The organism is Ensifer sp. R1-3 (genome assembly GCF_056739175.1).
Map to the genome: position 1 here is coordinate 1074469 of NZ_CP096515.1, position 54238 is coordinate 1128706.

Annotated in this window: 58 protein-coding genes and 5 tRNA genes (2 of these 63 running past the window's edge); 28 read left to right on the forward strand and 35 right to left on the reverse strand. The window is 61.0% G+C overall.

All coding sequences use genetic code 11. The features are described from left to right. On the reverse strand, nt 1-1747 hold the 5' portion of the coding sequence (locus M1D43_RS05150; RefSeq protein ID WP_192923462.1) for an arylsulfatase. The gene continues 632 nt to the left of window position 1, outside the view; 1747 of the gene's 2379 nt are visible here — the first part of the coding sequence; it begins with the start codon at nt 1745-1747; the stop codon falls past the left edge of the window. A gap of 360 nt (nt 1748-2107) precedes the next feature. Between M1D43_RS05150 and M1D43_RS05155 the strand changes: the two genes are divergently transcribed. Beyond that, the gene (locus M1D43_RS05155) at nt 2108-3037 is read left to right on the forward strand and encodes an AraC family transcriptional regulator (RefSeq protein WP_153314109.1); all 930 of its coding nucleotides are present in this window, start codon (nt 2108-2110) and stop codon (nt 3035-3037) included. A 90-nt stretch (nt 3038-3127) separates the two neighbouring features. Here M1D43_RS05155 and M1D43_RS05160 read toward each other — a convergent pair whose 3' ends face one another. Together M1D43_RS05160 and M1D43_RS05165 are read right to left on the reverse strand one after the other, a co-directional pair. After that, entirely contained in the window at nt 3128-3793 is a 666-nt protein-coding gene (locus M1D43_RS05160; protein WP_003528038.1) for a DsbA family oxidoreductase, read from the reverse strand. Between the two features lie 82 nt (nt 3794-3875). Then, nucleotides 3876-5690 carry an extracellular solute-binding protein gene (locus M1D43_RS05165; protein WP_153314111.1) on the reverse strand — a complete coding sequence of 605 codons (1815 nt, stop codon included), beginning with the start codon at nt 5688-5690 and terminating at the stop codon, nt 3876-3878. A gap of 319 nt (nt 5691-6009) precedes the next feature. On the opposite strand from M1D43_RS05165, the gene M1D43_RS05170 reads away from it, so the two are divergent. Continuing rightward, nucleotides 6010-6639 (forward strand): invasion associated locus B family protein, encoded by a 630-nt coding sequence (locus tag M1D43_RS05170; RefSeq protein ID WP_003528049.1) that lies wholly within the window; start codon nt 6010-6012, stop codon nt 6637-6639. Between the two features lie 154 nt (nt 6640-6793). Here M1D43_RS05170 and hspQ read toward each other — a convergent pair whose 3' ends face one another. The 3 genes from hspQ to M1D43_RS05185 form a co-directional block, all read right to left on the reverse strand. Further along, entirely contained in the window at nt 6794-7123 is a 330-nt protein-coding gene (hspQ, locus tag M1D43_RS05175; protein ID WP_003528052.1) for a heat shock protein HspQ, read from the reverse strand. A gap of 180 nt (nt 7124-7303) precedes the next feature. Then, nucleotides 7304-8713 carry a type I glutamate--ammonia ligase gene (gene glnA, locus M1D43_RS05180; protein ID WP_003528053.1) on the reverse strand — a complete coding sequence of 470 codons (1410 nt, stop codon included), beginning with the start codon at nt 8711-8713 and terminating at the stop codon, nt 7304-7306. An 82-nt stretch (nt 8714-8795) separates the two neighbouring features. Further along, entirely contained in the window at nt 8796-9134 is a 339-nt protein-coding gene (locus M1D43_RS05185) for a P-II family nitrogen regulator (RefSeq protein WP_003528058.1), read from the reverse strand. 346 nt (nt 9135-9480) lie between these two features. Between M1D43_RS05185 and M1D43_RS05190 the strand changes: the two genes are divergently transcribed. Continuing rightward, nucleotides 9481-10965: a bifunctional ADP-dependent NAD(P)H-hydrate dehydratase/NAD(P)H-hydrate epimerase gene (locus tag M1D43_RS05190; RefSeq protein ID WP_003528061.1), complete on the forward strand. Its 1485-nt coding sequence runs from the start codon at nt 9481-9483 to the stop codon at nt 10963-10965. A gap of 80 nt (nt 10966-11045) precedes the next feature. Here the strand turns inward: M1D43_RS05190 and gpt are convergent, their stop codons facing one another. Beyond that, complete coding sequence (gene gpt / locus M1D43_RS05195) at nt 11046-11543, reverse strand: xanthine phosphoribosyltransferase (protein ID WP_015007526.1); 498 nt, start codon at nt 11541-11543, stop codon at nt 11046-11048. 169 nt (nt 11544-11712) lie between these two features. Further along, nucleotides 11713-12474, reverse strand: a complete 762-nt coding sequence (locus tag M1D43_RS05200) for a competence/damage-inducible protein A (protein ID WP_010969361.1) — start codon at nt 12472-12474, stop codon at nt 11713-11715. A 161-nt stretch (nt 12475-12635) separates the two neighbouring features. On the opposite strand from M1D43_RS05200, the gene wrbA reads away from it, so the two are divergent. From wrbA to M1D43_RS05215, 3 genes are all read left to right on the forward strand, one after another. Next, nucleotides 12636-13235, forward strand: a complete 600-nt coding sequence (wrbA, locus tag M1D43_RS05205) for an NAD(P)H:quinone oxidoreductase type IV (RefSeq protein ID WP_003528068.1) — start codon at nt 12636-12638, stop codon at nt 13233-13235. A 354-nt stretch (nt 13236-13589) separates the two neighbouring features. Then, nucleotides 13590-13832, forward strand: a complete 243-nt coding sequence (locus tag M1D43_RS05210; RefSeq protein ID WP_003528075.1) for a DUF2188 domain-containing protein — start codon at nt 13590-13592, stop codon at nt 13830-13832. An 88-nt stretch (nt 13833-13920) separates the two neighbouring features. Continuing rightward, entirely contained in the window at nt 13921-14139 is a 219-nt protein-coding gene (locus tag M1D43_RS05215; RefSeq protein ID WP_003528078.1) for a hypothetical protein, read from the forward strand. A gap of 43 nt (nt 14140-14182) precedes the next feature. Here the strand turns inward: M1D43_RS05215 and M1D43_RS05220 are convergent, their stop codons facing one another. After that, entirely contained in the window at nt 14183-14422 is a 240-nt protein-coding gene (locus M1D43_RS05220) for a hypothetical protein (protein WP_013844464.1), read from the reverse strand. A 208-nt stretch (nt 14423-14630) separates the two neighbouring features. Here M1D43_RS05220 and M1D43_RS05225 point away from each other — a divergent pair, with 208 nt between their 5' ends. From M1D43_RS05225 to M1D43_RS05235, 3 genes are all read left to right on the forward strand, one after another. Then, nucleotides 14631-14882 carry a hypothetical protein gene (locus M1D43_RS05225; RefSeq protein ID WP_010969360.1) on the forward strand — a complete coding sequence of 84 codons (252 nt, stop codon included), beginning with the start codon at nt 14631-14633 and terminating at the stop codon, nt 14880-14882. Between the two features lie 309 nt (nt 14883-15191). After that, nucleotides 15192-15581 carry a YciI family protein gene (locus M1D43_RS05230; protein ID WP_003528086.1) on the forward strand — a complete coding sequence of 130 codons (390 nt, stop codon included), beginning with the start codon at nt 15192-15194 and terminating at the stop codon, nt 15579-15581. 67 nt (nt 15582-15648) lie between these two features. Next, nucleotides 15649-15731 (forward strand) — tRNA-Leu (locus M1D43_RS05235). Nucleotides 15732-15753: 22 nt separating this feature from the next. Here M1D43_RS05235 and M1D43_RS05240 read toward each other — a convergent pair. Then, nucleotides 15754-16344, reverse strand: a complete 591-nt coding sequence (locus M1D43_RS05240; protein ID WP_003528236.1) for a hypothetical protein — start codon at nt 16342-16344, stop codon at nt 15754-15756. Between the two features lie 84 nt (nt 16345-16428). After that, the gene (locus tag M1D43_RS05245) at nt 16429-17883 is read right to left on the reverse strand and encodes a TrkH family potassium uptake protein (protein ID WP_010969358.1); all 1455 of its coding nucleotides are present in this window, start codon (nt 17881-17883) and stop codon (nt 16429-16431) included. Nucleotides 17884-18043: 160 nt separating this feature from the next. Here M1D43_RS05245 and ilvA point away from each other — a divergent pair, with 160 nt between their 5' ends. After that, nucleotides 18044-19291 (forward strand): threonine ammonia-lyase, encoded by a 1248-nt coding sequence (gene ilvA, locus M1D43_RS05250; protein ID WP_498814132.1) that lies wholly within the window; start codon nt 18044-18046, stop codon nt 19289-19291. 77 nt (nt 19292-19368) lie between these two features. After that, nucleotides 19369-19689 (forward strand): HlyU family transcriptional regulator, encoded by a 321-nt coding sequence (locus M1D43_RS05255; protein WP_003528242.1) that lies wholly within the window; start codon nt 19369-19371, stop codon nt 19687-19689. Between the two features lie 312 nt (nt 19690-20001). On the opposite strand, the gene M1D43_RS05260 is transcribed toward M1D43_RS05255, so the two are convergent. After that, complete coding sequence (locus M1D43_RS05260) at nt 20002-21975, reverse strand: bifunctional 2',3'-cyclic-nucleotide 2'-phosphodiesterase/3'-nucleotidase (RefSeq protein WP_153314117.1); 1974 nt, start codon at nt 21973-21975, stop codon at nt 20002-20004. Between the two features lie 127 nt (nt 21976-22102). Further along, complete coding sequence (locus tag M1D43_RS05265) at nt 22103-22564, reverse strand: Lrp/AsnC family transcriptional regulator (RefSeq protein WP_153314119.1); 462 nt, start codon at nt 22562-22564, stop codon at nt 22103-22105. Between the two features lie 157 nt (nt 22565-22721). On the opposite strand from M1D43_RS05265, the gene ald reads away from it, so the two are divergent. Next, nucleotides 22722-23840: an alanine dehydrogenase gene (ald, locus tag M1D43_RS05270; RefSeq protein WP_010969355.1), complete on the forward strand. Its 1119-nt coding sequence runs from the start codon at nt 22722-22724 to the stop codon at nt 23838-23840. A gap of 41 nt (nt 23841-23881) precedes the next feature. On the opposite strand, the gene M1D43_RS05275 is transcribed toward ald, so the two are convergent. The 5 genes from M1D43_RS05275 to M1D43_RS05295 form a co-directional block, all read right to left on the reverse strand. Then, complete coding sequence (locus tag M1D43_RS05275) at nt 23882-24349, reverse strand: DUF1203 domain-containing protein (RefSeq protein WP_028011368.1); 468 nt, start codon at nt 24347-24349, stop codon at nt 23882-23884. Nucleotides 24350-24450: 101 nt separating this feature from the next. After that, nucleotides 24451-25014: a GNAT family N-acetyltransferase gene (locus tag M1D43_RS05280; protein WP_127541381.1), complete on the reverse strand. Its 564-nt coding sequence runs from the start codon at nt 25012-25014 to the stop codon at nt 24451-24453. Nucleotides 25015-25019: 5 nt separating this feature from the next. After that, nucleotides 25020-25883: a 3-mercaptopyruvate sulfurtransferase gene (gene sseA / locus M1D43_RS05285; RefSeq protein WP_153314121.1), complete on the reverse strand. Its 864-nt coding sequence runs from the start codon at nt 25881-25883 to the stop codon at nt 25020-25022. A 51-nt stretch (nt 25884-25934) separates the two neighbouring features. Next, nucleotides 25935-26684 carry an alanyl-tRNA editing protein gene (locus tag M1D43_RS05290; RefSeq protein ID WP_010969351.1) on the reverse strand — a complete coding sequence of 250 codons (750 nt, stop codon included), beginning with the start codon at nt 26682-26684 and terminating at the stop codon, nt 25935-25937. Between the two features lie 7 nt (nt 26685-26691). Then, nucleotides 26692-27732 (reverse strand): cysteine synthase A, encoded by a 1041-nt coding sequence (locus tag M1D43_RS05295; RefSeq protein WP_153314123.1) that lies wholly within the window; start codon nt 27730-27732, stop codon nt 26692-26694. Between the two features lie 314 nt (nt 27733-28046). Here M1D43_RS05295 and M1D43_RS05300 point away from each other — a divergent pair, with 314 nt between their 5' ends. From M1D43_RS05300 to M1D43_RS05310, 3 genes are all read left to right on the forward strand, one after another. Then, complete coding sequence (locus M1D43_RS05300; protein ID WP_010969349.1) at nt 28047-28895, forward strand: SDR family NAD(P)-dependent oxidoreductase; 849 nt, start codon at nt 28047-28049, stop codon at nt 28893-28895. A 193-nt stretch (nt 28896-29088) separates the two neighbouring features. Continuing rightward, the gene (locus tag M1D43_RS05305; protein WP_003528289.1) at nt 29089-29328 is read left to right on the forward strand and encodes an AbrB/MazE/SpoVT family DNA-binding domain-containing protein; all 240 of its coding nucleotides are present in this window, start codon (nt 29089-29091) and stop codon (nt 29326-29328) included. Continuing rightward, the gene (locus M1D43_RS05310) at nt 29325-29723 is read left to right on the forward strand and encodes a type II toxin-antitoxin system VapC family toxin (RefSeq protein ID WP_010969348.1); all 399 of its coding nucleotides are present in this window, start codon (nt 29325-29327) and stop codon (nt 29721-29723) included. Before M1D43_RS05305 ends, M1D43_RS05310 begins: the two co-directional genes overlap by 4 nt. A 76-nt stretch (nt 29724-29799) precedes the next feature. On the opposite strand, the gene M1D43_RS05315 is transcribed toward M1D43_RS05310, so the two are convergent. The 3 genes from M1D43_RS05315 to M1D43_RS05325 form a co-directional block, all read right to left on the reverse strand. Further along, nucleotides 29800-30126 (reverse strand): SMR family transporter, encoded by a 327-nt coding sequence (locus M1D43_RS05315; protein ID WP_498814134.1) that lies wholly within the window; start codon nt 30124-30126, stop codon nt 29800-29802. Continuing rightward, nucleotides 30123-30467, reverse strand: a complete 345-nt coding sequence (locus M1D43_RS05320; protein ID WP_010969347.1) for an SMR family transporter — start codon at nt 30465-30467, stop codon at nt 30123-30125. Before M1D43_RS05320 ends, M1D43_RS05315 begins: the two co-directional genes overlap by 4 nt. A 77-nt stretch (nt 30468-30544) precedes the next feature. Continuing rightward, a tRNA-Asn gene (locus M1D43_RS05325) sits at nt 30545-30619 on the reverse strand. A 142-nt stretch (nt 30620-30761) separates the two neighbouring features. Here M1D43_RS05325 and M1D43_RS05330 point away from each other — a divergent pair. Continuing rightward, a complete protein-coding gene (locus M1D43_RS05330) occupies nt 30762-31055 on the forward strand; it encodes a membrane protein (protein WP_003528297.1) in 294 nt (97 codons plus the stop codon). 47 nt (nt 31056-31102) lie between these two features. On the opposite strand, the gene M1D43_RS05335 is transcribed toward M1D43_RS05330, so the two are convergent. After that, on the reverse strand, nt 31103-31450 hold the full coding sequence (locus M1D43_RS05335; RefSeq protein WP_003528299.1) for a hypothetical protein: 348 nt from the start codon (nt 31448-31450) through the stop codon (nt 31103-31105). 400 nt (nt 31451-31850) lie between these two features. Here M1D43_RS05335 and M1D43_RS05340 point away from each other — a divergent pair, with 400 nt between their 5' ends. Beyond that, entirely contained in the window at nt 31851-32930 is a 1080-nt protein-coding gene (locus tag M1D43_RS05340; RefSeq protein ID WP_153314127.1) for a calcium-binding protein, read from the forward strand. Nucleotides 32931-32974: 44 nt separating this feature from the next. Here the strand turns inward: M1D43_RS05340 and M1D43_RS05345 are convergent. The 9 genes from M1D43_RS05345 to M1D43_RS05385 all read right to left on the reverse strand — a co-directional run bounded on the left by M1D43_RS05345 (nt 32975) and on the right by M1D43_RS05385 (nt 39184). Then, a tRNA-Cys gene (locus M1D43_RS05345) sits at nt 32975-33048 on the reverse strand. A 221-nt stretch (nt 33049-33269) separates the two neighbouring features. Further along, the gene (gene lexA / locus M1D43_RS05350) at nt 33270-33986 is read right to left on the reverse strand and encodes a transcriptional repressor LexA (RefSeq protein ID WP_153314129.1); all 717 of its coding nucleotides are present in this window, start codon (nt 33984-33986) and stop codon (nt 33270-33272) included. 218 nt (nt 33987-34204) lie between these two features. Further along, a complete protein-coding gene (locus M1D43_RS05355) occupies nt 34205-34369 on the reverse strand; it encodes a hypothetical protein (RefSeq protein ID WP_013844460.1) in 165 nt (54 codons plus the stop codon). Between the two features lie 109 nt (nt 34370-34478). Further along, nucleotides 34479-34554, reverse strand: a tRNA-Ala gene (locus tag M1D43_RS05360). 181 nt (nt 34555-34735) lie between these two features. Next, nucleotides 34736-36274 carry a DUF1254 domain-containing protein gene (locus M1D43_RS05365; protein WP_153314131.1) on the reverse strand — a complete coding sequence of 513 codons (1539 nt, stop codon included), beginning with the start codon at nt 36272-36274 and terminating at the stop codon, nt 34736-34738. Nucleotides 36275-36349: 75 nt separating this feature from the next. Continuing rightward, a complete protein-coding gene (locus M1D43_RS05370) occupies nt 36350-37837 on the reverse strand; it encodes a DUF1254 domain-containing protein (RefSeq protein ID WP_153314133.1) in 1488 nt (495 codons plus the stop codon). A 467-nt stretch (nt 37838-38304) separates the two neighbouring features. Beyond that, nucleotides 38305-38394, reverse strand: a tRNA-Ser gene (locus M1D43_RS05375). Between the two features lie 253 nt (nt 38395-38647). Beyond that, nucleotides 38648-38908: a hypothetical protein gene (locus tag M1D43_RS05380; RefSeq protein ID WP_003528309.1), complete on the reverse strand. Its 261-nt coding sequence runs from the start codon at nt 38906-38908 to the stop codon at nt 38648-38650. A 60-nt stretch (nt 38909-38968) separates the two neighbouring features. After that, on the reverse strand, nt 38969-39184 hold the full coding sequence (locus M1D43_RS05385) for a hypothetical protein (protein ID WP_003528311.1): 216 nt from the start codon (nt 39182-39184) through the stop codon (nt 38969-38971). Between the two features lie 450 nt (nt 39185-39634). Here M1D43_RS05385 and M1D43_RS05390 point away from each other — a divergent pair, with 450 nt between their 5' ends. Genes M1D43_RS05390 through M1D43_RS05405 form a run of 4 tightly spaced genes read left to right on the forward strand, consistent with a single transcriptional unit; the run spans nt 39635 to nt 43676 of the window. After that, nucleotides 39635-40675: a septal ring lytic transglycosylase RlpA family protein gene (locus tag M1D43_RS05390; RefSeq protein WP_153314135.1), complete on the forward strand. Its 1041-nt coding sequence runs from the start codon at nt 39635-39637 to the stop codon at nt 40673-40675. Between the two features lie 56 nt (nt 40676-40731). Next, on the forward strand, nt 40732-41886 hold the full coding sequence (locus M1D43_RS05395; protein WP_153314137.1) for a D-alanyl-D-alanine carboxypeptidase family protein: 1155 nt from the start codon (nt 40732-40734) through the stop codon (nt 41884-41886). Nucleotides 41887-41943: 57 nt separating this feature from the next. Continuing rightward, nucleotides 41944-42648: a dTMP kinase gene (gene tmk, locus M1D43_RS05400; RefSeq protein WP_003528315.1), complete on the forward strand. Its 705-nt coding sequence runs from the start codon at nt 41944-41946 to the stop codon at nt 42646-42648. Continuing rightward, nucleotides 42645-43676, forward strand: a complete 1032-nt coding sequence (locus tag M1D43_RS05405; RefSeq protein WP_015007511.1) for a DNA polymerase III subunit delta' — start codon at nt 42645-42647, stop codon at nt 43674-43676. The genes tmk and M1D43_RS05405 overlap by 4 nt, the downstream gene beginning before the upstream one ends. A 73-nt stretch (nt 43677-43749) precedes the next feature. On the opposite strand, the gene M1D43_RS05410 is transcribed toward M1D43_RS05405, so the two are convergent. Then, a complete protein-coding gene (locus M1D43_RS05410; RefSeq protein WP_318853737.1) occupies nt 43750-44085 on the reverse strand; it encodes a pyrophosphohydrolase domain-containing protein in 336 nt (111 codons plus the stop codon). A 230-nt stretch (nt 44086-44315) separates the two neighbouring features. On the opposite strand from M1D43_RS05410, the gene metG reads away from it, so the two are divergent. From metG to M1D43_RS05430, 4 genes are all read left to right on the forward strand, one after another. Next, entirely contained in the window at nt 44316-45866 is a 1551-nt protein-coding gene (metG, locus tag M1D43_RS05415) for a methionine--tRNA ligase (RefSeq protein WP_153314139.1), read from the forward strand. A gap of 14 nt (nt 45867-45880) precedes the next feature. Next, nucleotides 45881-46660: a TatD family hydrolase gene (locus tag M1D43_RS05420; protein WP_153314141.1), complete on the forward strand. Its 780-nt coding sequence runs from the start codon at nt 45881-45883 to the stop codon at nt 46658-46660. Between the two features lies 1 nt (nt 46661). Further along, a complete protein-coding gene (locus tag M1D43_RS05425) occupies nt 46662-47498 on the forward strand; it encodes an MBL fold metallo-hydrolase (RefSeq protein WP_010969335.1) in 837 nt (278 codons plus the stop codon). A gap of 422 nt (nt 47499-47920) precedes the next feature. Further along, nucleotides 47921-49294 (forward strand): ISNCY family transposase, encoded by a 1374-nt coding sequence (locus M1D43_RS05430; RefSeq protein WP_014528618.1) that lies wholly within the window; start codon nt 47921-47923, stop codon nt 49292-49294. Between the two features lie 290 nt (nt 49295-49584). Here the strand turns inward: M1D43_RS05430 and M1D43_RS05435 are convergent, their stop codons facing one another. Beyond that, nucleotides 49585-50307, reverse strand: coding sequence for a hypothetical protein (locus M1D43_RS05435; RefSeq protein ID WP_013844457.1), 723 nt, complete (start codon nt 50305-50307; stop codon nt 49585-49587). Between the two features lie 237 nt (nt 50308-50544). Between M1D43_RS05435 and M1D43_RS05440 the strand changes: the two genes are divergently transcribed. Beyond that, entirely contained in the window at nt 50545-50937 is a 393-nt protein-coding gene (locus M1D43_RS05440) for a GFA family protein (RefSeq protein WP_153313694.1), read from the forward strand. Nucleotides 50938-50964: 27 nt separating this feature from the next. Here M1D43_RS05440 and M1D43_RS05445 read toward each other — a convergent pair whose 3' ends face one another. Beyond that, nucleotides 50965-52482 (reverse strand): winged helix-turn-helix domain-containing tetratricopeptide repeat protein, encoded by a 1518-nt coding sequence (locus M1D43_RS05445; protein WP_192923425.1) that lies wholly within the window; start codon nt 52480-52482, stop codon nt 50965-50967. Between the two features lie 126 nt (nt 52483-52608). On the opposite strand from M1D43_RS05445, the gene M1D43_RS05450 reads away from it, so the two are divergent. Beyond that, entirely contained in the window at nt 52609-52821 is a 213-nt protein-coding gene (locus M1D43_RS05450; RefSeq protein ID WP_010969330.1) for a DUF1127 domain-containing protein, read from the forward strand. Nucleotides 52822-52832: 11 nt separating this feature from the next. Beyond that, complete coding sequence (locus M1D43_RS05455; RefSeq protein ID WP_153313695.1) at nt 52833-53999, forward strand: MFS transporter; 1167 nt, start codon at nt 52833-52835, stop codon at nt 53997-53999. Here M1D43_RS05455 and M1D43_RS05460 read toward each other — a convergent pair. Further along, on the reverse strand, nt 53996-54238 hold the 3' portion of the coding sequence (locus M1D43_RS05460) for an SDR family NAD(P)-dependent oxidoreductase (protein ID WP_010969328.1). It continues 513 nt past the right edge of the window; 243 of the gene's 756 nt are visible here — the last part of the coding sequence; its start codon lies off the right edge, out of view; it ends in the stop codon at nt 53996-53998. The genes M1D43_RS05455 and M1D43_RS05460 overlap by 4 nt on opposite strands.

A 54238-nucleotide genomic window follows, 5' to 3' on the forward strand; every position in this document is an offset into this window, starting at 1 on the left:
GATCGGCCGCGACGTTCTTTGCCTGGGAGTAGTCCTGGCTGAGATCATGGAGTTCCCATAGGTCATTATCCGGCGACCATTTGAAGATGGCGGGATCGAGGCCGGCCTTCCATGGTATCCGGGGTCCGAAGACGGATGCGATCCACTCGTCCTGATAGATGGCACGGCTGCCCATGATCTCGAAGTACTGCTCCTTCTTTTGGCCCGACGCCTCGGGAGAGTCGAAGGTGTAGGTCATGCTGACACCATCGAGGGGATCCTGGCTGATGCCGTCCACGAGCTTCGGCGGCTGGATGTCCAGGACGTCGTAGATCGTGGGTACGATGTCGTTGAGATGATGGAACTGGGAGCGCGGGGTCTGGTCCGGTTTGATTTTACCTGGCCAGGAGACCACGAGCGGCGTTCGCGTGCCGCCGAAATGGGCCGCGACCAGTTTGGTCGACCGGTGCGGCGTGGAACCGGCCCATGCCCAACCCGCATGATACATGTTATCGGCCTTGGGTGATCCGAGTACGTCCATCCCGCCCAACTCGTTCATCGCACGAATGTGGTCCTTGATCTGGGTGCGGATGCCGTTCTGCGCCAGAAGTTCGCTGATGGTGCCATTCTGGCCCTCCGCGCTGGACCCGTTGTCGCCCCAGACATAGAAGATCAGGGTGTTGTCGCGAATTCCAAGTTCGTAGAGGGCCTCGAGCAGGCGCCCGGCCTGAACGTCCGCATGCTCCGTATAGCCGGCAAAGACTTCCATGAGCCGGCGCTGGAACGGCTTCTCGTCTTCCGGAATATCCTCCCATCCTGACAGCGTATCCGGACGGGGCGTCAGTTGCGTGTTCTGCGGTATCCATCCGAGTTGTTTCTGGCGGGCATAGATGCGCTCTCGCATGGCATCCCAGCCGTCATCGAATTTGCCTTTGTACTTGTCCGCCCAGTCCTTGAAGATGTGATGCGGACCATGCGCGGCGCCGGGCGCCCAGTACATGAAGAAGGGCCGGTCCGGCGTCAGCGCGTGCACCTGCTTCATCCATGTGACCGCCTTGTCGGTCATATCCTCGGTGAAGTGGTAGCCTTCCTTCCCGTGAGACGGGTCGACGCGAACGGTGTTTTCGACCACTGCGGGCTCCCACTGCGAGGACTCTCCAGCAAGGAAACCATAGAAATAATCGAACCCGATACCTTCGCCCGCGGGCCAGTCCGTATACGGCCCGACGGCTGTCGTTTCATTGGCCGGGGTGTTGTGCCATTTGCCGAATGCTGCGGTCGCGTAGCCATAATAGCCAAGGACTTTCGCGACGGTGGCGGAGGTGCGTGGTATCCTGCCGGTGTATCCGTCCCAGTCGTTTGCCAATTCGGCGATCTGGCCGTTCCCGACCCGATGGTGATTGCGCCCGGTCAGCAATGCCGCCCGCGAGGGAGAACACATGGCCGCATTGTGGAAGCGATTGTAGGACAGTCCGTCTTGCGCAAGCCGGCTCAATGTCGGCGTTTCGATCACTCCGCCGAAGGTGTCCGGCAAGGCCGGACCAACGTCGTCGAGCATGATGACGACGATGTTCGGAGCATTCGCGGGGAGATGCGGCTGCGCGGGCAACGGACTGTAAGTGGACTGAGCTATTGTCGGGCCGGCCTTGCTCCCTGAGGGCTTCGGCGGAAAAGGCAGCGATTCCTGAGCCGTTGCGGGCGCTCCCAAAAGCAGGATTGCCGTGCTTAGCGCCAACAAGCGTATTCTCGCGAGCTTAGGTGACTTCATGCGACCCTCCTGGTGCCGACAACGCATCTGAACCCTGCGTGATATGTCGACGTTTCTATCGGGTCGGCATGCCGCACACCGGCGTGCCGACGGACCCAGCCGCCGGCGCAAACACCGGCCGCCGTGAGTTCACGACGCGTAATGTCCATTCTTCCCTCCAGCAAAAGATTAAGTCCAACGCGATGTACTGAATTGGCGAATGTAAACGGCCACGCTCCGCCCGTCGTATATTGCTGGCGAGCCTTCCCAAACGGTTGCATACTGCTATAGTGCTCAACTTATTTCTTGCCTTTTCATGCCAAGTTTGCTGCTCGGATGTCACATTCTGCACCCTCCATCAGGGTTAGGGCCTTCCTGCCGATGGCGCCCTATCTCGCCAAGCACGATGTTTCGGCCATAGAGTTCTGTGCGCGCCTCGGCATCTCACCGAACGTGTTCCGGAACGCCGACGGCTGGCTTCCGCGCGCCCAATGCTTCCACATGGCCAACGAAGTGGCTGCCCTCCTGGGAGATCCATTCGCGGGTGCGCATGTCGGGCGCTTGACCGAACTGCATGATCTCGGCCCATGGGGCCAGTCGCTTCTGGCAGCGGAGAGCGTGGCTGAAGCATGCGTGCTCGCGGTAGCGAACGTGTCGTCGATCCATCAGGGATCGGATATACGCTTCGTGGTGGAGGGCGGAACCGCTCGCATCATCTTCCGTTTCGTCGATCGTTTCGAGTTCGATCCCCGGCAATTCATCCTGGGCAGCCTCGCTGTCCTGCGGAAGGTGCCGCTTTTGGCGGGTGAACCCGCTGCAATAAGGGTTCGGTTGACAGCTTCCAGGACGCATGGAAGCACGGCACTGGAGGAGTGTTTCGGACCCAACATAGAAACAGGGTGCGACTATGATGCGATCGAGTTCGATCGAGATTTGCTCGATCTTTCTCTGAAAACCCCTGGAAATCGGCCATCGAACGTCACAGAGTCACTGGCCTCGACGATAGAGGCGGCAAAGATGCTCAGCGAAAGGCTGTCCGATGGTCATAAGCTTGGACTACAGACCGTAGCGAAAAGCCTCGGCATGTCGGTTCGCACACTGCAGCGGCGGCTGAAGTTTTGCGGCGTCGATTTTGAAGAGTTACTCGACGACACGCGCCGCAACGAGGCAATCCGGCTGATCTGTGAAGGTGTTCATAGCATGACCGACATTGCCTTAAGGCTGGGCTACAGTGATTCCGCGCATTTCACCCGCGCTTTCAAACGCTGGACGGGAGTAGCGCCATCCCGCTTCCGGACCGACCGGATATGACCGGCGGTGGTTATCCCCGCGGAAAGAAGCTTTTCTCCCGATGCAGTGAAACGCCGTCGTTCCAGGCGGCATTTGCTCTGCTGTCGGGCGTCAGTGAGCCGGATGCTCGGCCTTCATCTGCGCGATCTCGCGCAAGGCGCTGGTCAGCACTTCGACCGATTGCGCCCCCATGACCGCATACTGCTGCTCGATGATGAAGCAGGGAACGCCGGTCACGCCGATTTCCCGGGCCATGTCGATTTCCTGCCTTACGGCGTCCTTGTCGGCGTCTGAAGCAAGGAGAGCCGCGATCACCGGCCTTTCGAGGCCGGCCTGTTCGGCGATGCCGAGGAGTACGGCATGGTCGCCGAGGTTGCGACCCTCCTCGAAATTCGCCTTGAACAGCAGGCTCACCACCGCGTCCTGCGCCGCTTCGCCGCCGGTCGCGGCCCAGCGGATCAGCCGGTGCGCATCGAGCGTGTTCGGGCTGACCTTGACGGCATCGAAATCGAAGGCGATTCCGTCTTCCACACCGAGGCCTTCGAGCGTCCGGTGCGCCTCGTCGACGGCGGCCTGTCCGCCGAGCTTGGCCGCCAGGTGCTCTTTATGGTCGATGCCTTCCGGCGGCAGATCGGGATTGAGCTGGTAGGGACGCCACTGGATAGCGACGTTGATCTCGCCGGCGACATTGGCGATCGCCTGGTCGAGGCGATTCTTGCCGAGATAGCACCAGGGGCATACGACGTCCGAGACGATATCGATATTGACGGTTTCCATGGTGCCGGCCTTTCGGTTTACCAAAACTGCGACATAGGCCGGCCGGAAACATCTTTCAATGCGTTAGCGAACGGATGCCAGCTTACTGAACGCGCTCGTCCCACCAACTCGGCAACTGATAACCGTAAAGCGGTACCGTCGTCGGCCGGCCGATATGCTTCCAGCGGGCAATCCATTGCGCGTCGAGATGGTAAAGCGGAACCAGATAGGAATTGTTGACGAGGAGCCGGTCGTGCGCGCGAACGGCGGCGGTGAAGTCCTCGGGGTTGCGCGCCTGCAGGATGTTGTTGATCAGCTTGTCGACGTCCTTGTCGGCGACGCCTGCGAAGTTGTCGCTGCCTTGCCTGTCCCGAGTTTGCGAACTCCAGCGGTTGATCTGCTCGAGACCGGGAGAGAGCGACGAGGGGAAGGACTTGATGATGACGTCGTAATCGAAGGACTGGCTGCGCAACTGATATTGTGAATCGTCGACGGTCCGAACCCGCGCTGCGATGCCGAGCGGCGCGAGAAAGCGCTGATAGGCAAGCGCAACCTTCTCCTGGCCGGCATTCTGGCTCATGATCTCGAAGGCCAGCGGCGTCCCCTTGGCGTCGACCATCTTGCCGTCCTTGATGGAGTAGCCCGCTTCGCGAAGAAGGGTCACCGCTTCCCGGAGCACATTGCGATCGCGGCCCGAGCCGTCCGTCACGGGGAGTCGATAGCTTCCGTCGAGGATCGCCGGATTGATGCGCTCCCTCACGTCGCCCATGAGGTCCAGTTCACGATTGTCGGCTGCCACGCCGAGGAAGGAAAGCGACGAATTCTGCCAATAACTCTGCGTACGCGTATAGGCGCCGTCGAAGAGATTCTTGTTGACCCATTCGAAGTCGAAAACGAGAGCGAGCCCCTGCCTGAGCTTGATGTTGTCGAACATCGGTCTGCGCGTATTGAAGACGAAGCCGAGCATGCCGGACGGTGTCTTCGGCTTGAACGTTTCCTTGATCACATTGCCGCTGCGAACGGCGGGAAAATCGTAGGCCCGGGCCCATTTCGTCGCGCTGCCTTCGGCGTAGATGTCCACCACACCCTTCTTGAAGGCTTCAAAAAGGGTGTTCTCCTGCAGGAAATATTCGACGGAGATCTCATCGTAATTGTCGAGGCCCACCTTCGAGGGCAGATCCTTGGCCCAATAGTCGGGGTTTCGGCGATAGACGATCCGCTCGCCAGGCCTGACTTCCGCGACCCGGTAGGGGCCGGAGCCGAGCGGCGGCTCCAGACTCGTCCGATCGAACGTCTCGACGTTGATCGCATGCTTCGGCAGCACGGGCGAAAGCCCCAGCAAAAGCGGAATCTCGCGATCGGCCTCCTCGGTGAAGGTGAAGCGCACGCTACGTTCCCCGACCTTCTCCATCTTCGCAACCTTCGAGAGGCGGTTGCTGAAAGGCGCGCGCCCTTTGTCGCGCAACAATTCGAAGGTGAAGATCACGTCTTCGGCGCTCACCGGCCGGCCGTCGGCCCAGCGCGCCTTGGGATTGAGGTTGAACTGGATGAAGGTGCGGTCATCGTCCCATTCGACGGTTTCGGCGAGCAGGCCGTACATCGTGAAGGGCTCGTCCTGTGAGCGCTGCATGAGGGATTCATAGACCAGGTTGCCAAAGCCAGGGTCCCACATGCCGCGCGCGGTCGTGCGCATGCTCTTCAAGATGAACGGATTGAGGCTGTCGAACGTACCGACGACCCCGTAGGCGATCTTCCCGCCCTTTTTCACCTGCGGATTGACGTAAGGGAAGTGCTTGAAATCGGCAGGCAAGGCGGGTTCGCCATGCATGGCGATCGCATGCACGGGCGCGGCCAGAGCACCAGTGGCAAACATGCTGGCTGCCAGGAGCATCACCAGGCCGGAAACAACTGCGCGCAACTTCACCTCCCGTGGGGATTCAACAGGCCGATTCCGCGCAAGGTATCAATGCGGGAGCGCATTTCCAACCGGCGCCGGGTCGGGAAAAGAACAAAGCAGGCTCCTGCCACATCCCGCACCGGTTCGAAAGGGCCGCTCAAAGCAAATGATTGCACAAAATCGCAACAAACACTGGATAAACCGCACAAGCCAATGTAACAGGTGTTTCCGGAATCGGGGCCATTCAAATGCCTCATTTGGCCAACAGGACAACGGCGGCTGACGATACTCACTCTGCGGAACTCTGTTCCGTGACCGGATTTCAGGAGACGGAATCACAATGATCTTCAAGTCGAACTTCACCACACGCGCGGGATTGGCAGCGCTGGCGCTTTCTTTCGCAGCAGCCGGTGCGCCGAGCGTCGCATCCGCGCAGCAGGCGGGAGGCAAGCCGCCGCAGGGTTGGTTCAAGGTCTGCACCAAGCAGGAAGACAACGATGTCTGCATCGTCCAGAACCTGCTCACCGCCAATAACGGCCAGCTCGTGACGGCCGTCGGCCTCATTACCGTCTCCGGCAAGGTCAATCGCAAGGTCATGCAGGTTTCCGTACCGTCCGCGCGCATGATCCCGCCCGGCGTTCAGATGCAGATCGACGGTGGCAAGGGCGTCAAGCTCGACTACGCGATCTGCATGCCGGACAAGTGCGTTGCCGAAGCGCCGCTCTCCGACGCGCTTATTGCGCAGCTGAAGAAGGGCAACGAGGTCGTCTTCACCTCGGTCAACTTCCAGCGCGCTCCGAACCCAATCAAGATGTCGCTCGAAGGCTTCACCGGCGTATTCGACGGCGAACCGATCGAGCAGTCCCAGCTTGAAGAGCGTCAGCGCCTCCTGCAGGAAGAGATGCAGAAGAAGGCAGAAGATGCCCGCAAGAAGCTGGAAGAGGCGCAAAAGGCTGCCAAGCAGCAGTAATCATTAGCTCTCTGAATAAAGAAAGACGCCCGGGTCAACGATCCGGGCGTCTTTTTGTACCTGCATCCGCCGACAATGTTGCGGCGACTCCACGTTTTCAGCCCGGCGCCTGAGCGGACGCAGCTATCCGCACGCACCCTTTCCTCATCCCGCTCTAATGCTGATAAGTGGCCTTGGGCTTGTAGTGTCCGGCGTCGGCCTTTTCGAACAGAGCGTCCACCTGGGGATGGCGGATCGGCCTGTCGCTGTCATCCGAAACGAGGTTCTGTTCCGAAACATAGGCGACGTATTCGCTTTCGTCGTTCTCCGCAAACAGGTGATAGAAGGGCTGGTCCTTTTCGGGCCGGATCTCCTGCGGAATCGCATTCCACCATTCCTCGGTGTTCGCATATTCCGGGTCGACGTCGAAGACGACGCCGCGGAACGGGAACATCCGATGGCGAACCACCTGTCCGATCTCAAACTTGGCGTTTCTTTGTTTCATGACGCAACACATCCTTTCAGACAGTTATCTGGGTTGTCGCATATGGAACATCAAGAGGCGCGCGCCTCCGGGGGCGAGCCTTCCATCGGCGTCGAACTGAAAAGGCGGGTTTCGGATGAAACCCGCCTTCCTCGTTTCATCTTGCATGGACAGAACCTGTGAGGGCCGTCCGCTCCGCCATCAGACGGAATAGTACATGTCGAACTCGACCGGGTGCGGCGTCATTTCGAAGCGCATGACTTCCTGCATCTTCAGTTCGATGAAGGAGTCGATCTGGTCGTCGTCGAAAACGCCGCCGGCGGTCAGGAACTTACGGTCCTTGTCGAGGCTTTCTAGCGCTTCGCGCAGGCTGCCGCAGACGGTCGGGATCTTCTTCAGTTCCTTCGGCGGGAGGTCGTAAAGGTCCTTGTCCATGGCCTTGCCGGGGTGGAGCTTGTTCTTGATGCCGTCGAGACCGGCCATCAGCATCGCGGCGAAGGCGAGGTAGGGGTTTGCCGTCGGATCGGGGAAGCGGACTTCGACGCGCTTCGCCTTCGGGTTGGTGCCGAAGGGGATTCGGCAGGAAGCCGAGCGGTTGCGGGCCGAATAGGCGAGCAGGACCGGTGCTTCATAACCCGGGACGAGGCGCTTGTAGGAGTTCGTCGACGGGTTGGTGAAGGCATTCAGCGCCTTGGCATGCTTGATGATGCCACCGATGAAGTAGAGGCAGGATTCGGAAAGCCCGGCATACTCGTCGCCGGCAAAGGTCGGCTTGCCGTCCTTCCAGATCGACAGATGCACGTGCATGCCCGAGCCGTTGTCGCCGAAGATCGGCTTCGGCATGAAGGTCGCGGTCTTTCCATAGGCATTGGCGACCTGGTGCACGACATACTTGTAGATCTGCATCTTGTCGGCATTGCGCACGAGGGCATCGAACTTGACGCCCAGCTCGTGCTGCGCCGCTGCCACTTCGTGGTGATGCTTTTCAACCGTCACGCCCATTTCGGACAGCACGGTCAGCATTTCGGAGCGCATGTCCTGGCTGCTGTCAACCGGCGGAACCGGGAAATAGCCGCCCTTGACACGGGGGCGGTGACCGAGGTTGCCGGTCTCGTAGTCCGTGTCGTCGTTGGAGGGCAGTTCGGAGCTGTCGAGCTTGAAACCGGTGTTGTACGGATCGGCCTTGTACTTGACGTCGTCGAAGACGAAGAATTCCGCTTCCGGACCTACGAAGACCGTGTCGCCGATGCCGGAGGCCTTGAGGTAGGCTTCTGCCTTCTTGGCCGTGCCGCGCGGGTCGCGGTTATAGGCTTCGCCCGAAACCGGATCGAGAATGTCGCAGAAGATGACCATCGTGGACTGGGCGAAGAACGGGTCCATATGCGCCGTTTCCGGATCGGGCATCAGCACCATGTCGGATTCGTTGATAGCCTTCCAGCCGCCGATCGAGGAACCGTCGAACATGACGCCGTCGGCGAACATGTCTTCGTCGACGCAGACGACATCCATCGTCACGTGCTGCAGCTTGCCCTTGGGGTCGGTAAAGCGCAGGTCTACGAACTTGACGTCGTTTTCCTTGATCTGCTTCAGAACTTCATTCGCAGTCGTCATTTGTTGCAATTCCCTGTGTGATGACGAGGATTGGAAAGACGGGGCCGGACGGCCCCCGGATAGGTGAGATCGCCAGACGCGATCAGATGGCGTCGAGGCCGGTTTCGCCGGTACGGATGCGGATCACTTCTTCCACATTGGATACGAAAATCTTGCCATCGCCGATGCGGCCGGTTTGCGCGGCATTGCGGATGGCTTCGATCACGGCCTCCGCATTTTCGTCCGCCAGCACCACTTCGACCTTCACCTTCGGCAGGAAGTCGACGACGTATTCTGCGCCGCGGTAGAGCTCCGTATGTCCCTTCTGCCGCCCGAAGCCCTTGGCTTCCGTGACGGTGATCCCCTGCAGGCCGACCTCCTGAAGGGCTTCCTTCACTTCGTCGAGCTTGAAAGGCTTAATGATCGCTTCGATCTTTTTCATGAGAAAATGTCTCTCCGCTTCTCCCTTTAAAGCAGGTTCTGCCCGCTTGGCCTCACACTATGCACGTAGCGTGCCACTTTTGTAGAGGAATGACGCGCAGATTGCGAAATTTCCAGTGGTAACGCGATAGGTGCCGATGGGGCAGTGGCTTCTGCAATGGCATTCTGCCTATTTTTTATGAGGTTTTGAGTGTTCGACGCCGGCGCGCGACGGAGGATCGCTGCGTTTCGTGCTCGAAGCATGTTATTTGAGCACTTATAGTGTGCAAATGCACATTTCTTAGTCATGTCGCTTTCCGTCAACGCTGCTCTTGTCTTGCGCTTTCGGTCGGGATTAGATCGCTTCCATGCTTCAGGCGCTTTCGAATGTCCTCGTGACCCCGGCGGAAATGACAGCGGTCGACAAGGATGCCGCGCGTTCGGGGATCGATAGCTTCTCGCTCATGCGTTCGGCGGGAACGGCCGTATCGGCCGCCGCCTTGCGGCTTTACCCGGAAGCATTGCGCTTTGTGGTGCTTTGCGGCCCGGGCAACAACGGCGGCGATGGCTATATCGCCGCTGCCGCGCTCGCCGATACCGGCGCAAGCGTCGCCGTCTTTGCGCTCGGCGACGCGGCGATGCTGAAGGGCGACGCCGCGCGGGCGCGCGATGCCTTTGCGCTTGTACCGCGACCCCTCGACGCCTACGAGCCGCAATCGGGTGATGTCGTCATCGACGCACTTTTCGGGGCAGGGCTTGCGCGCGATGTGCCGGACGAGGCGAGAACAGTCATCGAGCAAGTGAATGCGAGCGGAGTACCGGTCCTCGCCGTGGACCTGCCATCCGGCATAGACGGGCGGACGGGCGAAATCCGGGGCTTGAGTTTCGTTGCGGCCCACACGGTGACGTTCATGGCGGCCAAACCCGGCCATCTGCTGATGCCGGGTCGCGCCCGCTGCGGCACGCTCGAAATCTTCGATATCGGCATTCCGGCAAGGCTCGTTGCGGATAGAGCCGGCGATCTTCACGTCAACACACCCGCGATGTGGGAGCAACACCTCGGTGCGCTCGATCCCGCGACCCACAAATACAAACGCGGCCATCTCGCCGTGCTTTGCGGCGGACCGGTTTCGACCGGGGCCGCGCGGCTATCGGCGGCGGCGGGCCTGCGCGCCGGCGCGGGGCTGGTGACGCTTGCCTCTCCGGCGGAAGCGCTCGCCGTCAATGCCGCGCACCTCACCGCCGTCATGCTCAAGGAAATCAACAACGCTGCCGGCCTTGCCGCCTGGCTCAAGGACAGACGCCTGAATGCCTTCGTTCTCGGACCCGGCTTCGGCGTCGGCAAAAAGGCGCGGGATTTCGTGCTCATGCTCTGCGGCCGCGCACTGGTGCTCGATGCCGACGGGATAAGTTCGTTCCGAGAGGGCAGGGAGCAACTCTTCGACAGGATCGCGGCCGAGGGCGGTGAGGTGGTGATGACGCCGCACGAAGGGGAGTTCGCCCGGCTCTTTCCGGATATCGCCGAGGATGCGGCGCTGTCCAAGATCGAGAAGGCTCAGGCCGCGGCGAGGCTCAGCCATGCCGTGATCGTCTATAAGGGGCCGGATACGGTCGTTGCCGCGCCGTCCGGCCGGGCCGCCGTCAATGTCAACGCGCCGCCCTGGCTCGCGACGGCAGGTTCGGGCGACGTACTTGCGGGGATCATCGGCGCCCACCTGGCGCAGGGCATGCCTGCTTTCGAGGCGGCAGCGTCCGCGGTCTGGCGCCACGGCGAGGCCGGTGTCGTGGCCGGCCGCACGGCAACGGCCGAGAGCCTTGTCGAGAGCATAGCGCCGCTTCGAGGGAATGCTTAGAACGCCGAGCGTTCTGTCAGGAGAGCACTTCCAGCAAAGTGTTGGGGTGTTTCACTTTGTCAATGAAACAGTGAAACACGCTAGCCGCGCGTGCCCTTGGCAATCGGTTCCTGGTAGGTGAAACCGAGGTCCCAGGGGAAGTAGATCCAGGTATCCTGGCTGACTTCGGTCACGAAAGTGTCGACGAGGGGGCGACCCTTCGGCTTTGCGTAAACCGCAGCGAAATGCGCCTTCGGCAGCATCGCGCGAACCTCGGCGGCAGTCTTGCCGGTGTCGGTCAGATCGTCGACGATGAGAACGCCTTCGCCCCCATCCTTTGCGATCTCAGGCGAGATGCTCTTGAGCACCTTCATCTGGCCCTGCGTGTCGTAGTCGTGATAGGAGGCGATGCAGACCGTTTCGATCATCCGGATGTTGAGTTCCCGGCTGACGATAGCGGCCGGAACAAGGCCGCCGCGCGTGATGCAGACCATCGCGCGCCATTCCTGCCCGTTGTCGGCCAGCCGCCAGGCCAGGGCGCGGGCGTCACGGTGGAACTGATCCCAGGATACAGGAAAGGCTTTCTCGGGAAGAGACATGGCGGACTCCGGCTTCTTTGCGCTGTCGGCGATAAGCGTTGCTGCAGTTCGACGGCCACGCCGCCGACACTAGTTCATGCCTGATGCAATAGCGGCAATGAAGCCGAAAGTGCAAGAGCCAGTCCAGCCGCGAGCACCGCGATCTGCAATGATTTCGCCGACGCGGAGTTCAGGGCTGGTGTTTCTCGCGTGATCGGCCGATCGCCTCGATCATCGCGATCACCTCGGTTTCGGCGGCGCCAAGCACCGTGGCATCGCGGGCCCGGATCACGATATCCGTCGAGAAGCTCTTGCCGTCGAATCTCGGATAGGAGCCGATGCTCGTTTCGGGATGGTTCTTCTGCACCTCGGTCAGCGGCGCTCCGATGTCGCCCTCGCCATAGGGCGAGCGAACCGTACGGGAAAGGACGGGCGTGCCGGTCTCAAGGCTCGGCAGCAGCGCGTCGAGCATCGCCTGGAACACCTGGGGCACGCCGGCCATGACATAGACGTTCTCGATGGCGAAGCCGGGTGCGGTCGATACCGGATTGGGAATGTGGGTCGCGCCTTCAGGCATGCGGGCCATCCGCTTGCGCGCCTCGGTGAACTCCATGCCGCGGCGCTCGTACATCGCGGCAAGCAGCTCCATTGCCTTCGGCTCGTGAATGCACTCGACCCCGAAGGCCTTCGAAATCGCATCGGCAGTGATGTCGTCATGGGTCGGACCGATGCCGCCGGAAGTAAACACGTGGCGGTAGCGGCTGCGCAGGGCATTGAGCGCCTCCACGATCGCGTCCTGGTCGTCGGCGACGATGCGCACCTCGCGCAGATCGATGCCGACCATCGTGAGCATATCGGCGAGGTGGCCGATGTTCTTGTCCTTGGTCCGGCCGGAGAGAAGCTCGTCGCCGATGGCGAGCATGGCGGCGGTGACGATCGTGGGGCTGGTCATTGGCGCTCCAGGCGTATTCGGATCGCGAACGCGATCTCGTCAGTGTTGAAAAAAGCTGAACAGTCTGTCGACCATCCCTGCACTGGCAGTGGTATGCGTTTTGATAAATCCTGCCGGCCGCGGCGATCAAGCGGAATTGCCGGACAACAAGGAGTATCGTTTTGGCTAGAGTACTGGTTCTTTACTATTCGGCCTATGGGCATATCGAGACGATGGCCCATGCGGTCGCGGAAGGTGCAAGATCGGCCGGTGCCGAAGTAGCCGTCAAGCGCGTTCCGGAACTCGTGCCGGAGGACGTGGCGAAAGCTTCGCATTTCAAGCTCGACCAGCCGGCACCGGTCGCGACCGTCGAGGAGCTGGCGGATTACGATGCAATCATCTTCGGCGCGGGCACCCGCTACGGGACCGTCGCTTCGCAATTGCGTAACTTTATCGACCAGACCGGCGGCCTCTGGGCAAAAGGGAAGCTCGTCGGCAAGGTGGGCTCCGCCTTCACCTCGTCGGCGACCCAGCACGGCGGCCAGGAATCAACGATTCTCGGCCTCATTCCCACGATGATGCATCACGGCATGGTGGTCGTCGGACTTCCCTATGCCTTCCAGGGTCAGATGGGCGTTGAGGAAGTCAAGGGCGGATCGCCCTATGGCGCCTCGACGATCACCGGCGGCGACGGTTCGCGCCAGCCCTCCGCGGTCGAACTCGAAGCCGCCCGCTTTCAGGGTGCGCATGTCGCGCGGATTGCCGCAAAGCTCGCGGACTGACGACCTTCAACCTTCGTGCGCGGCTCCCGATCGAGCCGCGCCCTTTTTTGCGGGCGATTCGGATCACAGTCCGCCCCTCGGCCGGGTCGCGGAATATCGGCCCGCAAGCCTTCGCAAATGTGGCCCAATGGGGCAATTTTGTGTTAACATCGCCGCATTCGGCATCAGAAATGCCCGACGGCGACGTGCTTTTTTTAGCAGGCAAGGTCGCTACAGCACTTTGAATGGCTGCGTGTTTTTCTCAGACCGGCTCCGATTCAGGGAAGCATGCGGCAGCAAGGAGGAACTAAAGGGCCCGCGCGGCGCGGCCCGTCGAGGGCAGGGACTGTCCTTGAACATCCATGGGAGTGAAGGATGGTGCAGATCACTTATTTCATCGTTCCACACGATGGAGGCTGGGCCTACAAGGCAGCCGATGCATATTCAGAGCCCTTTCCCAGTCGCGAGATGGCGCTGGCGGCCGCCAAAGCTGCAGCAGCCGAACAGCAGGTCGGCGGCGACGACGAGGAGATCAGCTTCCAGGATGAGAAGGGAAACTGGCATTTCGAACATGCCGACGGCGGAGATCGACCGGAAGCAACCGTAGAGGATGGCTGACGATGCTGCGTTGGAGGGCAATTGACGCGAAGCCGTTGTCCTTGGTTATGCGACCCGCGCAGGCGGCGACCGAAAATGGAGAATTTCCATGCATTACAATGTTCAGATCTTTACCTGGACTGCACGCCTGGGCGTTCACCAGGTCGGATCGGTCATCGAAATAGACGCGCCGAATCCCAAGGCGGCGGCGATTTCGCTGTTGGGATTGCGGCTTGACGAGACCGGCGAGTCGTCAAAGCTGGCCGTCAGGGTGTGGAGAGGAGAGGACGCCACGCGAGCCGACTGCGACTGTTTCTACTATCATTGAGCCGGTCATTGCCGGCGCCCTCGCCGCACAGCCGGGCCTCTGTTCAGGCCAGTTTCTTTTGTGCGTTGGCCTGACTGACGAAGGCTTGTCCCGCTCGCAGAAGAAGTCCCTCATCTCTCGTGCCGGACTGATATTCCCGGATCAGCATCCTCCCGAACCGCCGAGCCTGCGCGCTCTCGCGCGGCCATCGATGTTCGCGGCACAGCTTGTCGAACACGCGCTGCAGCGTGTCGAGGTCTTCGGGAAGCAAGGCTATGCCGCCGAACGCTTGCAGTGAACGCACGCCCCACCCTCCGTAATCATCATCAAGGATGCCCTTGAGCCCTGCATTATCTTGCCATTGACATGCCGCGATTGAACCCCTGGCGAATCAGGGGTTGCAAAATTTCTTGGGCAGATGCCATTCCCCGATCCTCGAACGGGCCGGCAGGGCCATGAGGAACCTTCAGAAATGTCCGGGGTTGATCTGGCGAGACCGAAAGGAGCGAGCCATGAGCAATCCCAAATATGACGATCTGACGGACCAGCCGATGCCGTCTCCCACATGGAAACCGGAACCGAAAGAAATGGACATGGAGCCACAGCCGCTCCCGGATCAGGCGGCGGAATCCGGCACCGACGAGCCGCCGGCCAGAAGTGGCCAAACCACAAAGAAAGAGAAACCGGCCGAAGGCGCAGGATCGGACAATCCGACCCATCACACCGGCCGCGTTCCTCCAAAGGTGACCGATGGCGAGCTTTGATCGCGTCGAGCGGCTGACCCAACTTCAGGCGCGCGATTGGTGCGCGCCGTTACAGCGCCGCGCGTCTGATCAGACGCACAAAGGTCGCTGTAGAGCACTTTGATCTGCTGCATGTCTTTTGTCCTTTAATCGAATACGATTAAAGGAAACATGCAGTAGAAGCCGGGCTTGCCCGCGCGCTGCAGAAACGATCTAATCGCTTCGATTCATGAGGTGCGGTTCCTCGGGATCGTTTCGCATCCGCGTGACTGTTTCATGCATGTCGTTGTGCCTGACCCGGGCACCGTATGGGGTTTTGGAGAGGGATCCATGTTCTACGCGATATTGGCCTATCACGAGGAAGAGGTGGTCGAATCCTGGACCAGGGAGGCAGATGCCAAGCTGATGGACGATCTGCTGCAGGTCAATGATCGCCTCGTCCGGGAAAAGCGATTGGGGCCGGCCGCACGGCTTGGCTCGACCAGGGATGCCGTGACGTTGCGGGGCGATGGTGCCGGCATGATCATCGACGGTCCCTTTGCCGAGACCAAGGAGCAGTTGCTCGGCCTCTACGTGGTCGACTGCCCGAACCTTGAAGCCGCCGTCGAGACGGCGCGCGAATTGCGCCGCGTCAACCCGACCGCCGTATACGAGATTCGACCGATTTCGCTCTACCTGCCCGGTGCCGCGCTTTCGGCGCCCGACGCGGGTCCGGCTTGACGTGAGGCAGGGCGGCGGCAAAACATCCCCTTGACTGAATCGCCTATGTGCCTGATTTAAGCTGCGGGCGGACGTGGCGAAACTGGTAGACGCAAGGGACTTAAAATCCCTCGGGAAACCGTACGGGTTCGATTCCCGTCGTCCGCACCAAAGCTGCAAGATCGGCAATCCCTCAAGGGCCGGAGATCTCGAATGGTTGATCGACGCTTGCGCTCCTGCCGCTGTTGGTGTCGTTGAAGCGGTAGCGCAGCACATAATTCCCTGATGGTGCCCCGGCGACGTCGATCCTCAGCGTCGCATAGATTTCCTGGTTGCGCTGATAGCCCTTGAAGGTGAAATCGCCGAACGCCTTCTGGCTGGCGAGGACCTCTCCCTTCGGATTCAGGATGTCGAAGTCGACCGTGAAGCGTGTCTCGAGCTTACCCTCGTCGCTTGCCTCCTTCCAGGTAAGTCCCACGGGCTCGACATAGGATATGAGCGTTTCGCCGGCTTCGAATACCGGATCGGGCCGGGGCTCGTACATTGCAAAGCCGGCCGGTGCTGCTGTGACGAAGACCGCCTTGCCGATGGCGAAGGGAAGGGTCTGCGAAAAGTCGCTCATGGCCTTGCGCAAGGTTTCCTGGGCGCCGGCGGCATCGCCGGAGCTCGCCTGCTGTTCGGCCTTCGCCGCAGCGTCGGCAAGCGGACCCGCCTCTGCCTGCGTGTCGGCGAGGATGACGGTGGCGTTCGTGAGTGCCGCCAGCAGGAGCAGGTATCTCGGCATCGCGCTTTCCAAATGCCCGATCGCTCTGAGCTTTCGGCATTTGGCACACCAAGTCAAGGCAAGGCTGCAGCCGAGCGGCGGCTGTTACTGCTTCCAGAAGATCGGAGTGAGCACGACGAGGACGGTCAGGACCTCCAGACGCCCGAGCAGCATCATCAGCGACAGCAGATAGAGCTCGGGATCCTGGAGTGTCGAGAAATTGCCCGCAGGGCCGATAAGGCTGCCGAGGCCGGGGCCGACATTGGAGAGACACGTGATGACGGCCGACACGGCCGTGACGAGATCATAGCCGAGGGCACCCATGACCAGGCTGCCGAAGACCCAGAGCAGGATATAGGTGATGAAGAACAGCAGAATGGCGCGCTGCACATCCGCGTCGACCGTATTCTTCCCGTACCGGACCGCGTAGATCGCATTCGGGTAGACGAGCTTGTTCAGGGCAGACCGGATGGCGTTGAAGAGCACGACGAACCGATAGGCCTTCATGCCGCCCGCTGTCGAGCCTGAACAACCGCCGATGAACGTGCATATGAACGCGACCATGACCACGAACGGTCCCCAAAGGCTGTAGTCTTCGCTCGCATAGCCCGTGGTCGACAATATCGACGTGATGTTGAAGAAGGCATAGGTAAGCGCAAGGTGGAACTCGACGCCGTTGGCGAGCCGGTGGTAAGCCGCGACCGCAACCGAGAATGCGGTGAGATAGCCCAGAAATACGATGATCTGAGGATCGCGAAGGGCGTCCAGGCGCCCGCGCACGACGAGCACGATCAGGATGGAGAAGGGCAGGCTGCAGACCGTCATGAAGAACGTGCTGGCCCAGAGCAGGGGAATGCTGGAAAAGTAGCCGAATGACGCGTCGTGCGTAGAAAAGCCGCCCGTCGCGACGGTCGTCATCGCGTGGTTGATCGCGTCGAACCTGTTCATCCCGAGCATGGCATAGCTGATCGCGCACAGCAGAGTGATCGACACGTACACGACGAGGAAGGCGCGGCCGAAGCTCGCGAGCCGGGCAAAGGGTTTGTCGCTGGTGTCGGAGGATTCCATCTTGAAGAAGGACATTCCGCCGACACGCAGATAGGGGATGATGAACAGGCCGAGAACGACGATGCCGATGCCGCCGAACCAGCTCAGGAGCGACCGCCAGAGCAAGAGGCCGGGCGGCGCGTCATCGAGCCCGACGATTACGGTCGAGCCGGTCGTCGTTACCGCCGAGACGGACTCGAACAGGGCCTGGGCAAAATCCAGCTTTACCGAGGAGAGCCAGAGTGGAATGGCGCCGACGATCGAAAACACGATCCACAGGACATTCACAACCAGGAAGCCGAATTTCTTCGAGAAGGGCGGGGGGCCTGCGCGGGTCGCCATGAACGTCGTCGACGAGATTGCGCCCGACATGAAGGCGGTCACGGCGAAGACCTGCCAGTCCGGGTGACCATAATAGAGATCGACCAGGGCCGGAATCAGCATCGCGCCGGAGAGATAGAGCCCCAGGATCGCCGCGAGATGGACAGCATGCCGGATCAGATTCGCGTTCAAGCTCTTGATTTCCTGCAAGCGGTTTGTTGGTGGGCCGGCGATCGCCCGAAGCGGCCGCGATAGTGCCGTGCGTGACCGATTCGTGTCAAATCGATGGTCTCCGGCGCGGCAATGTGCAATAGCGACTGCCATCGGCAAACTCAACGGGTGAAGTCACGTGATGAAGCAGGATGTTGAAAAAGCGGCAGCGGCGATGCGCGAGATCTTTCCGCCGACGCCGCTTCAGCTCAACGAGCACCTGAGCGCGCGCTATGGGGCGACCGTCTTCCTGAAGCGCGAGGACCTTTCGCCGGTGCGCTCCTACAAGATCCGCGGCGCCTTCAATTTCTTCCGCAAGTCGCTCGGCTCCGGAGCGGCCGGGAAGACCTTCGTTTGCGCTTCCGCGGGCAATCACGCACAGGGCTTTGCCTTCGTCTGCCGCCACTTCGGCGTTCCCGGAGTCGTCTTCATGCCCGTGACGACGCCCCAGCAGAAGATCGACAAAACGCGCATGTTCGGGGCCGAATTCATCACGATCCGCCTCGTCGGCGATATTTTCGATCAATGCTACAAGGCGGCGCGCGAGCATGTGGAAGCGATCGGCGGCGTCATGGTGCCGCCCTTCGACCATGACGATATCATCGAAGGCCAAGCCACGGTTGCAGCGGAGATAGCCGAACAATTGCCGGCCGGCCTCGTTGCCGATCTCGTCGTCCTGCCCGTCGGCGGCGGCGGCTTGGCCGCGGGCGTGACCGGGTATTTGGGCGACAGCCTCTCGGCCGACCGTTTTCTGTTCTGTGAACCGGAGGGGGCGCCGAGCTTCAGTCGCAGCCTGGAACTCGGCGGCGTCGTCACGCTCGACCAGGTGGACAATTTCGTCGATGGCGCGGCGGTCGCACGGATCGGCGACCTGAACTTTGCTGCGCTCCGGAGATTTTCGCCGGAACAGGTGATGCTGCTGCCTGAGAATGCGATCTGCCTGACGATCACCGAAATGCTGAATGTCGAGGGCGTGGTTCTCGAACCCGCCGGCGCGCTTGCAATCACCGCACTGGAGGCGCTTGGCCGCGATAGTGTCGAAGGCAAGATCGTCGTAGCGGTCGTTTCCGGAGGTAATTTCGACTTCGAGCGCCTGCCGGACGTGAAGGAGCGGGCCATGCGCCATGCGGGGCTCAAGAAATACTTCATCCTGCGCATGGCGCAGCGTCCGGGCGCGCTTCGCGATTTCCTCGGTCTCCTGGGAGAGGAGGACGACATCGCCCGGTTCGAATACCTGAAAAAGTCTGCTCGAAACTTCGGCTCCGTGCTCATCGGTATCGAAACGAAACACGCGGAGAATTTCCCCGTTCTCAAACAGCGTTTCGATGCGGCGGGTCTCCGCTACCAGGACATCACCGAGAACGAGATGCTGGCCAACTTCGTCATTTGACAAGGCGTGAAGTGGCCGGCGCCGGGCTCACCAATTTTAGCTTTGACAGGGCCGGCGAGCACGGCTAACTGTGAGGCATGGCATCGTTTTTCTCGAAATTATTCGGTCGCTCCAGCGGCTCTGAAACGCAGGCACAGCCTGCGGCAGGCAAGACCGAGAACTATGCGGATTGCGTGATCCGCGCGACGCCTCAGCGCGAGGGATCGCAGTACCGGCTTGCCGGCAGCATCGAAAAGTCGATGCCGGACGGTGCAACGAAAGTGCGCAGCTTCATCCGGGCAGATCTCTTCACCTCCGAGCAGGACGCGATCGACTCGGCGATGCGCAAGGGGCGCCAGATCATCGACGAGCAGCGCGCGGCCCTCTTTTCCGACGACGCTCAGTCGCGGCCTGTCTGACGTCCGGCGACGGTAATCGCCAGTCCAAACAATATCCTACGGGTGATTCCTCATATTCCGCCCTAAGGCCCGTTTGATCTCCTCATTCCTGTGCTCGTCACAGGAATCCAGCCAGACCAAGTCCTTGGGCTGAAAGAACGCTTCCCGCGCCGCAGACGCGGCGCTGCTGGATCTCTGTGACAAGCACAGAGATGAGGGCGAGGAAGAACGCCATCATTCATCTCGCAGCAGCCGTCATAAGCTCCAGATGAATCTCAACAGGCCCTTGGGGCGTGAGGAAAAGTATGTTCGGTTTTCCGCCCGCATCCCGCGTCAGAGCTTGATTCTGAACCGGGCGAAACCGTCGCTGCCGTCGCCGGCATTCTCGATTTTCACCGCCTTGACCTCTGCCAGAAACTGCCGCGCCCTCGGGCCGCTGTCGAAGAGCACGCTCGTGTCCTTCTGCGGCGCGAAGGTCCAGTTCGCGTCCGCCGAGGGGTTGATCGTTCCCTGTTCGACGATGTAGCGCACGATGACGTCGCGGTTGGTGTCCGGCGCGACGAAGACGACCTTGTCGCCGGCGATGCCCGGAAAATTGCCGCCGCCGCCGGCGCGGTAGTTGTTGGTCGCCACGACAAATCTCTGCTTGGGATCTATCGGCCTGCCATCGAATTTCAGATCACGGATGCGGCTGGCCTCCGGGTTCGCCACATTGCCGTCCTTGTCGTATTTCGCAGGCTGCGAGAGATCGATCTGGTAGGTGACCCCGTCGATCACGTCGAAATTATAGGAAGGGAAGTCGCCATTGATCAGGCTTGCATCGACCGATCCCGGTGCAATCCGGTTGAAGATGCCGGCGGACATTTCGAGCCAGTTGCGCACCTCTTCGCCGGTGATGACGACCGCCTGCACCGTATTCGGATAGAGGTAGAGGTCGGCGACATTCTTGATGGCGATGTCGCCCGCTGGAACATCCGTATAGTACTCGGCACCGCCGCGCCCGCCGGCCTTGAACGGGGCTGCGGCGGACAGGACCGGCAGGTCGCTGTGCTCGGTTTCCTTGAGCATTTCGCGGATATACCACGTCTGGGCCTGGCTCACGATCTGCACCGACGGATCGTCCGCAACGAGCGCGAAATAGGAGTATAGCGGTGCCGAAGTTTTGCCGACGGGGGTGCGCACATAGGCAAGCGTCGCCTCGTGGTCCTTCTGAGCGGCTGCGAGCACTTCCGGCTTGTCACCGACCTCGGCGATCACCTTCTTTTCTTCCCGGCGAAAGATCGGCCGCGCCTCGCTTGTCGAACCGATCACACGCCACTGGCCGCCGTCGCGTTCGAGCAGCAGATCGATGAGGCCGAGATGGGATCCCCAGAAGCCGCCCATGACGCCGGGCTTTCCTGAAATCAACCCTTTGGCATTGTCGACGCCCGGAGTTCCGTCGAACTTGGGTCCCGGAAAATCGAGATGGCTGTGGCCGGTGACGATGGCGTCGATACCCTCGATTGCCGCCAGGGGTACGGACGCGTTTTCGAGATTTTCGGCATAGGACTGCTGCCCTATGCCGGAATGTGAGAGGGCGATGACGATGTCGGCGCCTTCCTCGCGCATCTGCGGCACCCAGGCTTCCGCGGTTTTGACGATGTCGCGCGCATTCGCCTTGCCTTCGAGGTTCTTGGCGTCCCAGGTCATGATCTGCGGCGGTACGAACCCGATGAGGCCGATGCGGATGGGGTGTTCCTGACCGGCGCCGTCCTTCACTTTTCGATCGAGGATCACGTAGGGCTTGAGGAAAAGCTCGTCCTGGCGCGGAGCGGCGGCCATGGCGCCTTTGGTCAAGTTGGCGCAAACGATCGGAAAGTTTGCGCCGTTGATCACATTGAACATGAAATCCAGGCCGTAGTTGAACTCGTGATTGCCGAGCGTGCCGCAGTCGTAGCCGAGCACGTTCATCGCGGCGATGACCGGATGCATGTCGCCTTCCTTCATGCCGCGCTTGTAGGCGATGTAATCGCCCATCGGATTGCCCTGAAGAAAATCGCCATTGTCGACGAGGACCGCGTTCGCCGCCTCGGCGCGGATGGCGTCGACGATCGAAGCGGTGCGCGCTAGGCCAAGCGTGTCGTTCGGCTTGTCGGCATAGTAATCGTAGGGAAAGACATGGACGTGCAGGTCCGTGGTTTCCATGATCCTGAGATGCGCCTGGTTGGCAGCCGCGCGGGTCGAGAAGGGATGCAGCACGACAAATGCCGACGTGGCGGCAAGACCGCCGATGAGGGTCCGGCGCGAAATGGGATGCAAAGCAGTCATCGGTGATCTCCCTCGAAAGCGCGTTCGATGCGTTCAGACAAGCGCGACTATGGCGGAATGGCCCGGCCACGCAAAGCGGCTGATTTTTGCAGACGGGATTGCCGCCGCGTCTCGCTGCATCACGGTCTCAGATGCCGACATTGGGGCGATCGATGACCTCGCGAAGCGAAAAACTCGAATTGATCTTTACGACGTGCGGCAACGCCGAGAGCCAGTCGCGATGGATGCGCTCATAATCCTCCAGATCCTTCGCTGCCACGCGCAGGATGTAATCGTATTCCCCGGACATCAGGTAACACACGAGCACATTGGGGCAGAGCTTCACGGCGGCTTCGAACTCCGCAAGGGTCTTGGCGAACTGCCCGGAGAGCGAAATATGCACGATGACCATGATCCTGTAGTCGAGCGCCTTGTGGGCGATGCGCGCATGGTAACCGGCGATCGTCCCGGACTTTTCGAGAATATCGACCCGCCGCGAACAGGCCGACGGGGAGAGGCCGACCCTCCCGGCGAGGTCCGCGTTCGAAATTCGGCCATCCTGCTGCATAATGCGCAGAATCGAACGATCGATAGCATCCAAGCCAGTCATTCGCATCTTCTTTCGAGTAGTCGCAATTTTGTGCAATAATCACCGAAATCAATGCATGGATGAGCACTTCTTTGCAAGGACATTCTGGATGCCATCTGCTTTGCTGGACCCCTCATCAACGCGGCGGAAAGCCCATGGATAGGAGAGGAACGCAAAGATGCGTGTCGGTTGCCCGAAGGAAATCAAAAACCATGAATACCGTGTCGGCCTTACGCCCGGATCAGTACGGGAATATGTAGCCCACGGCCACGAGGTCATCGTGGAAACCAAGGCCGGGGCAGGGATCGGGGCCGATGACGACTCCTATCGCGCAGCCGGTGCAAGGATCGTACCGACAGCCAGAGAAGTCTTCGAAAAGGCGGACATGATCGTCAAGGTCAAGGAGCCGCAACCGTCCGAATGGGCGCAACTGCGCGAAGGCCAGATTCTCTACACCTATCTTCACCTCGCACCGGACCCGGAACAGACTCAGGGACTTCTCAAGTCCGGCGTCACGGCGGTCGCCTATGAGACCGTGACGGATGAGCGCGGCGGACTGCCGCTGCTTGCGCCGATGTCCGAGGTCGCGGGACGGCTTGCGATCCAGGCTGGCGCTACCTCGCTCCAGAAGGCAAATGGCGGACGCGGAATCCTGCTCGGCGGGGTACCGGGCGTTCTTCCGGCCAAGGTCGCGATCATCGGTGGCGGCGTCGTCGGCCTGCATGCAGCCAAGATGGCTGCGGGTCTCGGGGCCGATGTTTCTATCCTGGACCGGTCGCTGCCGCGTCTGCGCCAACTCGACGATATCTTCAACGGCCGTGTCCATACGCGCTACTCGACGATCGATGCCTTGGAAGAGGAGGTCTTCTCCGCCGACATGGTGATCGGAGCGGTGCTCATTCCCGGTGCTGCTGCGCCGAAGCTCGTCACACGCGAAATGCTGTCCGCCATGAAAAAAGGCGCCGTCATTGTCGATGTCGCGATCGACCAGGGCGGCTGCTTCGAGACGTCGCATGCGACGACGCACTCCGAACCTACCTATGAGGTCGAAGGCATCGTGCATTACTGCGTTGCGAACATGCCGGGGGCGGTGCCGATCACGTCGGCGCACGCGCTCAACAATGCGACACTCCAATACGGACTGCAGCTCGCCGACCGCGGCCTCAAGGCGATTGCCGAAGACCGGCATCTGCGCGCCGGCCTCAATGTCCACCGAGGCCGCGTCACCAATGCCGCCGTGGCCGAAGCGCTCGGCTACGACGCCCACGCTCCCGAGGCCGTCCTCCACGTCGCCTGACACGCTGAACCGCCCGGCGCCATCATGCGCCGGGCTCCCGCTCAGGCCGCTTCGATGCGGCACTGGTAGCAGTTGTATTTTCCCGAGCGAACATGCACGAAGGCGACGTCCGGCCGTGCCAGCAATTCCATGGCCCGCTGCTCGAGGTACTCGGCATCAACGGCCCCGCCCGTGCCATAGACGATGCGCTCATCTCCCCCGTAGCCGCGCAGAAGATAGCTCTTGCTGGATGCGAGTATCGGCGGCAAGGCGTCACCGTCGTGAATGGCGCAATTTTCAGCGTGGATGAAGATCGGTCCCGTTTCGGCATAGGCCTGAACTGACGAAAACGGCCGGTAGGCGAGAACGAGATAAGGCTGGCCCTCATCGACATTGCGAAGGCAGTGCCGGCACGGCACGCCGTCGCCGTCCGAAATGCGCCGTTCGGGCTGGTCGCCATAGGCGTCCGGCCCGCCTTGCCTTAGCCGCTCCGCCTCTCCGACGGGCATTGCAACGTAGTTGAGTTTCATGGCGCTTCTCCCGATTGGCTGAATTCAGGAGAAAGATGCGCACTTGTGTCTGGGAACGACACCCGATACTTGCCGAGCTTAGATCCGACATCCGAAAGCGTTCAGAGCTTCTTCGCGAAGGTGAGAAGTTCCTCGTCGCTCAGCGGCTCGACCACCATCTCGCGCGTCGCGACCGGAGAAAAGCCGAACTGCTGGTAAAGCTGCAGCGCCCGGGGATGATCGAGATTGTTCGTCGTCACCGTGACCTTGCGCGGGTTCATGGCCCAGGCCGCAAACAAGGTCTGCAGCAAGAACCACTTGCCGAGTCCCAGGCCGAGCGCGTGCTCCATGAGCCCGAAATGGGTGAGGTCGATGACGTCATCGTCCAGTTGCTGGAATTCGAAGAAACCGGCCGGCGCACCGTCCACGTAAAGCACCATGACCGTCGTTCGCTTGTCGTGGAGAATAGCCGACAGATCGTCGTCGCTCATGCGCAGGCGCTCCGCCCAGTGCCAGCGCTTTCCGACACGCAGATAGAGAAAGCGGTAATAGGCGAGCGGAATGTCCGAGACGCGCAGGATCGCCGTGTGGATGTTGATCGGCATCGGCAGACTTTGCTTCGGCGGCGACGTCATTTCGAGTTCGGTCACGTGCGCCGTGATCGCGGCAGGCTTCGACCTTGGCATGGCTCTCACTCTTTACCGGTTGCAACCGGGGTGTCCGGCCGGCTACCCCATTCCGACCAGGAGCCATCATAAAGCGTATTGTCCTTATGTCCCAAGGATTGAAGCGCAAGCGTGATGATGGCGGCGGTTATGCCGGAGCCGCAGCTCGTGACGACCGGCTTCGTCAGATCGATGCCGGCATCCGCAAAAGTTCGGCGCAGCGCATCGAGATCCTTGAACCTGCCCTTGTCGGAGAATACGCCCGAGGGCAGGCTCCTTGCACCTGGCATATGGCCCGGCCGCATGCCCGCCCGCGGCTCCGGTTCCTCGCCGGCGAAGCGCCCGGCGCTGCGCGCATCGGCAATCTGGGAGAGCCGGTGCTCGACCACATCCCTCATGCGCTCGAACGAGGTGACCGCGTTCGGGTTGAAGACTGCGTTGAAAGCCTGCGGGCTGGGTTTCGCAACCTCGGTCGTCGTTGGCCGGCCGTCCGCTTTCCAGCCGTCCATCCCGCCATCGAGAACGAAGACGTTCTCGGCGCCCATGATTCGGAACATCCACCAGACCCTCGGGGCGGTGAAGATCCCCGGGCCATCGTAGACGACGATCGTGTCGTTCTCGCTGATTCCCATTGCGCCCACGGCCTCGGAGAATGCCTCGGGAGAGGGCAGGGTGTGCGGCAGCGCGCTCGTCCGATCGGCGATCGCGTCCTGGTCGAAGAAGACCGTCCCGGGAATGTGCGCGGCGGCGTATTCGGCTTTCGCGTCGCGGTTCTGCGCCGGCAGATACCAGGCGGCATCGATTATCTTGACCGACGGATCATCGAGGCGCTGTTCAAGCCAATCCGCAGAAACGACAAAGCGGCTCTTGTTTTCGTTCTCACCATTCATCGTCGTCACTCCACTGGCTTGCTGATGTAAAAGAACAGTTCGCTGCCCGCGCTAGACCGCAACCCCGTCTTCGGGCGTCGCGAAGCGTATACGGAAGCGCCTGTTTTCCTTGCCCTTCTTCTCGATCTTGGCAATGTGGATCGCACCCACTTCCTGCGTCTCGGAAACATGCGTTCCGCCGCAGGGCTGGCTGTCGATCGATGAATTCTCGCCGATGCAGACGAGACTGACCCGGCCAAGGCCCATCGGCGGGCGGACATTCTTCGACTTGACGATGCCCGGATTGGCGGCCAGCTCCTCGTCGGTGATCCACTGCACGTAGACCGGATGGTTCTCTTCGACGAGTTTCATCAGCCCTGCCGTGACCTCGTCCTTGTCGATCGTTTCGCTCATGTCGAAGTCCACGCGGCTTTCCTCCTCTCCCACGGCCGCGCCGGTGATCGGGAAGGGGCAGACGACCGACAGCAGATGGCAGGCCGTGTGCATGCGCATCAGCCGGTAGCGGCGCGGCCAGTCGATGTGCAGCACCAGCTTCTCGCCGACCGCCGGCACGGGCGCGCCATCGGCGGACATGTGAACGATGACGTCCTTGTTCGCGCCATGCCGTGTTTCGACGATGTCGATGCGGCTGCCGTCTTCGCGCTCGAGGAAACCCGTGTCACCCGGCTGCCCGCCGGATGTCGCATAAAAGCAGGTCTGATCGAGCTCGATGCCGCCGCCTTCCAGGATTGCCGTCACGCGTGCTTCGCAGGTCGAGAGGTAAAAATCGTCTCGAAAGAGGGCGGTGACGGTTCCGGTCATGGCAATCCTATCCAGCGGGTTCGTATGGCACTGCTATGTTCGAAGTGATCTTCAGCCAGTCCGGAACCGGCAGACCCTTGGAGGTCAGGAAGTCCGGATTGAAGAGCTTCGACTGATAGCGGTTACCATAGTCGCAGAGGATCGTCACGATTGTGTGTCCCGGCCCGAGGTCCCGGGCAAGCCGCACGGCGCCGGCGATGTTGATGCCGGTCGAGCCGCCGACGCAAATGCCTTCCTTTTCGATGAGATCGAAGACGTAGGGCACCGCTTCAGCATCCGGAATCTGGTAGGCGAAGTCCGGCGTGAAGTCTTCGAGGTTGGCGGTGATTCGGCCTTGACCGATGCCTTCGGTGATCGAGCTGCCGCTCGACTTGAGCTCGCCATGGGCATAAAAATTGTAGAGTGCGGCCCCCTCAGGGTCGGCGATGCCGATCTTGATCGCCGCATTGCGGGCGCGCAATCCTTCCGCCACGCCGGCAAGCGTGCCGCCGGAGCCGACGGCGCAGATGAAGCCGTCGACCTTGCCGTCGGTGTCGCGCCAGATTTCAGGCGCGGTCGTGTCGACATGCGCTTGCCGGTTGGCGACATTGTCGAACTGGTTCGCCCAGATGGCGCCGTTCGGCTCGGTTTCGGCGAGTTGGGCCGCCAACCGGCCGGAGATCTTCACGTAGTTGTTGGGATTCCTGTAAGGCACAGCCGGAACTTCGACCAGTTCGGCCCCAAGCAGGCGCAGCGCGTCCTTCTTTTCCTGGCTCTGGGTTTCGGGAATGACGATGACGGTGCGGTATCCAAGTGCGCTGCCGACAACGGCAAGGCCGATCCCCGTATTGCCGGCCGTACCTTCGACGATCACGCCGCCCGGCCGCAACTGGCCGGCCTTTTCGGCCTGGCGGATGATCCAGAGCGCTGCCCGGTCCTTTACGGACTGCCCGGGATTGAGGAACTCCGCTTTGCCGAGAATGTTGCAGCCGGTCGCTTCGGACACGGCCTTGAGCCGGATCAGCGGCGTATTGCCGATTGCTTCGAGCACGGACGGAAGAACAGGCATATTGAAAACCTCGCGCTGGACGGAACGGATGCCGGCATTAGCCAAGCACTAACCTCGGTCGACGGCAAGCCGATGAACATTTGGTTTCATGGGCAGGATCGCCGAAATATTGGCGTGTTTTCGGCTCAGTCTGTCCTACAGGCAAGGAATAGCGTTTCGCAGCTTTCCTGTCCCGGGCAAAAAACGTCTCTGCCGTCAATCGACGGGCGGGAAGCGGAGATTGCGGGGCAGGCGCTTGCCGTCCGGAGAGGTATAGGGACCGACCGCTTACGCGGCGGCCCCGGTGAGAACCCCCGTCGACGAGCGAGGAAAAGATGACAGCTGTATTCACCGCCCGCCCCGAACATGGATTGGCATGGATCACCGGTGCAAGTTCCGGCATCGGTCGCGCCGTGGCGCTTCGATTGGCCGAGGAAGGCTATTCCGTGGTCGTCACGGCGCGAAGTCACGAGAAGCTGGTAGACCTTCAGCACCAGGCGGCCGGACCGGGGCGGATGATCGTTCTCGATGGAGACGTCACCGATCCGAAGGACATGGAGCGGCTGCTGGCCAAAATCGAATACGAGCACGGGCAGGTGGCACTCGCCGTCCTCAACGCCGGCGTCGCCCTCCCGGTCCGTGGCGACGACCTGCGTCGGGAGCCCTTCGACAGGAGCTTCGCCGTCAATCTCAACGGCGTCGTCAACTGTCTCGTACCGCTTGTCGAGCATATGAAGACCAAGGGGCATGGACAGATCGCGATCATGTCGTCGGTGGCCGGCTATGGCGGCTTGCCGATGAGCGCCGCCTACGGTGCGAGCAAGGCGGCGCTCATCAACATGGCGGAGAGCCTGAAATTCGACCTCGATCGCATCGGCATCCGCCTGCAAGTCATCTGTCCCGGATTCGTGGATACGCAGGCTGCACCGAAAGGCGGTTTCCCAAGACCCGCGCTGGTGAGCACGCAGGAGGCGGCAGACCGGATATGCGCCGGCCTGAAGTCTTCGCGTTTCGAGATCACCTTCCCGAAACGATTTACGTACCTGGTCAAATTGCTGCGTATCCTGCCCTATGGGCTTTATTTCGCGCTTCTCGACCGGCTGGTACCGGGAAGGGCAGCCGTGGCTGCGGTTCCAAAGAACAAGCGCTCAGGCTCCGACGGACAGCCGCGTCAGGCGATATGAAGCACCAGCACCGCGCCGAAAATCAAAAGGCGAGCCACCTCAGCCGATCAGCCTCAGCCTTTGGCCGAAGAAACGCCGCCGCGCCGATAGCCCCGGCTGGGGCCGAAGACCGGCATAAGCGACCAACCCTGCAATCTTGACCTTATACGCCGTTCGCATTACTTTTTTCCTTGTAAAATGTAAGGAGAATGGCGTGCCGACCTCGACGATCACTTCGAAAGGTCAAATCACCATCCCGGCCAAGGTCCGCATCGATATGGGTCTTTCCGCCGGGGATCGTGTGGACTTCATCCGTATGGAGGACGGCCACTATGCGGTTGTGCCCGCTTCCCATTCGATCAGGTCGCTGAAGGGGATTGTTCCTCGTCCGGACAGGCCAGTCAGTCTTGAGGATATGCAGAAAGCGATTATCGCCGGAGCCGCCGGCGAATGATCGGCGTCGATACGAACCTGCTGGTGCGTTACCTGGCGCAGGACGATACCACCCAATCACCGTTGGCTTCACAGATCATCGACGGCTTCACACCCGAGGCGCCCGGCTACATCTCACAGGTGGTTCTCGTCGAAACCGTCCGGGTCTTGACGCGATCATATAGGATGTCACGCGAAGCCGTTGCCAGCGTTATCGAAACTTTGTTGCGGGCGCGTGAGATCGTTGTTGATCGAGCGGATGCCGGCTATCTGGCGCTTGCCACCTACCGAGCGACAAAGGCGGACTTCTCCGATGCGCTGATCGCTCACGGCGGACTCTTGGCAGGCTGCACCGAAACGCTGACCTTCGACAAGCTGGCAGCCGATCATGCCGGAATGCGCCTCGTAAGCCCATGATCAGTGGCAGGTGCCGGGAGGCAGCGTCGCTTCGGCCCTGAGGGAACAAGCGCTCAGGCTCCGACGGACAGCCGCGTCAGGCGGTATGAAGCACCAGCACCGCGCCGAAAATCAGTGACAGTCCAAGCCAGCCGACCGGTTTCAGCCTCTGGCCGAAGAAAAGGCGGCCGCAGATGGCCGTACCGAAGATTCCGGTTGCGCCGAGAAGGGCATAGGCGACCGCCAGGTCCATATCCTTGATCGCTTCCGCCAGCAGCGCGAACGCCGCAAGCACCAAGACGATCGAAAGGGCACCCCAGCCGCGGCGGGCAAAGCCGTTCGACTTCGTCGAGGCGAGATTCGCCGCCACATCGAGCACGCCGGCGGCGATCGCGAATGCGAAGGAGACACCCGACGCGCTCATGCGGCGGCTTCCTCCGCATCGCTCCTGCCGGCATTGAGGAGAAGTATTCCCGCAACAGCCATCGCGAGGCCCAGCATCTCGCGGCCGGAGAGCGCATGGCCGAAAACGAAAACAGAGACGAGCGTTATCACGGCGACGCCGGATCCTTCCCAGACGGCATAGGCGACGCCAACCGGAATGGTCTTCACCGCTCGTGCCAGGAAGACGTAGGAGAGCGCGATCGAGGCATACATGACCACATGCCCCCAATAGGAGCCGGAGCCGGATGCCGCCTTCATCACGGTCAGGCCGACGACCTCGGTCGCGATCGCGAGGACCAGGAAAAGCCATGCAAGACGCATGAGGAAACCTACGAGAAATCAGCCCGACAAAATGAAAAGAGCCATTCGGGCTTTGCCGCGAATGGCTCTTTCGAAACTGGCTCCCCGGGCCGGATTCGAACCGGCGACCTATCGATTAACAGTCGAGTGCTCTACCGCTGAGCTACCAGGGATCATCTGCGCCGCAGAAGTGAGGCTGCTAATACAAATGCTTTTCCGATTTGCCAAGCGGTTTTTCAAAAAAAATGACGGTAGGCGGTTGCCGCCCTGTGGAGAAGGCACCAACTGTGGGGTCATTGGTACGAAAGAAGAGTGATGGCGACCGAAGGCAAGAAGAAGCATTTTGGCATCGATCCCAAGACGCGTGAGATCGTGCTTGGCAAATGGCGGATGAGCCTGCCCAATTCGCCGGCATTGCGCGTCCTCATCGGCGTTCTGCTCGTCTTCGGCGGTGTGCTCGGTTTTCTACCGATCTTGGGCTTCTGGATGGTTCCTCTGGGCCTGCTCGTGCTTTCGCACGACATTCCCTCGATGCGCCGACGGCGGCGCAAGCTGGCCGTATGGTGGGCCCGATGGCGGAGCAAGCCGAACTCGTCCGGCAAGTCCTGAGAGGTGGACCTCGCGAAGAGTCCACCAGCATGCGGATGCAGCGCATTTCAGTCGTCGGAACTGCCCGGCCTTCGACGCCGTTTGGGCAGGAGGGCCACAATGACGCAGGCGAGGACCAAAGCGACCGGCCAGAAGTCGGTCGCCTGATCCCAACTCCACTTCCACATTTCATAACCCTCTAGGTGAGGTGGCGGCAGCTTTGCGCTGATCTCGAAATCACGTTTTTCGCGGCCGTGAAAGTGTCCGATGGCGAAGGCGAGGCCGATGATCAGCGCCAACCTTCTCGGCGCAATCACCATGAACAGCAAGGCGACGACTGCTGCAATACAGACGCCCTCGACCACATGCCCGAGCCAATCGAAGTGGCGCTGAATGTAGCCCCAAGGAATATCCATCACATCGCGCTTCGAGTGCCGCCCTCCCGATGAGGCCGGCCGACGGGACGCTATAGCACAATCGCCGATCACGAGACCACATGGTCCTCCGGGTTCTGCTCTTCGTGGACGTCGTCCGGAGCGTGGGCAACCTCTTCCGTCTTTCAGCATCCGGACGCGGAACTTCACCGGAAAGTACAACCTGTAGTTAATCCGAAGTGGTCAATGGACAGGAACATCGCGTTCGGCAACATTAGAGCACTTTCAGGAAAAGTGTGGACGGTTTTCCGTGCGGAAGTGCGTATTTTCAAAGCGTTAGCCCGCTCGTCACTCCGACGAGGCCGGACGAGGTCGACGCCCCCAAGGCCGTCCGGGTCCCCAAGACGAGCATCACCTGCTTTGCAGCACTGTGGAGAGAAAAATGGCGCATCTGATCGGTGGCATCGCCCCTTGGCTCGGGCTCGACAACCACATCTTCGGCACGAACGATCCGGACATTGTCTTCGGAGACCCATTCACGACCGACAATAGCCTGGGAGTCTTCGAAATCGGCGGCTTCCTGTCTTCGGGGCAGGGTGGCCGCGACAGCCTTGACGGGCACGGAGGCGACGACACGCTCTTCGGCGACGCTTGGGCGATCTCCGATCAGGGGCGTGGTGGCGACGACCAGCTCGACGGCGGCGCCGGCGACGACACGCTGTACGGCGATGCCTTCTCGATCGATGTGAGTGACTCCGCGATCGTCGCCGGAGGGGACGATCGTCTCTCGGGCGGCAAAGGCAACGATACACTCTACGGCGATGGCTACAATTGCCTCAGAGGACGTGGTGGCGACGACTGGCTCGACGGCGGCGCCGGAGACGATATTCTCTCGGGCGACGCTTTCTCCCTCGGCGATTTTTTCATTGGCGGGAACGATCGGCTCCAGGGCGGAGAGGGCCATGACAAACTCTACGGAGATGGCCTCGACCAGGGCGTCGTGGAATCCGGCATCGGCGGCGACGACCACCTCTATGGTGGTTCTGGCAACGACTTTCTTGTTGGAGATGTTCTTTTCTCACGTGGCGGCAGTGGCGGCAACGACCTGCTCGACGGAGGCAAAGGCGATGATGTCCTGTATGGCGATGCAGAGGTCGGCGTGGACACCGCGGGTGGGGACGACCTCTTGATTGGCGGCGCCGGTAACGATCAGCTCTGGGGCGATGGCCGACTTACCGCAGCCTTCGCGGTCGAGACCGGTGCCGATCAGTTCCTGTTTGCGCGGAACAGTGGGCGGGATGAGATCTTCGACTTCGAATTGGACAAGGACATCATCCAAATCGCCGGCTATGGCTACGACGACTTCGCCGATTTTTTGTCCAACATCGGCGACGATGCTGACGGGAACGCTGTCCTGCAGCTGAATGGCACGGTCGATCAGGTCACTCTGATCGGCATCCACGCTGCCGACCTCAGCGCTGCCAACTTCGTCTTTGCGAATGCGGATTTCGCCCTCGTCTGACGAGGGGAAGTTTGTCGGTAACAAAGCTGATCAGGTGTGGCTTTTGGAGGCCTCGGCCGGAATTGAACCGGCGTACAAGGATTTGCAGTCCTCTGCGTCACCACTCCGCCACGAGGCCTCTACGATTTGCGTTTTCAAATCGTGGCGCGGATTTAGAATGATTGACCGCAATCCGCAAGAGGGTACATTTGGAATAGGGACTTTTTTATTCTGTATAAATGTGTCTTCCGTTCTGTGGACCGGGCGTGGCCATAGCGTCCCAAGGCGCAATACTCCCACGTAAGCGCTTTGAAACTGCGTACTTTCGTAGGAAGCGGCTGCGCACCTGGTCAGGAAGCTCTAATGATACCGCCGGATGAGGCCGACGAGCCTCCCTTGGATCTTGACCCGGTCCGGACCGAATATGCGTGTTTCGTAAGCCGGATTGGCGGCCTCCAGCGCAATAGAGGCGCCCTTGCGACGGAATCGCTTCAGGGTCGCTTCCTCGTCGTCGATCAGCGCGACGACGATATCCCCGGGGCTGGCGGTGCTTCCGTTCCGGATGATCACCGTATCGCCATCGAGGATGCCGGCCTCGATCATCGAATCGCCCTTGATCTCGAGAGCGTAGTGCTCGCCGCTGCCGATCATTTCGACCGGTACGGAAATATCGTGCATATTGTTCTGGATTGCCGAAATCGGCACACCGGCGGCAATGCGGCCCATGACCGGAACGGCGACCGATGCGGCCTCGGCCGGCGGCGCCGGTTTCGGTGCGGGGGGCGGCGCAACAGGCTTGCCCAGACTGCCTTCGATCACGCTCGGCGAAAAGCCGCGGCGGACCTGCGAAGCGCCCGCATAGGCCTCCGGCAGCTTGATGACTTCGAGGGCCCGGGCGCGATTAGGTAGCCGGCGAATGAACCCACGCTCCTCGAGTGCGGTGATCAAACGGTGGATGCCCGATTTGGACGCAAGGTCCAAGGCGTCCTTCATCTCGTCGAAGGACGGCGGGACCCCGGATTCCTTCATTCGTTCGTGAATGAACAGAAGCAATTCCTGTTGCTTGCGGGTCAGCATGGCGTCACTCCAGAATCGCGAAACAAATCAAGAACAGAACCTATCTGTTCCATATGTGTTCCGCAAGTGCCTAAAATTCCGTGAATTTCGCTTGCTGTTGAATGCCGATCCGCCCCGCGATCCGGCGTGTCGATGGCGATCGCTCGGAATTCGGGGCAGGGGCCGATACGCTCTCGCATGTTTTGGGCTTACGGCGGGCGGCGCAGGCCTATGCGATGCTAATAGGCAAGGCGCAGTCCGCCCGGCGTAAGAACGTCGAATTCAGGCTCGGGATAAGGCCCGTACCACTGGGTGTAGGTCGTGTTGGTCGAGCCTGTGCTGGCGCACCCCGAAAGGGCGAAGAGGGAAAAAATTACGGCTGCCACCAAAGATTTAACAGGCATGTTTTTCTCCACTCGCGGGAGTTGCCCAGACCTCGAACGGGTCAGACTAAAACTTTCTCTCAAATCAGCTTTTTTGGCAAGCAGCGAGCCGGCAGGGAGGACTGGTGGATGGTGGAGCCGAAGGGAGTCGAACCCTCGACCTCCGCAGTGCGATTGCGGCGCTCTCCCAACTGAGCTACGACCCCACTGGTCAACGATTGTATAAGAGTTTTCGGCCGACCGCGCCAGTGCATTCCACTTGCCGAATGCATCGCAATACAAAGATGAGGCTGACAACTGCAAGCCGCGTCGGTGCCCGCCGGCTGGCAGATAGGGCGGAGTGCAAGGTCACGAACACACAACGCCGCTATCGGCTTTCAGCACTGGCTATTGAGCCACCTCGATCGTGGGCGGCTGCCAAGAGCCATCGAGAATTGCCTCTTTGCCCCAATAGGCGCGGATGTAGAGCGAGAACTTCCCGTCCGGCGCGGGCAGCCAGTTGTTTTCCTTGTCGCCCCCAGGCGACCTCGCGCCTGCGTAGAGGGTAAGCGAACCGTCGGAGTTGCGCTTTAGGTTCTTGTTCTTGGTGCCGAGTGAGTAGCGTTTGAGGTCGTTCGCGTGGAAGAGATGCTTGTCGTTGTACAGGGTCAATGACCAGAACCCGTTGACCGGCGGCTCCTGCCCGGCTGGGAAGGTGATCGCATAGCTGCCGCTGCCGCTGAGTTCTCCGCCCGCGCCGTGGTGGTCGGTGTAGAAATATTGCGTCTCGTTCGGCCGGTTGTCGAACATGTTCGATTTTGCCGTTCCGGTCCGGTTGAAATAGTCGACGCCGAACTGCGCATTGTTGGTCGAACGGTTCCATCCGTTCCCGGCCGGACGTCCGTTGTGCTTCCACTGGAAGAACGGCTGGATGACCTTGTCTTCGGTCTCGACCGCGGTCGCAACCAGCACCTTTTTCAGTTCGGGGTCCTTGGACGCTGCATCGAGCAGCAGGCGGAATTGGCCATAGAGAGCCTCCTCGCCCGGCAACGGATCGACAGTGTCGAGAACCTCGCCGAACTGATCGAAGAACTTATCCGGGACCACCCATTTGGTTTCCTCGCCAGACGATGCCGGTCCGGGAATGTCCGGGACCTTTGCCCATTCGATCGTCTTCATCTCTCCGTCGAAATCCTTCAGCGGATAAGCGACGACCTGGTTGATGACCTCTTGAATCGCTTTCCTGTCCTCGGGCGTGTCGTCCTGGAAGACCCTGGGAATGGCGTTGGCGAGCGAGGTAGGGCAGCGCAAAACATCTGTGATCCCGTCCGGTTTCAGGCCGCTCCACCTCGGACCGGCGAGCAGGTAGAATCCGGGCTTCGAGCCATATGGTTTGCCTAGATGACCGAACTGGTCGGTGCGTGCGTCGTACAAAGCATAGACCCAGAAACGGTCGCCGAAATCCGGCACCTGAATCACGACCGGCTCTTCATCAAGCGCGAAGAAGCCCAAGCCGTAGACGACATCCTGGTTCGGGCACGTGACAAAAGTTTCCGACGGCTCAATGTAGTCGTTGAGCATCGCGATCTGGCCCCGCGGTGCGGCGGGCAGGACGCCGTTGAGGTGGCCCGGTTCCGGTGCCTGGGTGATCGCCGCCCTGCGGTTGATCATGTTAACCATCGGCCAGCCCCAGACGTAGGCCATCTGCGCAACCGTTCTTGCATAGTCGGGGGACATCACGATACCCGTGGCGGGTTGCGTAACAGTTGCGGATGCGGCGTGCTGCTGTGCCTGCGCCGCATTGGCCGTGACGGCGACCGAGGCCGCCGTCACGGCGGCGGGAACCGCCGCTCCGGCGCTCACCGCTGCCAGCGATGCCGCACCCATGCCGCCCTTCATCAAGTCGCGCCGGGTGATGTCGAGTTGATCATTGAAACTCGTTTTCATAGCATATTCCTCTGTTGAATCGCTCCGGTTGGGCACTTGGACATGGGCGCGTTTCGTTGGGGACGCGCCCCGACCTCACTCCACCCTGACCACATCATCCGGCTTCCAGGTCTGATCGAAGAACTCGACGCCGGTTCCGTAGAGACGCAGCGCTATCAGGAAATTTCGGCCGCCGACGGTTTGGATCCAGTTCGAGTCCTGCGCGTCGGCAGGTTTTTCCGGTCCGAACCACAGGTCCACCGAGCCGTCCTGGTTCGTCGCGACCTTGTTGAAGCCGTTGATGGACGGCATCAGCTGCGGCGCTTCCACCATCGTGCCGTCGGTGATGTTGTAGGCGGTAACCGCCCAGAACAGGGCAGCCGGCGGATTGGGTGGCAAATGCAGCCTGTAGGTGCTGGAGCCGTTGAGGAACTCGCCCGCGGCATCTCGGTATGCAACCCGGTATTTGGAACCTGCCCCCAGCGTCCGCATGACCATTGCCGGAGCCGATGAATAGGCAACCTGGAAATAGCCAGCCCGCTGGTCGACATCGAGATAACTGTCCTGGAGCCATTCGGATGTGCCGCTGGCCCAGACATTTTCATACTGCCTGTCGGTGTAGTAGCGATTGCGTCCGTCCGGTCGGCCGAGCTGGCGCTGCGCCAAGATCATCTTGGGCGCTGTCTCGACCGCCTTTTTCAAGAGTTCCTGCTGCTTCCCGGTCGGCTCGAAGGGCTGGCCCTTGATGATGCCGATCGATGCCAGCACACCGCGCAGTTCGGAATCAATCGCCGAGACCGGCTCGTGGTCGACGAACTCCTTCAACTTGGTCCAGTAGGCGTTATCGACCGGATACATCATGTTGATGCGCTTGCCGCTGCCGTTAGGAAACTGCATCGGCTTGACGTCTTTCTCGGGCGTCCAAAGCGGATAGACGCGCGTCTGCTCCGCGAGCGCCACGGCGGGCTTGGGGTCCGGTCCGTTTTCGCCCTTCGCCATGATCGTCCGGAAGAACAGAAAGACATTGTAGGTCTTCGCTTTGAACGCGAAGTAGCCCTGCGGAACCTCGCCGTCATAATCAGGCGGCAGCAGGAGGTAGAGGCCGCCGCGCGCGCGATCCGGTCCAATCAGTCCGACATCCGTGATCGTACGCTGGAAGAAATCGGTAAACATGCCGATGACATTGGGTGGCGCGGCGACGACGAGCGGGCCGGTTTCCTTCAGGTCGAGATAGCTCATCGAGTAGATTACGTCGGCGTTCGGTGTCGGCACCCACGTGCGCGAGTCCATCCGGTCCTTCCAGATTGGCAGGATGTTGTAGCCTTTACCGAATGTCGCCTCCGAACCGTCGCGCATACCGATCACGTTCAGCGCCGGAAGCATGGTTATGTAGGCATGGATCGCGCGTTGATAGTAGAGTTCGTCGCGCAGCGACTCCGCTTCCTCCTGCGGAAGCCAGTTGCCGTTGCCGATCTGCGTCACAAGCGGTGGTGCGGCCTGATCCTGCGCATTGACAGAGGAGGTGACGACCGTCGCCGAACAAAACATTGCAGCGACGATCAAGTTCGCACGTTTTCTGGTCATGATTTCAACCTCGGTCGACTTCGGAAGACGCCACTGGGACGGATCAACCAAAGACTAGTACGAGCGCGAACCGTCTGGCAGTTGGACCATGGGGCAATGCGGCAGCTGGTTCGCATAGCGCGAGGGCGGGTAGCCGCCGAGAAATCCGCTTCCGTAGACGCCAGTCGCTTGTGATTGCCGCGCGGAAGACATGGGGCGGTGTAAAGTTGATCGACTCCGCCACTGCATAGCGGCACCCCCATTCGGAGATTTTTTGTCTGAGCCGAAAACTCCAATGTGCGAATTCAAGTGCGTGGATGCAAACAGCAACTGCTGAATGACGTCGCCCAGCTTCAGCGCCCGATGGCGGGCAATGCTGAGGTGTTTGCAGGCATAGCGAACATTGAAGGCGGATAGGGCGGAGCTTTTGAACGACAGTCCGGCACGCCCGCCAACAATGCCACGTCGGCGAGTGAGCGTCACGTTGATGGCGGACAGGGTGGGATTCGAACCCACGGTACGGTTTCCCGTACGCTGGTTTTCAAGACCAGAGCCTTAAACCACTCGGCCACCTGTCCATGCCGGTGCCATACGCGATTCTTCGCGGCTGACATTTTTGGTTTTTGCGCACGCCAAAATGCTGTGAGATTCGTGAAATTCGTTTCCGAGTTCTCGATAGACCGGCGATCGCTACCGGGCTTGCTGCCCATTCACCAACGGCTGGCTTTTTATCAGCTTTGATCGCAGCGTCAACTTGCTCCGGAGCATTCGCGTGCATTCCAGGCGTGCCGCGCCGGCAGAGAATCGGGTGCTGTCGTGGATCCCGGATGATCATTGTATGCGACGGTTGAGAATTATCCTGAGGCGGGGGCTGGTCCGGTCGCGGCCGGATTGTTCATCCAGTCGTTCCTCCGGCGCAAATGGCGGCCAGTCGAAGTCTTCGTCAAGCGCGTCTCTGGCCTGCAGTCCATCGAGGCGATGGAGCAGGGCGATGATCATCTCGCGGTCGCTGATGCCGCTGCCGGGCGCCAAATAGGCGAACAGGTCCCTGCGACAATCCTCTATGAGCATTCTCATCTTCTCGGTGTTCATGAGCGTCCTTCCGAGGGTGCACTTGGCCGCATACGCCCATGACACGGTTGTGGGCCATCGTCACGGGCGCTGTCCGGTGTCAGGCGCTGCAGTCAGACTTCCGTCGCCTGCCCGGGGGACGTCGTACGCCGCGACGTCCCGACTTCTACCCTCCAGAAGCGCCGCTCCGGCAAGCAGATAAACGGCAATCGCCAGCACCGACAGGAGCATCACGCCCAAGGGCAGGCCGGTTGCCGCCCGTCGCTCCGGCGGCCCATAATCGTCTCTATCGTACATTGCGAGATCCTCTCGGACGCCGGGCGGAACACGGGCAGCACGCCAACCGGTAACGGAGCCTCAGAGTTGCACCGACGGGAAGCTTCGGCCAGCTCTGAGGCCGCCGCACCCCGCGGCTGACGAGCCGTGCGGGTGCTTATTACGATATGTGTCGGCAGGGATACCCGGCAACGGGTTTAGGACCTTTGGCAGGCTCTCTCGGACTATGGTCCAGCGGCTCATTTACGTTCCGTAAACCATAGCGAGCGTTTTTTGGCGCCCCTTCGTCCTCCGGTTCGCAATTTCGCCTTGTTGTTGTCATGATTGTTCGACTGTTCCGTTTCGGGACGGCGAAATTCTCGCGGGGGGAATTACTGCACGATTGCGCCGATCCTTGCGCGTCCGGTCGGAAGCGTGAGCGCTGCAGGAGCGGAATTCGGGTGTGGCTTTGCGAATGATCTTGTGGGACAGATGACATCCAATAACGGTGCGGCATATCTTGTGAGGGGGCTCCGTCTCGCAGCGGTTCCGTTGCTTTGCGCGGTGCTTGCGGCCTGCGGATCGACATCGAGCGTCAAGAAGACCAAGTCGCGGAGCAAGGAATACTTCGCGGAGTCCGTTTATGGCGTCAAAGCCAGTCCCAGGGTCGCTACCGGAAACAACATCCCGAAGGGCGGCGGCCGCTACCAGGTAGGCAAGCCCTATCAGGTCAAGGGCAGGTGGTATCAGCCGAAGGAGGATTTCGGCTACAACAAGAGCGGGATGGCCTCCTGGTACGGGTCGGCCTTCCATGGCCGTCTGACGGCAAATGGCGAGGTCTACGACAAGCATCACCTTTCGGCCGCTCACCCGACCTTTCCGCTGCCGAGCTATGCGCGCGTGACCAACCTGGAGAACGGCACGTCTGTCATCGTGCGTGTCAACGATCGCGGCCCCTATGAATACGGCCGGATCATCGACGTCTCTTCGAAGACCGCCGATCTGCTGGACATCAAGCGCAAGGGCAGCGCCAATGTCCGCGTTCAATATGTCGGCCGTGCGCCGCTCGAAGGCAATGACATGCCCTACCTCATGGCTTCGTACGTCAGGAAGGGCGACCGTGGCCCGAGCGTGATGCCGGAAGGGCAGATCGCCTCAGGCGTGATGGTGGCTTCCAACGAGCCGCTGCGCGACATGGTTCCGAATCTCCGCGCCGTCCCGGTTCCGAATAAATCGATGCTCGATGCCGGCGTGCCGGTGACCGCGCTCGCCAAACCGGCGCAGGCCCCGGCGGCAACAAGCGCCTTCGGCGAATTCGTCGTTCTGCCGCAGATAGGGCCCATGCCGACGTCGCGCCCGCAATTGATCCCGCTGCCGGACGGCAGCATGGCCTATGCCGCGGCATATGTCGAAGTCCGCGTCAGCGACAAGCCTTCGCCCTTCGAGGCGATCATGGTCGATCGCAATCCGCTGACACCCGATTCCATCCTCGCCTATGCGAAGCGCCAGCACCGAAACGCCGACTCGCGCTGACGCCGGTTGAAGAGGGCTTTTCGCGCTGATATGCCCATGAAGAACCGGAGTTTCTCATGCGCATGAAGTGGCTTGCGGTCGTAGGTTTCCTCGCGGCCATCGTTTCGGGGCAAGCGGTCGCCCAGACGCCCGCCTTCGACACCAAAGCGAAGCAGATATATCTCGTCGATGCCGAAACGGGCACGGTGCTCTTTTCACGCGACGAGGATGCACCCGTCCCGCCTGCCTCGCTCGCCAAGCTCATGGCGATGGAGGTGGTTTTCGAGGCCCTGGATAAGGGCGAACTGACGCCCGAGACGAGTTTCGAGGTTTCTGAACACGCGTGGCGTACAGGCGGGGCCCCCTCCGGCACGTCAACGATGTTCGCCGCGATCAAATCCAGGATCCGCGTTGCGGACCTCATCCAGGGCGCAACGGTGCAACTCGCGAACGACGCATGCATTGTCCTAGCTGAGGGAATGGCTGGCAGCGAGGCTGCTTTCGCCGAACTGATGACCAAGCGGGCACGCGATCTCGGGCTGCCGGTCGCCACCTTCAAGAATGCCACGGGGCTGCCGCATCCCGAAAACAAGGTCACGATGCGCGAACTCGTCGCCCTTACGCGGCACCTATACGAGGCGCACCCGGATTATTACCGGCTCTATTCGCAGCCGGAATTCGAGTGGAACAAGATCCTTCAGCGCAACAAGAACCCTCTAATCGCCGCGAATGTCGGCGTCGATGGGTTGGCGACCGGCTTTGCGGAGGGTTTCGGCTTCTCGCTCGCCGTCTCGATGCAACGCGGCGACCGCCGCGTCTATCTCGCGATGGGGGGCCTCGAGAGTGAAAAGGAGAGAATCGAGGAGAGCCGCAGGGTCCTGGATTGGGCGATGACCGCTTTCGAGAAACGGCGCATCTTCGCCGATGGTGAAACCATCGGAGAGGCGAGCGTCTACGGCGGTGCGGATTCCCGAGTGGCGCTCGTGGCGGGCAGCCCGGTCGACGTTCTGCTGCCGGTCAAAAATCCTGAACGGCTGACGGCACGCATCGTCTACAAATGGCCGCTCAACGCACCCGTCGCTGCCGGTCAGCAGGTCGGCGTCGTCAAGCTCTGGAACGGGGACAAGCTGCTGCGGGAAGTTCCCGTGAAGACGGCGAGGGCGGTCGAGCCCGGGACGCTCACGAGCCGGGCGATCGACGCGCTGCAGGAACTGCTGTTCTTCTGGCTGTGACAAATGCGCGTCGCGACGGTTCCTTCCGCCGGACCGATCGGCTAAACAGGGACGATAATGCACGCCGATCCGGGAATTGAAGTGTCGCTGGCCAAGGGTTTTTTCATAACATTCGAGGGGGGAGAGGGGGCCGGAAAGTCGACCCAGATGCGCCTTCTTGCGGAAGCGCTGAGCGCGCGCGGCTACCGCGTGCTCACCACGCGCGAGCCGGGAGGCTCCGTGGGCGCCGAAGCCGTTCGCCACGTGCTTCTTTCCGGCGCGGCCGAGTCCTTCGGAGTCCGCATGGAGGCGATCCTCTTTGCGGCCGCACGCAGCGATCATGTCGAGGAGGTGATCCGGCCGGCGCTTGAGCAGGGAACGATCGTCCTTTGCGATCGGTTCATGGATTCCTCGCGTGTCTATCAGGGCGTGACGGGCAATCTGGAACCGGCTTTCGTCGAGACCCTGGAACGCGTTGCGGTGAACGGTGTCATTCCCGACTGCACCATCATCTTCGACCTTCCCGCTTCGGTCGGGCTGGAGCGCGCCCGCCGCCGCGCCGCAAACGACAGTCCCGACCGATTTGAAAAGGAACAGCTGGAGACGCATGAAAAGCGGCGCGAAGCCTTTCTCGATATTGCTGCGGCCGATCCGGAGCGTTGCCGCGTCGTCGATGCCAACCGTCCGCCGACCGCGATCGCTGCCGAAGTATTGAGTCTCGTCGAGGCGCTATTGCCCCTCGAGGGCAAGCCGCAACCCTCCAATGCGGAAGCGACGTCATGACCGCGGAGCAGCCAGGTGTGCTGGAGGGGGCGCTTGCTCCCGCGACGAACAGCAAGCTCTTCGGTCATCAGGAGGCGGAAGCCTTTCTCGCGCAGAGCTACAGGTCCGGAAAGGGGCATCACGCGGTCCTGATCGAAGGGCCGGAAGGGATCGGCAAGGCAACTCTCGCCTTTCGCTTCGCCAATCATATTCTGAGCCATCCGGATCCGGCAGACGCCCCCGAAAGGCTTGCCGACCCTGATCCAGCCTCGATGGTCACGAGACAGCTTGCTTCGGGCGCATCGCACAACCTCCTGCATCTCGCGCGCCCAGTGGACGAAAAGACGGGCAGGGCGAAGGGCGCGATCACGGTCGACGAGGTTCGCCGCGCCGGCAAGTTCTTCGGCCAGACGTCGGGCACCGGAAACTGGCGCATCGTCATCATCGATCCGGCCGACGATCTCAACCGCAACGCCGCCAATGCCATTTTGAAGATGTTGGAGGAGCCGCCGCGCCGTTCGCTGTTCCTGGTGCTCACCCATGCGCCGGGAAAACTCCTGCCGACCATCCGTTCGCGTTGCCTGCCTTTGCGGCTGAAGCCTCTGGATACACAAGCCCTGCGCCAGGCACTTGCGCATCTCGGGCTCGATCTCGCCGGTCCTGACGCCGAACGGGTCCTCGCCGCGGCGAGCGGCAGCGTTTCGGAGGCGCTGAAGCTGATCAACTATGGCGGACTGGAGATCGCCGGGGCTTTCGACGACATCCTGGCAGGGCAGGGACCGGCCGCCCGCAAGAACATGCACAAGCTCGCTGACGTTCTTTCGGGAAAGGACAGCGAGACGATTTTCGATTTCTTCTCGTCGCTGCTGTCGGGACGCATCATGCAGCTGGCGCGCGAAGCGGCGATCGCGGGCGACGTGGGCAGGGCCGAACGGTTCGCGAGACTCTCCAGCATCGTTGGCGAACGCATGGCGGTGAGCAATGCCTACAACCTCGATCGCAAGCAGACCATCCTTTCCTTGCTCGACGATCTCAAAGAGGCTCTATAGGCAATAGGGAATGAGGAAAAGTGTGCGCGGTTTTCCGCGCATCCCGCGCCTCGACTTAATGAAACGATCACGTTCATGATTTTAGGTCGGTCCGGGCCTGGTCATCACGACTAGGCGCGAATTTCCATTTTCGCTCTATCGCCGCAGCGAGATCGATGTCGTTGTGGTGGGCGAAGAGCAGGACATGACCCAGAATATCTGCCGTTTCGTCGGCAAGCGACTGCTGCAGCGTGTCCGGCGGGGCCTCCCGATTGCGCCCGCGGCCGGTTGCATTGTTCCATGCCTGCGTCAGTTCCCCCACCTCTTCCTGCAGTTTCAAGATATACCAATCCGGGTCACGTCTGATCGCATGCCTGGCCGCATAGATCGCGGACGCTTCCTCGAATTTTCGTTTGAGTTCGCCGAGCACGCACGCCTCCCTGAAGCACTTCCAGGACACGGTCTTCCGTCCCGGAAGGGCGTAGTGTGAAATGATCTAGTTGTTTTTGTTTTGTTCCCGTTTTCCGCTCCTGTCAACCGGGACCGATTCCCGGCGAGGTCACGCGACGGAGGGCTTTTTCTTGCCCCGGCAGTTTCCTACCTGAAGCCTATGCGCTAATAGCACCCTTAGTTCCGATCCCGAGGATATCGAAGCCCGCTATGAGAGATACGTCCCCGTTCTACATCACCACCGCGATTTCCTATCCGAACGGCAAGCCGCATATCGGTCATGCCTATGAACTGATCGCGACGGATGCAATGGCACGCTTCCAGCGGCTCGACGGGCGCGAGGTCTTCTTCCTGACCGGGACGGACGAACATGGACAGAAGATGCAGCAGACGGCGAAGAAGGAAGGAATTTCGCCGCAGGAGCTGGCCGCCCGCAATTCGGCCGAGTTCCAGAACATGGCGCGGCTGCTCAACGCCTCCAACGACGATTTCATCCGCACGACCGAACAGCGCCACCACGAGGCATCGCAGGCGATCTGGATCCGCATGGGCGAGGCGGGCGACCTCTACAAGGATTCCTACGCCGGGTGGTATTCCGTTCGAGACGAGGCTTACTACCAGGAGAACGAGACGGAGCTGCGCGGCGACGGCGTACGTTACGGACCGCAGGGAACGCCCGTGGAATGGGTGGAGGAAGAGAGCTATTTCTTCCGGCTCTCCGCCTACCAGGACAAGCTCCTGAAGCACTACGAGGAAAATCCCGACTTCATCGGCCCGGCGGAACGGCGCAACGAGGTCATCTCCTTCGTCAAGTCGGGCCTGAAGGACCTCTCCGTCTCGCGCACCACATTCGACTGGGGGATCAAGGTTCCGAACGATCCCTCTCATGTCATGTATGTATGGGTCGACGCGCTCACCAACTACGTCACGGCCACCGGCTATCTGACCGACCCGACGGGTCCGCGGGCGAAGTTCTGGCCGGCGAACATCCACGTCATCGGCAAGGACATCATCCGTTTCCACGCCGTCTATTGGCCGGCATTCCTGATGTCGGCCGGTCTTCCGCTTCCCAAGCGCGTCTTCGCTCACGGCTTTCTGCTCAACAAGGGCGAGAAGATGTCGAAGTCGCTCGGCAACGTGGTCGACCCGTTCAATCTGGTCGAGCACTTCGGTCTCGATCAGATCCGCTATTTCTTCCTTCGCGAAGTCTCCTTCGGCCAGGACGGCAGCTACAGCGAGGAGGGGATCGCGACCCGCATCAATTCCGACCTCGCCAACGGCATCGGCAATCTCGCCAGCCGTTCCCTGTCGATGATCGTCAAGAATTGCGACGGCCAGATGCCGCTCTGTGGTCCGCTGACGGACGAGGACAAGGCGATGCTCGCCGCCGCCGACTCGCTGATCGGCACCGCACGCGAAGAAATGGGCAAACAGCTCATCCATCGCGCACTTGCGGCGATCATCGCTGTCGTGTCCGAGACCGACCGCTACTTCGCAGGCCAGGAACCCTGGGCGCTGAAGAAGACCGATCCGAGCCGCATGGCAACCGTGCTCTACGTCACGGCGGAGGTCGTTCGCCAGGTCGCGATCCTTCTGCAGCCCTTCATGCCGGAATCGGCCGGAAAACTCCTGGATCTCGTCGCCGTCCCGACCGACCGCCGCGATTTTGCGCATCTCGGCGAAGCCGGGCGCCTCGTCTCCGGAACGCCGCTCGAAGCACCCAAGCCGGTCTTCCCGCGCTATGTCGCGCCGGAAGCCTGAGTGAAGACGAAACCATGCTGATCGACACCCATTGCCACCTGGATTTTCCGGATTTCGAGGCCGAGCGCGACGCCATCATCGAGCGCGCGCGCGACGCCGGCGTGGGGCAGATGGTCACGATTTCGACCCGGGTGAAACGATTCGACACGATCCTCGCGATCGCCGAGAGATATCCGAACGTCTTCTGTTCCGTCGGCACGCATCCGCATAATGCCGATGAGGAACTGGACGTGACGGCCGACGATCTCGTTCGGCTCTCCGCCCATCCCAAGGTCGTCGCGATCGGCGAGGCGGGGCTGGATTATTTTTACGACAACGCGCCGCGCGACGCGCAGGCGGTGGGCCTGAGGCGGCATATCGCGGCAGCGCGAACAACCGGACTGCCGCTCGTCATACATAGCAGGTCGGCCGACGACGATATGGCTGCCATTCTAACCGAGGAATCGGGGAAGGGCGCCTTCCCCTTCCTTCTCCATTGCTTCTCGTCCGGCCCGGATCTCGCCCGGATCGGCGTCGAGCTCGGCGGCTATGTGTCCTTTTCGGGGATCCTGACTTTCCCTAAATCCGAGGAACTGAGGGACATCGCCAGGACGGTCCCGCGCGATCGGATGATCGTCGAGACGGACGCGCCCTATTTGGCGCCGAAGCCGTTCCGAGGCAGGCGCAACGAACCGGCCTACGTGGCGCACACGGCCGAGGTGCTGGCGCAAGCCATCGGGGTCTCCAGGGAGGAGATTGCCGAAATCACGACCGAAAACGCCTTCAGGATCTTCTCGAAGATGCCGAGGCTTTGAAATGGCGTTTCGGCGGGCCTTCACCATTCTGGGCTGCGGCTCGTCGCCGGGCGTGCCGCGCATCACCGGTGATTGGGGCGCCTGCGATCCGTCGAACCCCCGCAACCGTCGCATGCGGGCGGCCCTGCTCGTAGAACAGTTTGCGCCGGACGGCGGCAAGACGACCGTCGTGATCGACACCGGCCCGGATTTCCGCGCCCAGATGATCGCGGCGAATGTACGCCACATCGATGCCGTGCTCTACACCCATGCCCATGCGGACCATCTGCACGGGATCGACGATCTGCGCGGTTTCGTCATCGAAAATCGCAGGCGCGTGCCGATCTGGGCCGATGCGTTCACGATGGCCCGTATTCGCGACGGCTTCCGCTATTGTCTGGAGTCGCCGCCAGGCAGCGGCTATCCGCCGATCGTCGAGCCCTATGTGATTCCCGACGACCTGCCGCCGTTGACCATCCATGGAGCCGGCGGGCCGATCTCGTTCGAGCCGCTGATGCAGTTTCACGGCAACGTCCATTCGCTCGGCTTCCGCATCGGCGGTTTTGCCTATTGCAGCGACGTCAGCGACTTTCCGGTGGAAACGGTCTCGAAGCTCGGCGGGCTCGATCTGCTCGTCATCGACACGCTGCAGTACAAGTTTCACCCGAGTCACTTGTCCCTGGTGCAGTCGCTCGTGTGGATCAACCGTCTGCAGCCGAAGCGCGCCGTACTCACGCATATGCATGTGCCGATGGATTACGAAACCGTATGCGGCGAGACGCCGGATCACGTCGAGCCGGCTTACGACATGATGCGCCTGGAGTTCGATATCGACCGGCCGACGGTGGATGACGCATAAAGTCTCATATCAGCGATTTTCTCTAAGGCACTGATCCGATGCGGCTTACATCGGTTCTAAGTCATGTCGAGATTCATCTTATGACGCCGGTTGCTGCGAGATGGATGATGACGTTTCTCCTCGTCCTCATCTCTGTGCTTGTCACAGAGATGAGAGCAGCGCCGCGTCTGCGGTGCGGGAAGAGTTCTTTCAGCCCAAGGGCTTGGTCTGGCTGGATCCCTGTGACAAGCACAAGGGATGAGGGAATCAAACAAGCCGCGTCGGGGCATCCCGAATCTCGACAGGCCTTAGTTCACAGCGGTTAGTTAGTTCCATAATCTATCTTATGCGACGCAAATATGTAGCCGCAAAGTTAAAGTGTCCTGTTTCTGCAATGTAAGAATGTCACTCTCCCCGGGTTTAGATGACCTGGGAGATTGCGGATGGGATTGATTGCGATGAGCGAGCGTGATCTGCAGCGGATTGAGGTTTTGTCGAAGGTCATCGATGGTCGGATGACGCTGGTAACGGCCGCTCATGTTCTGGGGTTAAGCACGCGCCAGGTGCGTCGACTGCTGGAGCGGATCCGGACGGATGGTGCCGCATCGATCCGGCACAAGGCGATCGGTCGGCCATCGAACAACCGGATCAGCGACGGCGTTCGGGATTATGCAGTGACGCTGGTTCGCGAACGCTATGCCGACTTTGGTCCGACGCTAGCGGCAGAGAAGCTTGCCGAGCGCGATGGCTTGCGGGTGTCGCGCGAGACCTTGCGCAAATGGATGTCGGAGGCCGGACTTTGGCTGTCGCGCAAGCAGCGGCGCACCTTCCACCAGCCACGATTGCGACGCGAGGCCTATGGCGAGCTGGTACAGATCGATGGATCGGAGCACCGCTGGTTCGAGGATCGCGGTGATCCATGCTCGCTGCTGGTGTTCATCGATGATGCGACCGGCAAGCTGATGCAGTTGCGTTTCGTGCGCTCGGAAAGTGCGTTCAGCTATTTCGAGGCGCTGGAGCTTTATCTCAAAAATCATGGTGCTCCGGTCGCCTTCTATTCCGACAAGCATTCCGTGTTCCGGGTGGCGAAGAAAGACGCCAAGGGCGGCCAGGGCATGACCCAGTTCGGGCGTGCGCTTTCAGAGCTAAACATTGAGATTCTTTGTGCAAATTCGAGCCAGGCGAAGGGCCGGGTCGAGCGGATGAACCGGACGCTGCAGGACCGTTTGATTAAGGATCTGCGCCTGGAGGGCATCTGTGGCATGGACGACGGCAACGCCTTCCTGCCTCGGTTCATGGAGGGCTATAACCGGCAGTTTGCCATTACCCCTGCCCGACCTGATGATCTGCATCGGTCGCTGAATCTTGCCCCGGATCGGCTCAAGGAGATCCTGTGCAAACGCGAGCAGCGCTACGTCGGTGCGCAGCTGACGTTTTCGTTCGAGCGCCAGCGGATCATGCTTGAGGAGACCGAGGTGACGCGCGGGCTGGTCGGTCGCTATGTCGAGACCTACGCCTATGCCGACGGCCGGCTCGATGTGCGGTGGAAAGGCCATTCCCTGCCCTACCGGGTATTCGACAAGGACCAGCGGGTGACGCATGCGGCGATCACCGAGAACAAGCGGCTCGGTGATGTCCTGGCCTACATCAAGGCGCGCCAGGACGAGCGGCCGGCGCCGAAGGTGAAGACCAACAGCGAGAAGATCGGCTACCGACCGCGTGGCCGCAAGCCGGGCAAGCGGACGGATTTCACCAACGATCCAGCGGTCATTGCCCGACGGCGACAAGCGCTCTCTGAGCTCGATGCGGCGGAATGACTGGCTGCTGCAACTGTCAAAGCTAAAGCCGATGGGTGCGTCTCATCCGCCCCCTCCCTTCCCTTACAACCCGATCCAGCCGGTCCGGTCGGGGGCTTGGCTCAGCGCCAGTGGAGATGCCGCGTGTCGTATTTCTAAATGGCTGAAGACGTATCCAAAGTGACATTTCAACTTTGCGCCGGAGCGGACATTTCAACATGGCCGCCACAAAATATGTAGCCGGGTACATTCTATTTCCAAGTGCGACATGCCAATAAAAACGATGAGCCTTGAGGATTTTTGCATGTGTCTCAAGAGACGGTAATCTCGGCTTGGGTGTCGGATTCCAACTCTAAACAGGCCCCCCATAGAGGTGTTTTGTAATAGGTACCGTCCTGCAGAAATTTTAGCCCTTCGCGCTCTTCCCGCAGCAATCCCAGCCAGCACAGGGGCCGCATGATGTCGTGGCGGAACTCCGCTCTGACCATTGAAGCTTGCGTCACTGAGTACGACTCGCTCGGGTATAACTCGTTCACCAGGTCATCCAGCGAACAGCCCTTTCTCGCCTTGATATTGATAAGATTGAGAAAGACGTGCCACCACCGCATCCGCTCCCGCACATCGTCCTGTGCCTGCCCGTAGTCGATATAGGCATAAAGATAGTCTGTCGCGATCTGATCGAAGAAGGTGTGGGGTCTTGCGAGAAAGTCCCGACCGCGTTTGGTGGGAAGCAGTCGGTCTTTGTTTCGCCGCACAAGCCTCAGGTGCTTGAGCATGTCGCGGACCACCCAAAGCGGCGGCATATCAGCTTCGTTCAGAACCTTGCTGATGCTGTACAGATCCTCCGACGTGTAGTCGGGCCAATCGAAGTGAACGGCGGCCCAGTGCACGAACTTGCGGTTCATCGCACCAGACGCAGTCAGGCCGATGCCTCCTTCGGTGTCGGCATAGGATACGGCCATGACCATGCCGCGAACCAGTGGTGACATGGCCACTACATCGACGTCGGCAACGAGCTCAATTTCTGGAAGCATTGCGCGCTCCTGGCGTATCCGGTGGTATGAATTCATCCGGAACCATCTCCCAAGAGCGAGGTGATTGAAACTCCAAAATGCTAAGCATTGGATGGCCCCTCACCCGACCCACCTGACCTTGCAAGCCGGACCAGCCCGTCACATTCTACATGGGCCAGATAGAACTGCGACAAGCCGCGTCGCTCGTGGCGCTGGTTGACGTCAACGCTGGACCGCTTGATTTGAAGGAGACGCAGTATGGATCGATTCCCAGGCGGTTGCCTGTGCGGCAACGTGCGATTTGTGGCGACGGGACGACCATACCGGGTAGGCCTCTGCCATTGTCTCGACTGCCGCAAGCATCACGGGGCCCTTTTCCATGCGTCCGCCATTTTCCCTGAGAACTCTGTGACGATCGATGGCGAGACGCGCGATTACGCCGGTCGGCATTTCTGCCCCCGCTGCGGCTCGACCGTCTTCGCACGCAGCGGAGACGAAATCGAAGTGAGCCTCGGATCCTTGGACGCCCCTGATCAATTGATGCCGACCTACGAAAGCTGGACCGTCCGCCGCGAATCCTGGCTGCCGCAGTTTCCCCTCAAGAGACGATACGAGCGGGACCGTGACGAAACGAGTCGCTTCGAGGAATAGGCCGCACGAACGAACGATCGATTCGCGTCACTCCGGAAGGCCCGCCTTACGGTAGCCGTCGACAAAATGCGCAAGCGTCGCAGCGTCGCGGAACGGCTCCGTATCCGCCCAGTGGCGGGTTGTAAAATGCGGGTTGCCGACGAGGAACAGTTCGACCTCCGCGCGCGCCTCGTCGAGCCGGCCCAGTTGGGCAAGGCTTGCCGCCAGGAAACGTCGCGAGCTGGTGCGATAAGTCTCGTCCCGGCGCAGTGTCTCGACGGCGGCTTCGTATTCGCCGGCGGCATATTGCGCCTGGCCGAGCGTCAGATAGTACCAGCTTGCCGGAAACGGGTTCAGCCGGAACGCCTTGCGGATGTGCTCAAGGCCCTCCTCCACCCGCCCGTCCAGGACCGCGATGTCGGATAACGTCGCCCAGGTATCGGCCTCGTTCGGATCGAGCTCGATCGCCTTGGCGAATTCCGCATCCGCCTCGGCGAAGCTGCGCTCATAGGCAAGCAGGTTGGCCAGCACCCAGCGGCACCCGGCATCGTTGGGATCGATCGCCACGGCTTTGCGCGCCAGCTCCAAAGCAACGCTACGGTTGGGTTCGACCGGTTCGCCCCAATGCACCCATCTCATCCAATGGTTCATGGCGAGCCAGCGATAGGCCTCGGCATATTCCGGATCGAGCGAAACCGCGCGCGTGAGCATCAGATGCGCTTCCCGCGCCGTCTGAGGCGAATCATCGATCAGCTTGCGCGCCCGCACGCAGAGATCGTAGGCCTCGAGATTTTTGGGGCGGTTGCGCGGCGGCTGTGGGCGCAGCCGGCCGAGCAACGCCTCCACGATCTTGCCGGTGACCTCGTCCTGAACGGCAAAGATATCTTCGAGGCTGCGATCGAAGCGTTCCGCCCATAGATGATTGCCACTCACCGCATCGACCAGCTGTGCGTTGATGCGCACCCGCCCCGCGGCGCGTCGTGCGCTACCCTCCAGCAGATAGCGCACGCCGAGGTCCTCAGCGATCTCGCGCACGTCCCTCGCCTTTCCTTTGAAGGCAAAGGCCGAGTTTCGCGCGATGACGAATAGGCCGGAGATCCTGGACAGGTCGGTGATCAGGTCTTCGGTCAACCCGTCCGCGAAGGATTCCTGCTCCGGATCGCTGCTGAAATTAACGAAAGGCAACACGGCTATGGACGGTTCGTCCGGCAGCGGCAGTGCACTTCGCTTCGCGCCACCGGCCTTTTCGACAGGCCCCGTGAAGCGGTAGCCGACCCGCGGAATCGTGGCGATCCATTCGCCGCCGTCGGGGGGCGCACCAAGCATCTTCCGCAGTTGCGCGATCTGGACGGTGAGGTTGCCTTCCTCCACCGCCCTGCCCGACCACGCCGCATCCATCAGCTCGGCTTTTCCCAGGATCTCACCAGGCCGTCCGACGAGCGCCTCAAGCAGCTTCAGCCCGCGATAGCCGACGGCAACGGGCTCATCGTTCCGAACGAGCGTTCCCGCACCCGGATCAAGGACGAACGGACCAAAGACGAAGCGCGATCCCTGCATAGGGCGCATCTATAGTCCGTTTGGAAATTTTTGAGAACTTTTTGGAAGAGCTTAATTACCACGCTGTTCGCATCACGCAGAATTCATCCTCTTTCGGGTCGAGGGCTCTGCCCCTCAAACCGTGTGGAGGTTACCATGAACGATATCCCCTCCGTTGTGACGGAAACGCCGCGTCGTCCCTACCGCCCCGCCACCCTTCGAAGCATTATCGCGACCTGGGACGAGCGGAAGCGCTTTCGCTGCGAACTTGAGCAAAAGTTGAAGGACGATCCCCATTTGATCAGCGATATCGGTCTGACGAGGCTTGAGGCCGAGGCGGAGATCGCCAAGCCCTTCTGGCAAGTATAAGGCAAGTCTGCATGACCGCTGAAAGCACGACTTTATCGCGACAGGACCAGATCCCGTGGGCCGCTATGGCCGGCATCATCGCGACCGTCACGGTGTTCGCCGTGGCACAGGGGCTGACCTATCCCCTGCTCAGCTTCATTCTGGAGCGGCAGGGGACGACGCCTGGCCTGATCGGCTTGTCGGCGGCGATGACCCCGCTGGGTTTCATCGTATCCGCCCTCTTCATTCCGGCACTGGCGCGGCGCGTGGGCGGGGCGCGGCTTGCGATCTTGTGTTCGGGCCTGGCCGCGCTCACGCTGATCGCGATCGGCTGGACGCAGGAGGTCTGGGCCTGGATGCCGCTGCGTTTCCTGCTCGGGTTCTTCGCCAATCCGCTGTACGTGATCAGCGAGACCTGGCTGCTCTCGATCACGCCCGCGCGGCGGAGGGGCCGAATCATGGGCCTCTATTCGTCGATCGTCTCGGGCGGCTTTGCCATCGGCCCGCTCTCGCTCGGTCTGGTCGGCACGCAAGGCTGGCCGCCCTTCATGGTCGGCATCGTGGCCTTCCTTCTCTGCGGTCTGATCGTGCTTGCGGTCGTGCCGCACCTGCCGAAGATGCCACATGAAGGCGAGGCGACATCGGTCGGCGGCTTTTTCGCACTGGCGCCGCTCCTCTTGTTCGCGGTTTTCGCCGCAGCCGCCTTGGAGCAGACCCTGCTTTCCCTGTTCGCGGTCTATGGCGCGGCGGTTGGCAGTACAGAAGGGCGTATCGCCTCGCTCATCACCTGTTTCATCGCAGGCAACGCCGTGCTGCAGATATTGCTGGGACGGGTGGCCGAACGGTTCGGGTCGCTGCGGACCATGATGCTCTGCGCCTTCGCTTCACTGGGTGGCTGCCTGCTGCTGCCGGCGATCTTCGAATCATGGCTTATCTGGCCGCTCTTTTTCGTCTGGGGCGGAGCCTCGTTCGGAATCTACACCATGTCGCTGATCCAACTCGGCGAGCGATTCACGGGTCAATCCTTGATCGCCGGCAACGCGGCTTTCGCCTTCGTATGGGGCATCGGCGGCATCGTGGGCTCGCCCACGACAGGACTGGCGATGCAACTGATCGGACATCAGGGGCTGCCATTGTCCCTTGGCCTGCTTTGCTTTGTGCTGGCGGTGTTTCTAATCCCGCAGCTCAACAGGCCTTAATGCGCCGTAAAAGCTCCGTCGACCGGATGATAGCTGCCGGTGATGAAGCTCGCCTGTTCCGACAGCAGGAAACAGACGAGAGCCGCAACTTCCTCCGGTTTTCCCCGCCGGCCGAGCGGCTGCAGCGCTTCCAGGCGTCGTGTCTTCGCCAATTCCGAATGTCCCGACAGAAGCGGCGTTTCGATCCAGCCGGGGCCGACCGCGTTGATGCGAATCCCCATTCTTGCATATTCGATCCC

Excerpts from the sequence above, each read along its gene's own strand:
- M1D43_RS05440 (WP_153313694.1), top strand. The coding sequence starts at position 50,545 with ATGGATCGATTCCCAGGCGGTTGCCTGTGCGGCAACGTGCGATTTGTG.
- M1D43_RS05365 (WP_153314131.1), bottom strand. The coding sequence starts at position 36,274 with ATGAAAACGAGTTTCAATGATCAACTCGACATCACCCGGCGCGACTTG.
- M1D43_RS05420 (WP_153314141.1), top strand. The coding sequence starts at position 45,881 with ATGCTGATCGACACCCATTGCCACCTGGATTTTCCGGATTTCGAGGCC.
- M1D43_RS05430 (WP_014528618.1), top strand. The coding sequence starts at position 47,921 with ATGGGATTGATTGCGATGAGCGAGCGTGATCTGCAGCGGATTGAGGTT.
- M1D43_RS05405 (WP_015007511.1), top strand. The coding sequence starts at position 42,645 with ATGACCGCGGAGCAGCCAGGTGTGCTGGAGGGGGCGCTTGCTCCCGCG.
- hspQ (WP_003528052.1), bottom strand. The coding sequence starts at position 7,123 with ATGAAACAAAGAAACGCCAAGTTTGAGATCGGACAGGTGGTTCGCCAT.
- M1D43_RS05340 (WP_153314127.1), top strand. The coding sequence starts at position 31,851 with ATGGCGCATCTGATCGGTGGCATCGCCCCTTGGCTCGGGCTCGACAAC.
- M1D43_RS05160 (WP_003528038.1), bottom strand. The coding sequence starts at position 3,793 with ATGGAAACCGTCAATATCGATATCGTCTCGGACGTCGTATGCCCCTGG.
- ald (WP_010969355.1), top strand. The coding sequence starts at position 22,722 with ATGCGTGTCGGTTGCCCGAAGGAAATCAAAAACCATGAATACCGTGTC.
- M1D43_RS05155 (WP_153314109.1), top strand. The coding sequence starts at position 2,108 with ATGGCGCCCTATCTCGCCAAGCACGATGTTTCGGCCATAGAGTTCTGT.
- M1D43_RS05425 (WP_010969335.1), top strand. The coding sequence starts at position 46,662 with ATGGCGTTTCGGCGGGCCTTCACCATTCTGGGCTGCGGCTCGTCGCCG.
- M1D43_RS05185 (WP_003528058.1), bottom strand. The coding sequence starts at position 9,134 with ATGAAAAAGATCGAAGCGATCATTAAGCCTTTCAAGCTCGACGAAGTG.
- M1D43_RS05335 (WP_003528299.1), bottom strand. The coding sequence starts at position 31,450 with ATGGATATTCCTTGGGGCTACATTCAGCGCCACTTCGATTGGCTCGGG.
- lexA (WP_153314129.1), bottom strand. The coding sequence starts at position 33,986 with ATGCTGACCCGCAAGCAACAGGAATTGCTTCTGTTCATTCACGAACGA.
- M1D43_RS05380 (WP_003528309.1), bottom strand. The coding sequence starts at position 38,908 with ATGAACACCGAGAAGATGAGAATGCTCATAGAGGATTGTCGCAGGGAC.
- M1D43_RS05315 (WP_498814134.1), bottom strand. The coding sequence starts at position 30,126 with ATGAGCGCGTCGGGTGTCTCCTTCGCATTCGCGATCGCCGCCGGCGTG.
- M1D43_RS05260 (WP_153314117.1), bottom strand. The coding sequence starts at position 21,975 with ATGACTGCTTTGCATCCCATTTCGCGCCGGACCCTCATCGGCGGTCTT.
- M1D43_RS05320 (WP_010969347.1), bottom strand. The coding sequence starts at position 30,467 with ATGCGTCTTGCATGGCTTTTCCTGGTCCTCGCGATCGCGACCGAGGTC.
- M1D43_RS05395 (WP_153314137.1), top strand. The coding sequence starts at position 40,732 with ATGCGCATGAAGTGGCTTGCGGTCGTAGGTTTCCTCGCGGCCATCGTT.
- M1D43_RS05265 (WP_153314119.1), bottom strand. The coding sequence starts at position 22,564 with ATGACTGGCTTGGATGCTATCGATCGTTCGATTCTGCGCATTATGCAG.
- sseA (WP_153314121.1), bottom strand. The coding sequence starts at position 25,883 with ATGAATGGTGAGAACGAAAACAAGAGCCGCTTTGTCGTTTCTGCGGAT.
- metG (WP_153314139.1), top strand. The coding sequence starts at position 44,316 with ATGAGAGATACGTCCCCGTTCTACATCACCACCGCGATTTCCTATCCG.
- M1D43_RS05295 (WP_153314123.1), bottom strand. The coding sequence starts at position 27,732 with ATGCCTGTTCTTCCGTCCGTGCTCGAAGCAATCGGCAATACGCCGCTG.
- M1D43_RS05455 (WP_153313695.1), top strand. The coding sequence starts at position 52,833 with ATGACCGCTGAAAGCACGACTTTATCGCGACAGGACCAGATCCCGTGG.
- M1D43_RS05450 (WP_010969330.1), top strand. The coding sequence starts at position 52,609 with ATGAACGATATCCCCTCCGTTGTGACGGAAACGCCGCGTCGTCCCTAC.
- ilvA (WP_498814132.1), top strand. The coding sequence starts at position 18,044 with ATGAAGCAGGATGTTGAAAAAGCGGCAGCGGCGATGCGCGAGATCTTT.
- M1D43_RS05215 (WP_003528078.1), top strand. The coding sequence starts at position 13,921 with ATGCATTACAATGTTCAGATCTTTACCTGGACTGCACGCCTGGGCGTT.
- M1D43_RS05225 (WP_010969360.1), top strand. The coding sequence starts at position 14,631 with ATGAGCAATCCCAAATATGACGATCTGACGGACCAGCCGATGCCGTCT.
- M1D43_RS05435 (WP_013844457.1), bottom strand. The coding sequence starts at position 50,307 with ATGCTTCCAGAAATTGAGCTCGTTGCCGACGTCGATGTAGTGGCCATG.
- M1D43_RS05310 (WP_010969348.1), top strand. The coding sequence starts at position 29,325 with ATGATCGGCGTCGATACGAACCTGCTGGTGCGTTACCTGGCGCAGGAC.
- M1D43_RS05240 (WP_003528236.1), bottom strand. The coding sequence starts at position 16,344 with ATGCCGAGATACCTGCTCCTGCTGGCGGCACTCACGAACGCCACCGTC.
- M1D43_RS05445 (WP_192923425.1), bottom strand. The coding sequence starts at position 52,482 with ATGCGCCCTATGCAGGGATCGCGCTTCGTCTTTGGTCCGTTCGTCCTT.
- M1D43_RS05210 (WP_003528075.1), top strand. The coding sequence starts at position 13,590 with ATGGTGCAGATCACTTATTTCATCGTTCCACACGATGGAGGCTGGGCC.
- tmk (WP_003528315.1), top strand. The coding sequence starts at position 41,944 with ATGCACGCCGATCCGGGAATTGAAGTGTCGCTGGCCAAGGGTTTTTTC.
- M1D43_RS05355 (WP_013844460.1), bottom strand. The coding sequence starts at position 34,369 with ATGCCTGTTAAATCTTTGGTGGCAGCCGTAATTTTTTCCCTCTTCGCC.
- M1D43_RS05230 (WP_003528086.1), top strand. The coding sequence starts at position 15,192 with ATGTTCTACGCGATATTGGCCTATCACGAGGAAGAGGTGGTCGAATCC.
- M1D43_RS05200 (WP_010969361.1), bottom strand. The coding sequence starts at position 12,474 with ATGACCAGCCCCACGATCGTCACCGCCGCCATGCTCGCCATCGGCGAC.
- glnA (WP_003528053.1), bottom strand. The coding sequence starts at position 8,713 with ATGACGACTGCGAATGAAGTTCTGAAGCAGATCAAGGAAAACGACGTC.
- M1D43_RS05280 (WP_127541381.1), bottom strand. The coding sequence starts at position 25,014 with ATGCCAAGGTCGAAGCCTGCCGCGATCACGGCGCACGTGACCGAACTC.
- M1D43_RS05290 (WP_010969351.1), bottom strand. The coding sequence starts at position 26,684 with ATGACCGGAACCGTCACCGCCCTCTTTCGAGACGATTTTTACCTCTCG.
- M1D43_RS05385 (WP_003528311.1), bottom strand. The coding sequence starts at position 39,184 with ATGTACGATAGAGACGATTATGGGCCGCCGGAGCGACGGGCGGCAACC.
- M1D43_RS05170 (WP_003528049.1), top strand. The coding sequence starts at position 6,010 with ATGATCTTCAAGTCGAACTTCACCACACGCGCGGGATTGGCAGCGCTG.
- M1D43_RS05190 (WP_003528061.1), top strand. The coding sequence starts at position 9,481 with ATGCTTCAGGCGCTTTCGAATGTCCTCGTGACCCCGGCGGAAATGACA.
- M1D43_RS05330 (WP_003528297.1), top strand. The coding sequence starts at position 30,762 with ATGGCGACCGAAGGCAAGAAGAAGCATTTTGGCATCGATCCCAAGACG.
- gpt (WP_015007526.1), bottom strand. The coding sequence starts at position 11,543 with ATGTCTCTTCCCGAGAAAGCCTTTCCTGTATCCTGGGATCAGTTCCAC.
- M1D43_RS05275 (WP_028011368.1), bottom strand. The coding sequence starts at position 24,349 with ATGAAACTCAACTACGTTGCAATGCCCGTCGGAGAGGCGGAGCGGCTA.
- M1D43_RS05390 (WP_153314135.1), top strand. The coding sequence starts at position 39,635 with ATGACATCCAATAACGGTGCGGCATATCTTGTGAGGGGGCTCCGTCTC.
- M1D43_RS05370 (WP_153314133.1), bottom strand. The coding sequence starts at position 37,837 with ATGACCAGAAAACGTGCGAACTTGATCGTCGCTGCAATGTTTTGTTCG.
- M1D43_RS05255 (WP_003528242.1), top strand. The coding sequence starts at position 19,369 with ATGGCATCGTTTTTCTCGAAATTATTCGGTCGCTCCAGCGGCTCTGAA.
- M1D43_RS05300 (WP_010969349.1), top strand. The coding sequence starts at position 28,047 with ATGACAGCTGTATTCACCGCCCGCCCCGAACATGGATTGGCATGGATC.